Raw genomic sequence first — 57,671 nt, 5'->3', positions numbered from 1 at the left:
TCACAAAAAGCGTCATGAGTGAAAAACCTAATGCTGATGCTATTAATAATAAAATACTTTTATTTAGATTGGTCATAATACCCTCCGATTAAAAATGAGTGCCATTAAGCATGGTATCATAACCTGAGAAAGCATGCCGGTTTTCAGATTTAGCGATGGGACCCTAAACAATCGCGTACCTACCACGAACTCTAATCAGATATATTAGACACTGGTTCCAACTATAAGTCATTAAGCCCTTAAAACACTCTTTTGAGCAACTTCACAATAACAATCTCAAAAACTTTTCAAAATTAACCCCCGCCACAGCAGGAGTTTTTTCCGAGTCTGTGTCCTGAATGGCTGCCGTTAAAAATGTCTCTGCAAGCTGAATTGCGTGTGCTAAATCTTCTCCGCGCATCAGACTGCCCATCAATACCGATGAAAATAAATCCCCGGTGCCGGAATAACTTCTTCCGTTGTACGGAACGGAGCTATAGACGGATTTTGCATCGCTGATATACATATTTCCAATCGATTGCGTAACCGTTTGAGCAGTTGGCGGATTGATTCCGGTGATAATGATGTGGGCATCGGTTTCTCGCTCGAGTTGCTGACCTGCTTCTTGAATCGCTTGTAAAAAGTCTTTTTCATTTGTATAACGATGTAGGGACTCATACGATAATCCAGTCAGCAGGCAGCACTCTGTTACGTTCGGTGTAATAACATCTGCCTGTCTGACGAGTTCCTTCATTTGCTTCAGTAAGCCATCATCAAAGTTTTTATAAGCTTCTCCTATATCTCCCATCACGGGATCTACAAGCAAAATGGTATTGTCTTTATAAAAACTATCCAAAAAATTGATAATATGGGTAATTTGCTCTTTTCCTGTAATGAAGCCGGTGTGGATTCCATCAAAAGTTTCATGCAGCTTACTCCACTCCTCTGCAAAACGTGGCATGTTAGCTGTTAAATCCTCACAGAAGAAACTCGTGTATTCCGTTTGTGCAGAAAAGATGGCCGTCGGCAAAGGACACGCTTGGGCTCCCATCACCGAAAGAACAGGAATCGCAGCTGTCAGAGAGCATTTGCCGAGCGATGACAGATCTTGTATAACAGCGACTTTTTTCATAACTTCCTCCATGAATGTGTGTAGTGAATTTATTCCATCATACCATACCCGTTTTCATATTGAATTTTAAAACTTCCAGCACGTCAGGTAGTTTTTTTCGCTGATCAATAATGGAGAAACCTTCCAATGAAATTGTGTGAAGGATGGGTATCGGTAGGTGAATGATAAAGGCTTGGATGCTTCCCATAAAAAACATTCTATTATAATCTTCAAGACAGTAGTGTCCGAGGTGTTTTTACTATATGATGTAGGATAATAATAGATAGGAGTGTTTGAAGTTGGGAAGTGAGGTATGAGTTACAGAGGAAGGTTCATTGCTGTTGGAATTGTCATTCTGTTTAATGTGATACGGTACTTCTACTATCATCAATACATGGGGTTACCCTTTGAAGCAAGCTTCTTTATTTTAACAGCTATTTTCTTTGCTGTTGCATGGGTTGGAGGGAAGCAATACGATTTAGTTAAGTTCTACGCGGAAAAAGATCCCCTGACGAATACATATAATAGACGTACAGTTGATATAGTATTTAAAAAGCAGGCCGGCATTTGTAAAATGAAAAATAAAAAGCTTGGGATTGTACTTATAGATCTGGATGATTTTAAAGAAGTAAACGATAGATTAGGCCACCAAAAAGGAGACGAACTGTTACGATGCGTTGCCGATGTTATTAAAATGAATGCAAAGAAAGAAGACTTCCTAGTTCGCTGGGGAGGTGACGAATTCGTGCATATAATTCCTGATAGTAAAGAAGATTTTCATTTAGATTATATTCTAAAGTTAAAAGAGGATTTGTCTCATGCAGGAATACATTTGAACATTTCCATCAAAGCTTCGATCGGCATTGCTGTCTATCCCGATGACGGTGAGAGTTTTGACGTGTTGATTCGGAAAGCCGATACGTCGATGTATGATATGAAAAGAGAGAAATAGTATATGCGGTTCAGCAGGCATTTCTACAATATATTAAATTCGGTTGAGTAAATAGTGAAAAGGAGCTTCTCATGAGTCATTAGACTTTTGAGAGGCTTCTTTTGCTATTAGTGAAGAATACCGGATCTCAAACAATTCAGCGACTACTATATAACTATATAAACTGAAATAAATAAATCACACTCAAAGTAAAACGTAGAACCCGTTGATCTACGTACCAGGCGGACGCTTTCCGGGGGGCGCAGGCGAGCCTCCTCGTCGCTTCGCTCCTGCGAGCATAAGCAAAGCGTTGGGAGCATATTTTTCCTTTTCGCCGCCTTCCACTCCAATCAACTGAGTGTCCATTTCTGAACAAACTCATGTAAAAACTATAATTCAACATATATAGTTCAAATAAAATTATCATATTGACTATCTTTTCAGAATATTATACAGTGTTGGTAATACCAAAGAAAACTTTTGGTCTTACCAAGAGGGGGATTCAGTGAGTCGAACAAAAAATATTGAAAAAGAGATAATCAAAGCAATTATTCAGGGAGAATTTTCAGCAGGAAGCCAGATGGAGACAGAAAGAGAGCTGGCAATAATTTATCAGGTGGGACGGCCTGCAATTAGGGAGATTCTACAACGTTTAAATTATGGAGGTTGGTTAACATTAAGAAAAGGCCAACCGGCAATTGTGAATGATTATTGGCATGATGGAAACATTACGACAATTATAGATATTGTACAGCATTTTGATCATATACCAGATACTTTCGTTCTGTACTTTTTGGAATTACGAATTGCATTGACACCGCAATATGTCAAAAAAGCTGTCATGCTAAACCATCCAAAAGTCGTCTCCATACTATCTCAAGTGGATGAATTGATAGATTGTAAGGAGCAGTTTGCGCTCTATGATTGGAAGATGCAGAAAGAATTAGCAAGATTATCGAAAAATCCAATTTTTTCTTTAACACTAAATAGCTTTGAACCTGTCTATGTTAAAATGGCTATGAAATACTTCTCCCTTTCTTTTTGTCGAAAAGCTTCATTAAATTACTATAAAAAATTGATGGAGGTAGCACTAAAAGGGGACTATCAACAAGCAGAAGAACTTGCACATTCGATGATGCGAAAAAGTTATGCTTTGTGGGATCGCCATATTTCTACTGAAAAAAACAGGATGAGAATATGATTTTGGGGGAAATTAAATGAATGCAAAGTATTATAAAGAGTTTGCTGCCTTTCCCGATATTTTGATAATGCTTTTGCTGTTTTTTCCGCTCGTTATCTACACCATTTTAAATATGTTGCAAATTGGAACTTGGATTGCTTTCATAATTGGGATGACGGCATATGCGTTAAGTGAGTATTTAATTCACAGATTTCTATTTCATATGAAAACACCGACAAACCCTTTTTTGCTGAAAACGATCAAGCGCTTACATTTCGATCATCATGTAGATCCTAATAATTTGAAGTTATTATTCTTACCAGTTTGGTTCAGTCTACCCAATTTTATCATTGCTTCAATTATCTTTTATTCAATAACAGCGAATCTGCAGCTGACGATGGCTTTTCTTGCTGGGATCATGGCTTATTTTTTGTATTATGAATGGAAGCATTATATCGCGCATAAGCCAATTCAACCACGCACAAAAATAGGAAAGAAAATAAAGAAAGCGCATCTCTGGCACCATTTTAAAAATGAAAACTACTGGTTCGGTGTAACGCATACATCTGTAGACAAAGCCTTTGGTACGTATAAGAAGCAGAATCAAGTTGAGAAAAGTGCGACAGCCAAAAATTTAGAGGGGCGAAGTTGAATACAATAAGGTTTATCTGTTATTGATTAACGTAACAAATGAAGAATAATTAAAACGAAATGTACCCTTTTCTCTCTAATTAGAAGAAAGAAAAGGGTATTTTCATGGCATATTTAAGCATGAAAAGGATGGGAAGTAATAAAAGGGTGTAAGGTGTCGCTAGTGTGTCTATACAAAATCTATAAGTGCATATCTACAATACTGATAAGCGATGAAAACGAGCAAATTTCTTGAAAGTCAAAGAAGGTCAGTATAAAATAAAAACTAGGTCAAATATAGTCAAAGTCAACATCCGTTGTCTTATATAAAAGAAAATCATAAGGAGGAACTAATTATGAGATGCCAACACTGTGGAAACAACGAAGCAACGATGAGTTTGAGACTCCAAGTGAATCACCAAGCGATGCAAATGCATATTTGCCATATGTGCTTTCAAGAAATGCAAGGTCAATTGACAGCAGGGAAAGTGCCGACATTCAATACTGAAGCAAATAACTTCTTCCAAGCGAGTGGCGGGAAAAAAGCACAGACCAAAGTGAGACAAACAGAAGAAAATCAAACCCCGGGTTTGTTGGACCAACTTGGTAAAAACTTATCAAATGTCGCAAGGGACGGATTAATTGATCCCATCATTGGAAGAGATCAGGAAGTAAAACGTGTTATTGAAACATTAAACCGAAGAAACAAAAATAATCCTGTGCTGATTGGGGAACCAGGTGTCGGTAAAACAGCAATTGCCGAAGGGCTTGCCTTAAAGATTTATGAGGGCGATGTGCCGGTGAAATTGATGAACAAAGAAGTGTATGTGCTGGATGTTGCGTCTCTCGTCACCAATACTGGAATCCGTGGTCAATTTGAGGAACGGATGAAACAGCTAATTGAAGAGCTGGAAACACGAGAAGATGTCATTTTGTTCGTGGATGAAATTCACTTGCTCGTTGGAGCAGGAACTGCAGAAGGATCGCAGATGGATGCGGGTAATATTCTAAAACCGGCACTGGCACGAGGCAGTTTACAGCTCATTGGGGCTACAACCTTGAAAGAATACCGTCAAATTGAAAAAGATGCAGCACTTGAGCGACGATTCCAACCGATTCTCGTAAAGGAGCCATCCGCTGAAGATACGATTAAAATTCTAAACGGAATTAAGGACCGTTACGAAGATTTTCATGAAGTGCACTATCCAGACGAAGCAGTGCATGCTTTTGTGAACTTATCGCAACGCTATATTCAAGATCGTTTTTTACCGGATAAAGCGATTGATTTGATGGATGAAGTGGGTGCTCGTTTAAACCTTACACTGATGTCCTCAAATTCGGATTCTCTTACAACTCGCCTTCAGGAAGTGATCCAACAAAAAGAGCGAGCGGCTGAGCAGGAGAATTATGAAAAAGCGGCGAGTTTACGTCAGGAAGAGATGCAGCTGCAGGAAAAATTGGAAGCTTCAAAACAGAATGGTGAAATGAAATATGCAGAAGTTTCTGTCGCGGATATCGAGCTAATTATTGAAGAGAAAACGGGAATCCCTGTAACGAAGCTACAGGCGGCAGAACAAGCAAAAATGAAAGGACTTGCGGATAACCTTGGCAAACAAGTTATCGGTCAAGCAGAAGCGGTCGATAAAATTGCAAAAGCGATTCGCCGTAGCCGAGCTGGTCTCAAATCAAAAGACCGTCCGATTGGATCCTTCCTGTTTGTTGGTCCTACGGGTGTCGGTAAAACAGAAATTACGAAAGTCTTGGCAGATGAATTATTCGGTTCGCGCGATGCGTTAATTCGTCTCGACATGAGTGAGTACATGGAAAAACATGCGGTGTCTAAAATTATTGGCTCACCTCCAGGGTATGTCGGTCATGAGGAAGCTGGTCAATTGACCGAACAAATCCGACGAAATCCTTATTCCATTCTATTGCTCGATGAAATTGAAAAAGCACATCCTGATGTGCAAAATATGTTCTTGCAAATTATGGAGGATGGCCGATTGACCGATTCACATGGTCGCACTGTCAGCTTTAAAGATACGGTCATTATTATGACGAGCAATGCCGGTACAGGCGTGAAAAAAGTAAGTGTAGGATTCAACCGAACAGAACATGAATCCGTAACTATGCTTGAAACTTTAGGCGATTACTTCAAACCAGAGTTTCTTAATCGTTTCGATGCGATTATTGCGTTCAATGAGTTAACAGAAGAGGACCTCCTGAAAATAGTGGACTTGATGCTGATGGATTTACAAGCCGCCATCCAGGAAAAGCAAATCGAGATTACGATCACTCAAGAAGCAAAACAAGCGTTAGTTAAATTAGGCTACGACAAGCGTTTCGGTGCCCGTCCATTACGCAGAGTGATCCAAGAGAAAATTGAAGATCCATTGACAGACCTTCTTTTAGAAGAAGAAAATGTAGAAAAAGTTAACGTGGATGTTGTAGAAGAAGAAGTTGTAGTACAGAAAGTGTAATGAATGCTGTTTCAGTAAAGAGGCGAGATGCGTCAACAACTGGTCAACTGACATGCGTAAGCAGTTGACCAGTTAAAAAGGTACTTAAAGTAATCATTCTGCTATTACAGCGGGTGATTACTTTTTTAAAACTGTAAGGTGCAAGTGATACAAATCTTTGTCACCATTGCTTTACATAAAAGCATCACACTTTCTCTGCCTGTGTTCTTGCTGATATAATAGTAGATAGGATTTCGTTGGCGGATAACTTCAAGTTAACGAAAATGAGCAAATAGAACAACATAGTCTAAAAGGAGTTTTCCTATGAGTAAACATATAGCGTTCATCGATGTGGAGACAACAGGTATGAGTTCGGATAATAGTGAAGTGATTGAATTAGGGGTTATGTTAGGTGAATTTGAAAACAATCGGATCAGCAGGGTAACGGAAGAGTACTGTGAATTTCAAGAACCGTTCTTTTCTATTCCTTCAATCATCACAAATATCACAGGAATTACGGATCGAATGGTACGTGGAAGAGTGCTTGATATGGATAAAATTCTTTCTATGTTGCGAAAAGCAGATGGCATTGTAGCGCACAACGCTACTTTTGATAGAGGTTTTGTCAGCAAATTATTGCCTGAAACTTTGGATATGAATTGGTATTGTTCTGTCAGGCAAATTAGATGGAAAGATTATGGTTTTGAAAATGGCAAATTGCAACAACTATTGAAAGTGCATCAAATTGAAGTGGATCATGCGCATAGGGCACTTGACGATGCCAAAAATTTAGCCGAATTACTGAATTTCTCTCATCCAACTTTAGCTGAGGATGCTACGTATATTTCCTACTTAATGAATAAAAATCCGTTGAAAAAACCTATGAAATTGCGAAATTAAATAGATCAAAATAGCCTCCTGAAATCTCCCATGTGAAAAAGTTACATGGGAGATTTTCGATGACAGAGGGATAGTTCATCTTCCCTCAATATATAGGAATGGGTTTCTAGCAATAACTTGGTAAGATTGGCTGGAGTTCTATTCTTCGCATATGCGCACACTTGGGGAAACGCATGCTCTTTGATCAGGCTGTCACCTGCCATCTCGCAATCTCTGACCAGGTGGTGAGGCTCATTTGCGCTAGGCCATTCAACGTGGGCCCATGATCTGAATAGTATATCTTTGTCAACATAGGGCTGAATAGTTTCCTGATAGTATTTAAAAATAGCTGAAGGGTTATAACTGCCGGTAGAACTGTAGAAGTACAAGCTATTGACGAAGTGGACGGCACCCAGTTCTATACTTGAAAGGTGACTATTCAGCACCTTGAGCAGCTCGACGGTAAATTTGTCATTTTCTATTACAATAACCTGTTCGCCGGCTGCAATACCTTCTTCAATGAAAGTGAGAATTTGGCGTTTATATTCTTCGTCATCCATGTATAAGTACAAAATATGTAAATCTCTTTTTTCTGAAATTAACTGTTCTAAAGAAATTTTCAAGCCACTACCCCCTCTTTATTATCAATAGTTCCATTATACGTAAAACTTACAAATGGCACTATAGGGGGTTTGACTCCTATTAGGCCATATAAAAATCTGAAAACACTCAGAATAGCCTACGATCATCTATAGGTACTCACCGCTTGTTTGAAAGTTATTCAATAGCTATGAAAACCTTTTTCCTAAAGAAGCGGTAGATTAAAATTGATTTTCTTAACCTAAATGTGGGTATACCTCTTACTAGGGCACGTCAAACCGCTATTCAGGCTGGCATTCAAACCACCTGAGTTGAATTCAGACGCGGGAAAGTATGCAGGTGCTTGGTACGTATAGATCTTTAATGAAAGGGAAGCTTAAATTGAATGGAGGCGAGACAGTATGAAGGCAGTGACATTTCAAGGAGCGAAAGATATTCAAGTGAAAAAAGTGGAGGCTCCTAAAATTGAAAAGCCGGATGATATTATCGTTCGGATTACTTCTACAGCAATTTGTGGATCGGATTTGCACATCTACCTAGGTGCAATGCCAACACATAAAGATTACGTCATAGGGCACGAACCTATGGGAATCGTCGAAGAAATTGGTCCAGGCGTGGTGAAGGTGAAGAAAGGGGATCGTGTTATTATTCCTTTCAACTTGTCCTGTGGGGAGTGTTTCTTTTGCCAACATGACATGGAGAGTCAATGTGACAATTCCAATCCGAATCCTCACGTGGACACAGGTGGTTTTCTAGGATTCACAGAGCGTTATGGAAATTATCCGGGCGGGCAGGCGGAGTATTTGCGTGTACCGTACGGAAACTTTATTCCTTTCGTTGTTCCTGAGAGCTGCGAGTTGCCGGATGAATCACTCTTATTCCTATCTGACATCATGCCAACTGCGTATTGGAGTGTAGAGCATGCCGGAGTGAAAAAAGGAGACACCGTCATTGTTCTTGGTTGCGGACCGGTTGGACTTCTTACTCAAAAGTTTGCGTGGCAAAAAGGCGCAGAGCGGGTCATTGCGATCGATCATGAGCCCTACCGACTCGAGCACGCCGTTCGAACAAATAAAGTGGAAGCGTTTAACTTTGATGAGATGGATGAAATCGGCAATCATATGAAGGAATTGACACATGGTGGAGCTGATATCGTTATCGATTGTGTCGGTATGGATGGCAAGAAAAATGTTCTCGAGAAGGTCGGACAAAAGATGAAACTGCAAGGCGGTACGACGAGTGCGATTGAAATCGGACTGGAATCTGTCCGTAAGTTTGGAACCATTCAGCTGACAGGTGTGTATGGATCTCTGTATAATGCTTTTCCGCTCGGTAAGATTTGGGAACGAAACGTAACATTGAAAATGGGTCAAGCTCCAGTCGTTCATACAATGCCGTTGCTTTTTGAGCAAATTACTTCAGGTAAATTCGATCCGACGGACATCATAACTCATGTTGTACCACTTGACGATGCGGCGGATGCCTACCAAAAGTTTCACGATCACGAAGATAATTGTATAAAAGTGATATTAAAACCGTAATATTTTGAGTGGCTTAATGAAAACCCTTCATGAGTGTGTAAACGAACGATTGATTTACAGATAAGCAGAATGATTTTTTAGACATCAGTGAGAGGCAACAGATCCCTAAACAATTTAGAACCTTTAATGGATCTGGTGCCTCTCACTAAGTTTTTTTCACATTAGTTTCGAAATGAATATGGTCGCGATGCCAAAGTAGATGAGAAGCGACAAAATATCATTAATGGTTGTGATAAGCGGACCTGATGCTACGGCAGGATCGACTTTGAATTTGTAAAGAAGGAGCGGGATAACCGTTCCTGCAAGTGTCCCGATTATAAGTGTGGCAAGAAGTGATGAGCCGACGACAAGACCAAGCGTCAAACTCCCCCGCCATACAAAGGCAATGATTGCGATAACAATCGCACATGTAATGCCTATAATAATCCCAACAATCAATTCTCGAAATAAAAGCTTCATCGACTTATTAAACGTAATATCCTCTGAAACAAGACCGCGGACAACAACAGCGAGTGATTGTGTTCCTGTATTTCCGGTCATCCCGGCAATCATCGGCATGAAAAATGCCAGTGCAACAACCGCCTCTAATGTAGCTTCAAACCTTTCAATAATACCACCTGATATAAGACCGATGAATAGTAATAAAACAAGCCAGGGCAATCTTCTCCAAGCAGCAACGAAAGGATTCGTCCGAAAATCGATTTCTTTCCCGGAAGCAGAAAGCTTGCGGATATCTTCATCAGCTTCCTGCTGAATTACATCTAAAATCTCTTCAACGTGGATAACACCGATTAGTTGGTTTGCACGATTGACGACAGGAATCGATACGAGGTCTTTATCACGGAAAACTTTTGCCGCCTCCTCTTGGTCTAAATCGGTTGGAAACGAAATGATATCTGTCTCCATAATGTTTGTTATCCATTCATCATCTGAAGCGCCAAGTAGTTCGCGGATGGATAATACACCTATCAGTTGACTGTCCGAATTAAGGATATACAAGTAGTGGATATTTGTTCTTCCTTGTACGTTTTTCCGAAGATGGGAAATAGCATTCTCAGCTGTATACGTATCTTGAAGGGCGATAAACCCTTCTTTCATAAGTGTGCCGGTCGTTTCGTGTTTGAAAACGCCATTCGTCATGTTGTTCATGATGTGGGCCTCCTTAGTCCGTCCACTTCCGCACGAGATGAGGGGGAGTGGACGTATTCTCTTTAATTTTCAATTCTTTGGATCTTAACCAACTGGGGGGTTCTGAGCTCGTCGGACTACACATCCCCATCACCTCCTTTCATGAATAGCGTCTAGCTGTTGATTCCTCGAAAAATGAAAAAACACCCCTCTACGAAAGAAGGGTGTTCAATAGAAAAACAATATCATCAAATAAACCCTCTTCGTAGAGCTTTAGCACTATATGGCATAGGATGATATCATCCAGCTACATTAAAAACTACCTTAGGTCGATAGTTCCTGTTGACCCATTGGTGTCTTTCGACATTTCTGGGCAGTAGCGTATCTCCATATAGGAGCCTCACCTAACGAGGAATCCTAACTTCAATTATCAATTGCAAACCCACTATACAGGCCATTCAATGCTTTGTCAAACCAAGGCGGACTTTTACTCAATATGGTACTAGGATACTGTCTAATTAAAAAATTAATATAGATCTTTCATTAGGGGGAGGGAATATTCTCTGAACAATAATTCAGCACGTTAATTGAGAAATCGAAGGTTGAAATAAATACATTCCTTTCAGTTTAGAGATCGTAAATAACATATTACTTTGTAGTCCGATGTAATTTTGTGTCTCATTATTGGCGTATTAACACAGTTTTCTGGATTGCCGAGAGTATTATTATTGACAATGAATAGAGTTTATATAATAATGAGTATGTAATTAGAATTATTATAGTTAAGCAGTGATAGTTGGAATTTAATTATTACTGTAGTTTAGGGCGCGATGAAATGTCCTAAACTAACTATGCAAAAAAACACAACACATAGGAGGAATTTTTCATGTCTTTAATTGGAAAAGAAATACTTTCATTCAATGCATCAGCGTACAATAGTGGTACTGGCGAGTTCATCGAGGTCTCTGAACAAAATCTTAAGGGTCAGTGGAGTGTCGTTTGCTTTTACCCAGCAGACTTTACATTCGTTTGTCCAACTGAATTAGGAGATCTTCAAGATCAATATGCGACACTTAAAGAACTTGGTGCTGAAGTATATTCTGTTTCAACAGATACGCATTTCACACATAAAGCATGGCATGATCACTCAGATGCGATTAGCAAACTTGAATATATTATGATCGGTGATCCTTCTCAAACAATTTCACGCAACTTTGATGTGTTGGATGAAGCAGCAGGTCTAGCACAACGCGGTACATTCATTATTGATCCAGATGGCATTGTCCAAGCAGCTGAAATCAATGCAGACGGAATCGGTCGGGATGCAAGCGTTCTTGTTAATAAAATCAAAGCAGCACAATATGTTCGCAACAATCCAGGGGAAGTTTGCCCGGCTAAATGGAAAGAAGGCGAAGAAACACTTAAGCCTAGCCTAGACCTTGTAGGTAAAATTTAAGGAGTAGATTTAATAATGCTTGATGCAGATATTAAAGCACAATTAGCCCAATATCTTGAAATGATGGAGGGAGATGTGCTGCTAAAAGTTAGTGTGGGAGAAGACAAGGTTTCGCGTGAAATGGCGTCATTAGTGGATGAATTAGCCACTATGTCATCCCGCATTAAAGTAGAAATGGTGGATTTGGAAAGAACACCAAGCTTTAGCGTCAATCGGATCGGTGAAGATACGGGCATTACGTTTGCCGGTATCCCACTTGGACACGAATTCACTTCATTAGTTCTTGCTCTATTGCAAGTGAGCGGCAGAGCTCCGAAAGTAGACGAGAAAGTAATCGAACAAGTGAAAAATATCGAGGGCGAGTATCACTTTGAATCGTATATCAGTTTGAGCTGTCAAAACTGTCCAGAAGTTGTACAAGCACTTAATGTTATGAGTGTGTTAAACCCGAATATTACTCATACGATGATTGATGGCGCAGTGTTTAAAGAGGAAGTCGAAAGTAAAAACATTCTGGCTGTCCCAACGGTATACTTGAACGGAGAACCGTTCTCGAGCGGCCGTAAATCACTGGAAGAGATTCTAGCTGAGATGGGAAGCGGGCCAGATGCATCAGAATTCGCTGACAAAGATCCATTTGATGTACTAGTCGTTGGTGGTGGACCTGCTGGTGCAAGTGCTGCAATTTATGCCGCTCGTAAAGGTATCCGTACGGGTATTGTTGCCGATCGTTTCGGTGGGCAGATTCTTGACACGGCTGCGATCGAAAACTTCATTAGTGTGAATCGTACGGAAGGTCCTAAGCTTGCGGCAAGTCTAGAAGAGCACGTCAAAGACTATAATATTGATGTGATGAATTTACAGACTGCAAAACGTTTGGAAAAGAAGGACCTCATCGAAATCGAGCTAGAAAACGGTGCTGTTCTAAAAAGTAAATCCGTTATTCTTTCAACAGGAGCCCGTTGGCGTAATGTCGGCGTCCCTGGCGAAGCTGAATTCAGAAATAAAGGGGTCGCATACTGTCCACACTGTGATGGTCCTTTGTTTGAAGGCAAAGACGTTGCTGTCATCGGCGGAGGGAACTCCGGTATCGAGGCCGCAATTGACCTAGCCGGAATTGTGAACAAAGTAACCGTTCTTGAATTTGCATCTGAGTTGAAGGCTGATTCTGTTCTGCAAGAACGTCTGTATAGTCTTCCGAATGTAACGGTTCACAAGAATGTTCAAACGAAAGAGATTACAGGAACCGACAGTGTGAATGGTATCACGTACATCGAACGAGACTCAGGTGAGGAAAAGCATATCGAACTAGCTGGCGTATTTGTTCAAATCGGTCTTGTGCCGAATACAGATTGGCTTGGTAATGCAGTCGAACGCAATAAATTCGGCGAAATCGTTGTCGATAAGCGTGGAGCGACAAATGTACCTGGAGTATTTGCTGCAGGAGACTGTACGGATAGTGCGTACAAACAAATCATTATTTCAATGGGATCAGGAGCGACGGCATCTTTAAGTGCGTTCGACTATCTAGTCCGGAATTAATGAATGGGTATGAACTATTGAATTGGATTAATTGCTATTCGGAAGAACAGGTCAAAAGTGACCTGTTCTTTTTTGTTTTAATAATTTATTGGTGAATTGTAGCATGTAAGCTGGTAGACGTAAAAAAACTGAATTGCTAATACTTATAAAGGAAGCGCTTATAAGGAATAAGCGAGAAACCGCATCTCTCTGAACAATTCAGAGTTCAATATGGCGATATCATTAAAGTGCATTACAAGTTATGGAGATAATAGGTAGAGGCGATGACCAACAACGCAATGCTTAATATATAGGCATCCTGAAAATGCTTTCTCAGTGTTTGTAATCTTTCCAGATAGGGTAACATAGTGCTAATACTGGTTACTAACGGTATGTTGTTTTTGTGCGCTTGATTTACAACATGTATAGAGGAGGTATTCTGTTGGGAAAAGGTAAAAACAATGAGAAGCAGAATGGGCAAGAGGTGAAGCGTGAAACCCTTACGACACGGCAAGGGCATCCAGTTGTAGATAATCAAAATATACGTACGATTGGAGACCGTGGTCCAGCTACATTGGAGAATTACCACTACATCGAGAAGATCTCTCACTTTGATCGTGAAGAAATCCCTGAACGTGTCGTACATGCTCGGGGCAGTGGCGCGTTCGGTTATTTTGAGACATATGGAAAAGCTGGAGATGAACCGGTAGAGAACTATACACGTGCCAAAGTATTTTCGGGAGCCGGTAAACGGACCCCGGTTCTCGCGCGCTTTTCAACGGTCGCTGGTGCAAAGGATTCCCCTGAAACGGCTCGGGATCCACGAGGTTTTGCGGTAAAGATGTATACCGAAGACGGTAACTGGGACTTGGTCGGCAATAATTTAAAGATTTTCTTCGTCCGCGATGCGATGAAATTCCCAGATATGATCCATGCATTTAAAGCGGATCCTGTTTCCAATGTGCCACACCCGCAACGAATGTTTGACTTCGTTTCACGCTCGCCGGAATCGATTCATATGATTACCTTCTTGTTCTCGCCGTGGGGTATTCCAGCAACATATCGTCACATGCAAGGCTCCGGAGTCAACACGTATAAGTGGGTCAATGATAAAGGAGAAGCTGTTCTTGTGAAATATCACTGGGAGCCGAAACAGGGAATCCGCAACTTGACACAGGAAGATGCGAATGCCATTCAAGCAAAAAATGTTGGACATGCGACACAGGATTTGCATGAAGCGATAGAGCGCGGAGACTATCCTGAATGGGAAATGTTTGTACAGATTATGGAGGATGGCTATCATCCTGAACTTGACTTCGATCCGCTCGATGATACAAAACTTTGGCCTGAAGATAAATTTCCATGGCTGCCAGTTGGGCGTATGGTACTCGATCGTAATCCGGAAGATTTCCATACGGATATTGAACAAGCTGCATTTGGCACAGGAGTATTAGTAGATGGCATGGATTTTTCGGATGACAAGATGCTGCAGGGCCGTACATTTTCCTACTCCGATACACAGCGTTACCGGGTAGGAACCAATTACTTGCAGCTACCTGTGAACGCGCCTAAAACAGCAGTCCGAACTAATCAGCAACGCGGTCAAATGGATCACCGCGACCCGCGTGAATCAGGTGAAAATCCACATATCAATTACGAACCATCTATGCTTGGCGGATTTAAGGAAAATGGTGCAGAACGACCTCCGCATCGACCAACATATAACGCAGCTGCAATGAGCGCACCGATTGACCGCCCGAATAATTATGGCCAGGCAGGCGAAACGTTTCGTAGCTTTGAAGAGTGGGAACGAGAAGAATTAATTAAAAACCTATCGGACGCACTCGCTGTTTGTGATCCAAGCATTCAAGACGCAATGGTGGAGCATTTTACGAAGGCAGACGAGAACTATGGCCGTCTTGTAAAAGAAGGCATTGGCCAGAAAATGAAGGAACTGAAGGAAATGTCGGCAGAGCAAACCATTCCAGGACGTGAATCCGGACAGTCGAAATTTGGACAAGGCACGCCTGAAGCAAAAGAGGCTGTTGAAGACGCAGTAGAAAAAGGACATGAGGCAGACCCTTATTAAGGTGCCAAACCAGTATCGCCCTTATCTCTCTTCCCCTGAGAGATAAGGGATTTTTAAATTCAGGAAAATTCAAATGTCAATGTTTGTAGGCATTGCCGCAAATCTTAACTGGTATTTTATTAATGAAAAACAATTGACATACAAATTTATGTAATATAACATAATTGTCAACCGAGTGGTTTTATTAGTTGACTAAAGTAGGGGGATACTGGGAATGACAGATTCAAGATCTAAACTTCAAATGATGATTGTCACTGCATTATTTGCGGCAATTATTGGGGTAATGGCACAGCTGACCATTCCGCTGCCGTTGGTTCCGATTACCGGGCAAACATTGGCAATTGGTTTGGCTGCAACGATTTTAGGTTCTCGTTATGGAACTATTTCAGTGCTTGTTTATTTAGCGATGGGTGCGGTAGGAATTCCTGTGTTTTCAGGGATGTCTGCAGGATTAGGTGTCGTTTTTGGTCCGACAGGTGGATTCCTCGTTGGCTTTATTCCGGCTACATTCATTATGGGGTATTATATGGAACGCACTAGTTTTTCTTTTGGGCAGGCCATGATTGCAAATGTTATTGGAATGTTCATCACGTTGTTCTTCGGAACAGTTTGGCTGAAATTTATAGCTGAACTTTCTTGGACTGCTGCATTTATGGCAGGATTTGTACCGTTCTTAATTGGCGGGTTCATCAAAGCGTTTCTTGCTGCATGGGCAGGGATATTGATACGTGGTCGATTAATGGCTAATCGGTTATTGCTTGCTTAAAGTGAATAAGGTACCAAGTTCGCAGGAGGATCTGGATACATTGCGAACTTGGTACCTTTTATTGGGTTTCAGCATAATTGCAGAATTTACTTTTAGAAAGTTATTTCCTCATGGATAGCTAAAACTTGCTTTAAAGATTTTAGCTGTGAGTTAGGTAAAGGGAGTATAGGCAAACGTACGCCCCCGACAGGTACCCCTTTTAAGTTTAATGCCGCTTTAACAGATGATGGGTTCGGTGCGGCAAAGAGTTCTTTCATGATTGGCAGAAGACAGCGGTGTTCGTTGGCTGCTTCCTGGACGTTGCCATTTTTGAAATGGTTGATCATCGTTTGCATTTCATTACCGATCACGTGTGCAGACACGGAAACGACTCCTGTTCCGCCGATTGCTAGTACGGGAAGTGTTAGTCCATCATCACCGCTATATAAGGAGAAGTCCTTAGGCGTATGGTCAATGATCTCAGCCATCGTATCTAAATTTCCGCTCGCTTCTTTGACAGCAACGATGTTCGGAATTTCGGCTAGTCTGATGATCGTCTCTGCACTCATGTTGACAGCACTGCGTCCAGGAATATTGTACAGCATAACTGGCAGTGAAGTAGCTTCTGCAATTGTCTTGAAGTGCTGATACATGCCTTCTTGACAAGGCTTATTGTAATAAGGCGCAACGAGCATGATCGCATCGACTCCGGCGTCCTCCGCTTGTCTTGTCAGTTCAATTGATTCTCTCGTGTTGTTTGTACCTGTTCCAGCAATGACTGGTGCTCTTCCACCGGTCACTTCCACGGTGAACTTGAATAGCTCCACTTTTTCTTCGTTCGTCAACGTAGGCGATTCTCCCGTTGTACCTGAAACGACCAGACCATCCGATCCATTGGCAAGTAAATGATTGATCAAGTTTTTGGTAGCGGCAAAGTCAATTTCTCCTCGTCCATCAAACGGAGTTACCATAGCAGTTACAATTTGTCCAAAATTCATCTTTTCTCCACATCCTATCTTTTTATTAAAAAACATAGAGGGTGGAGGGCGGGTAAGTCATTGAACGCAAAAAGCAGCAACGAGGGGCTCGTTACTGCTTTGAAATAATGAATTATTTCTTTGCAAGATAGCCCTCCATATAGTCGCCTATATGACAATTCTGCACTTGTTCAGCCCAGAACCAGCTTCGAGACAATGAGAATCTCTTCCGCTTCGGCAAATTCCCCTTTCCACAATCTTCATAGGATCTCATCATCCTCGAATTGTGTACTGATGGTTTTTGCGCCTCTATCCTTACTTCGAAGGTTTCGAAATAAGTGAATGTTTAATTACTACCACTCTACCTGTTATCTAATGCAATTGCAACTTAAACTTATTGAAACTTTAAATGCTGAATCTTATAGAGATTTTTGATGTTCTTTTTTGTCTTTATAAATGCTAAAGATTTATTTTCGTGAATAACTTTTTATCAAAAATCAACGATGCTTAAGTTGGTAGTGATGGTATAGCTTTCCTATATAATCTAAAAAGTTAGATAACGCATAGTTAAATGCTATAACCTTATATATAAAAGTTATTTGTAATGTTTAGACTATTAAAATATACTTACAATAAGATGATGATGTGGTAATAAAAGTTTTTTAGTATATAAGAATAAATAGGGGGTTAAGGGACTAAGGTTGAACTTCATTATCTTGAGGCCGAAAATGTAAGCGGTTAAATTGTCTGAATCGACATCTCGTATTAATTTTTCGTTTTATTTTTTTAAAAGTTTAGTAGTTTTAAAAACTATTAGGGGGTAATTACATGATGAAGAAAATCTTGATGTTTGCAATAATGGCATTCGCTCTTATTATTGCTGGTTGCGGAGATTCTGGCGACACAGCCGAGGGTGCTGAAAGTGGGTCCTCAGATAAAAAGTACAAGATGACTATTTCTAACTCAGTTGAAGAAGATTCTGCACTTCATAAAGGGCTAATGGAGTTTAAAAAAGTAGCAGAAGAAAAATCTGACGGAAGATTGCAAGTTGAAGTGTTTTCTAACGGAGAGCTTTACGCATCTGAAAGAGAAGCCATTGAAGCTGTGCAGGCTGGTAACATTCAAGCAGCGAGTCCAGCCACTGCACCTCTTACAAACTTCGTAAAAGAATTTATGGCTCTTGATTTCTTATTCGTATTCGATGATGTAGAAGATGCGAATAGCAAATTGGATGGGGAGTTAGGCGATCTCCTAAAAGAAAAGTTGGAGGAGAATCAGCTGAAAGGTATAGGTTGGGGCAGTGCAGGTATGACTCAGATGACCAACAACATAAAACCTATTGAGAAGATTGAAGATTTTAAAGGAATGAAACTTCGTACGATGGAAAATAACATTCACTTGGATAGCTTGAAAGAGTTGGGAGCTAATCCACAACCGTATGCATTCGGTGAATTATATTCTGCACTCCAGCAAAATATTTTTGACGGCATGCAAACGACGGCCCAATTGATCGATAGCTCGAAAATTTATGAAGTTCAGGAATATATGACAGTGATGAATCATTCATTTACAGCGGAATCACTTGTTATGAATAAAGCTTTTTACGATTCATTGCCTGAAGATCTTCAGTCTGTTGTTGATGAAGCAGGAGATGCATTTACAAAGCATGAGAGAGAAGTATCCGTAGAGTATGATGAAAAAGCAATGGAACTTTTAGAAAAAGAGCTTAAAGTAAATGTTTTACCTGATGAGACAAAAAAGGCGATTATCGAAAAGTTAAAGCCTGTTTATGACAAGTATGAAAAGGAACTTGGCCACGACATCATGGAATTAGTAAGAAACTAATATATTAATTATGCAAATTCATCCCGATTGTCAATTCTATATCGATAATCGGGAGAAATTTTAAACTAAAACATTTCGGCTGTCGTAATAGTAAGAACGCAATAATGCGTCAAGCGTATAGTAGTAAACACTCTATATAAATGCATCTAAGAGCAAGAAAGTCATGCTATATATCGAATGAGTGGAGAGGGTAAATGGTGAAGAAATTTCTACATTTCATAAAGAAATTCGAAGAGATATTTTTAATACTTACAATGGTTGCTATTTTACTTATGATTTTTAGTCAGGCTCTATTCCGTTATTTCCTAGGAAGTGGTCTGATTTGGGGCGAAGAGTTTGCAAGGTATATCCACGTTGCCCAAGTTTGGATTGGTGCAAGTTTAGCCATCAAAACAGGCGGCCATATCCGAGTAACTGTTTTTAGAGATTTACTTAACGAGAAATGGAAAAAACTATTAGATCTTTTGGCTACATTTTTATTTTTCTCGTTCATGGTATTCATCACCTTTAAAGGAACACAGTTTATCCTACAGCTAGTAGAAACAGGTCAAAAAGCGCCTTCTATGGGGATTCTTATGGCGATACCATACACGGTGATCCCTCTTGGTGCATTTTTAATGGTTCTTCGATTAATCCAGCAATTTAGAAACATTATAAAAGGCGATTTATTGGAAGAAGATATAGAGGGGGTAGAACAATGACGATAGCGGTTTTATTTATCAGTTTTTTTGTTCTCATGTTAATTGGCGTCCCCATCGCTATATCTCTTGGTGCATCCGCTTTATTTACTATGATAGTTGCTACTGATCTACCATTAGGTTCCATCGTGCAACAAGCATTTACTTCTCTCGATTCATTTTCTTTACTGGCGATTCCATTATTCATTTTAGCGGGAGTTCTAATGAGTCAAGGCGGCGTCTCAAAGCGTTTACTGCGCTTGGCGGATGTTTTGGTAGGCTACTTAACTGGTGGATTAGCTATCGGTACAGTCCTTGCAAGTATGTTCTTTGCCGCTATCTCAGGATCTGGACCTGCGACAGTAGCGGCAATCGGTTCATTTATGATCCCTTCTATGGATAAAAAAGGATACGACAAACCGTTTGCTGCAGCAGTAACAGCTACTGCTGGTTCCATCGGAGTTATTTTACCGCCGAGCATTCCGTTCATTATGTTTGGAATCGTAGGTGGAGTATCCATTGGAGGCCTATTTTTAGCAGGGATTATTCCTGGAATCTTGGTTGGGCTCGCTTTAATGTTCGTTTCATATCGGACTGCTAAGAAAAGAAATTTTCCAACAGAGGGTAAGTTCCCTACTTTCTTGGAAGTTCTAAAAGCGATTAACTATGCGAAATGGGCTCTGTTGATTCCAGTAATTATTCTTGGAGGAATTTATAGTGGCTTTTTCTCTCCGACTGAATCAGCGGCTGTCGCTTGTATGTATGCACTGTTTATCGGGCTTTTTGTATACAAAGAGTTGACTTTTAAGAAATTATACAGTGTTTTCCTTGAAGCAACTCTATTAAATATTCCGGTTATTATCATAATTAGTTTCTCTATTTCTTTTGCTTACTTATTAAGTATCGAGCGGATTCCGGCAACGATTGCACAGTTCATTACCGGCATATCGGAAAATATGATCATCACCATGTTATTGGTCAGTGCATTTTTATTCGTAGTCGGGATGTTTATCGATACGATTTCGGCAGTGGTCATATTAACACCAATCCTATTGCCTGTCGCTGTGGCGGTAGGTATCGATCCGATTCATTTTGGCGTCATCATGGTATGTAACTTGGCAGTCGGCTATGTTACACCGCCACTTGGAGTCAATTTGTTTGTAGCTTCACATATTAGTAAGGTTTCAATTGAGCGGATCAGCCGCGCATTGGTACCGTTTATTATAGCGATGCTTGTTGTTATCGTAATTATTATTATGATTCCTCAACTATCAACTTTTATTCCTAATTTAGCTAAGTAACATCACAGAAGACAGGAGCTGTATTTGCACATGAGATGGAGAAATACTGTAAAAGAGATTGCCCCTTATATTCCGGGAAAATCAATCGAAGCGGTGAAAAAAGAATTACAACTGGAGCATGTGCATAGACTTGCATCGAATGAAAACCCGCTCGGCCCATCCCCGAAAGCAAAAGAAGCAATGGAGCGGGCGATCCAAGAAGTTCATTTGTATCCAGATGCATCTGCAACAAAGTTACGGGAACGGCTCGCCCAGTTGTATGCAATCCGGCCTGGACAAGTGTTAACTGGCAATGGAGCAGATAATATTATTTCATTAGTAATCAGCGCCTATATCGATGAAGATGATGAAGTCGTGTACTGTAGTCCGACTTTCCCGGCGTACCGTTCCTCCACCCTATTAATGGGTGGAAAGCCGGTGGAAGTACCACTAACAGAAGAGTGGGCATATGATTTAGATGCTATACGAGAAAAAATTACTGACAAGACAAAGCTGATTTTTATATGTAATCCGAATAATCCTACAGGAACAATCGTAGAGGATTCAGCTCTTCTGCAGTTTATCCAAGAAGTTCCTGAACATGTGACCGTCGTGCTGGATGAGGCATATATCGAATATATTCGAAAAGATCAATATAAGACAGGAATCGATTACTTTAAGGCTGGCCACCCCATCATCACAATTCGAACATTTTCAAAGTTTTATGGCTTGGCGGGGTTGAGGATTGGGTATGCCATTGCATCAGAAGAACTTCTGGAACCGATTCTGCGTCTGCGCGAACCATTTGCTTGTAATCGAGTTGCGATCGAAGCAGCAGTAGCTACATTGGATGATCAAGAATTCACTGAAGAACATTATGAAATGAATGAGGCAGGAAAAGAATACTTAACTCAAAAGTTTTCAGAATTAGGGTTTTCCGTGTTTCCTTCCTATACAAATTTCTTATTTGTTCATGTGAAATCGGATGTACAAAAACTATTTAATAAGCTGCAAGAAAAAGGATTGATCGTTCGCCCATGTACTCCATGGGGATTAGAACAATATGTGCGTGTGTCGATTGGGACGCAAGAGCAAAATGAACTGCTAGTGGAGATATTAAATCAATACGATAGGGAGTGAAGTTAAGCATATGACAAAGAAAAAAGTATGGATACTGGATGACGAATGGTTTTCACACGATGTAGAGATGGGGATTTACAGTGACCATGATATTGAATATAAAGTGACAAGAAGTGAAACGGTTAAAGAAGATTTGGAGTCGTTTGGGAAATATGCGGATGGAATTGTAGCACAAATCGGTTTTCCTTGTGGTAGGAACATTATATCGGAATTGAAGAACTGTAAAATAATTGCTGCTTCTGGGGTGGGATTCAATCATATTGACATGGATGCAGCTACAGAAAAAGGAATCTATGTAACGAATATGGCTGATTATTGTATCGATGAAGTGTCTGATCACACAATTGCATTGGCATTGGGCGTAGCGAGAAGACTTCGTGCTTATAACGAACAAGTAAGAAACTTGGGATGGAATCCGCTTGATACATTACCGATCAAGCGGTTAAGAGGAAGAACAGTCGGTTTGCTTGGTTTTGGAAGAATCGCAAAGGAGGTAGCGAGGAAGTTTCAAGTATTCGGTGTTCACGTGATTGCTCATGATAAATTTGTACCGGAGGAAGCATTTGCTGAGCTTGGAGTCGAATCCGTTACACTGGACGGGCTTCTGGAACGGTCAGACATTTTAAGTTTGCACGTCCCGCTTACGGAACAAACGAAAGGTTTACTTGATTACGATCGTATGAAACAAATGCAGGAAGGTTCAATTATAATCAATACATGCCGCGGTGCAATAATCCAAGAAGAAGCATTGTCCAAAGTTATTAAAGAAGGCCATATTGCTGGCGCAGGGTTAGACGTACTGGCAGAAGAGCCGCCGAGTAAAACTCTTGATCTTCTTTATATGGATGAAGTTTTTGTGACACCGCATTCATCTTATGTATCCGTTGAATCAGAGTATGAGTTGCGTTCCCGAACTAGTTTGAATGTCATCCGGACACTTGAAGGGGAGAGGCCGGAATTTGTACTAAATACTATTAAAGAGAAAGCTGTCTAAATCTATGATTCTTTGAAGAATGTTTTTGTTATATCGACGAATTCTTCAATAACCGGAGGAAGATACCGGTTTTTAATAAAAGCAATATAGACAGTTCTTGAAAGACTTGTATCCGTCAGTTTTTTTATGGTCAATGAGGGATGGTCTGGCGTTCTAAGATAGTTTTCAGGGACAATCGTGATGCCAAGACCTTCCTCTACTAAGGCGCAAGCAGTTTCAAATCGTTCTATTTCAAAATGGATATTCGGTCTTATCCCTGACTTGCGATACTCATTTAAGATATCATCGCGCGTCTGGAAACCTTCCTTACATATGATGAATTCTTCATCTTGTAAATCGTGTATGGAAAGATTGGTTGCATCCTGCAGAGCATGTCCTTTTGGCAATAAAGCAACCAGTTTTTCATTATAAATAGGGATCATTTCAATCTCATCACTTTCAAAAAGCTGGTTCGTAATTGCGAGATGTATCTTATAATTTTTTAACGCAGTTTCTACTTGTTTTAATCCAAGTACTTCCAACAATCTGATGTGTATGTCTGGATGTGTTTTGGTGTATGAGGCAAGTACTTTCGGCAGCCAAAATCGTACTGATTCAATCAGACCAATATGTAATTCAAGTGGTCCATCCTGTTTCAATCGTATTGTTTCTTTTTGAAAGTAATTAAAGTGGTTTAGCAATTTCTTCGCTTCTTCGTATACAATTTCTCCCTCTTTCGTCAGAGAGATATTCCTCGTGTTGCGTTCGATTAATTTAATTCCGACTTGCTCTTCAATCTTTTTAATTGCAGAACTTAAAGATGGTTGTGAGATATACAGTGCTTTGGCGGCTTGTGTAAAACTTCCCTCTTCTATTAAAGTCGTGAAATATAGTAATGAACGATGATCCATCTGACAACCTCCTCACAGAACAATCTTAATCTTCTTTCTAATTATACCACATTCCCTTAAGCTATTATTGTATAGCCTAAAGTTATATATCGGGTAGGGGACAACTTCTATATAAATCAGTATTTTAAGGAAAAGGAGTGTCATTGATGTCAAACATCTTAATTTCTCCGACAGGGCATGAAATGAGCTGTAAGAGCTGGGAAATTGAAGGCTTGTTACGTCTTTTTTTAAATAGTATAGATCCACGAGTCGCAGAAAGTGGAAAAGATTTAATCGTATATGGCGGCAGAGGAAAGGCCGCACGTAATCATAAGGCGGCAAACGCGATAATTCATGAACTGAGACAGCTGAATCCTGACGAAACATTGCTAATTCAATCTGGTAAACCAGTAGGTAAATTTAAATCTTTTCCCAACTCCCCGCGAATCGTTAATGCATCTTCAGTTTTGGTTCCTCATTGGTCTACAGATGAAGAATTCAGTAAGTTAAACGAAAAAGGATTAACGATGTATGGACAATCTACAGCTGCATCGTGGGCTTATATTGGTGTTCAAGGGGTGTTGCAAGGAACATTTGAGACAATGGGCGAAATTGCGAAAAGACATTTTGACAACACATTACAAGGGAAGATTTTGTTGACTTCAGGACTTGGCGGGATGGGTGCGGCACAGCCTTTGTCTGTCACCATGCATGGCGGAGTGTGTATCATTGTGGAAATTTCTGAAGAGAAGATTAATCAGCGATTAAAGAATAATTATTGTGATATCAAAGCAGATACACTGGAAGAAGCGATCCGTTTGGCGCAAGAGGCTGTTGAAGCGAAAAAGCCATTGGCCATCGCATTGATGGGGAATGTAGCAGATCGTTATCGAGAAGCATTGAATTTAAATTTCCTGCCGGATATCGTGACGGATCAGACATCTGTCCATGATCTTCAAATGGGCTATATTCCGAGTGGATTGGATATTGAACAGGCGAAAACTCTGCGCAAAAAGAATCCAGCACTCTATTACGATTTGATTAAAGAATCATTGATTCAGCACGTAGGTGCAATGGTTACTTTTAAGGAGCGTGGGGCCATTGCTTTTGAATATGGAAATAATCTTCGCAAGCAAGCCTATCAGGCGGGTTTTGATAGGGCATTCGAGTTGCCTGGCTTCGCATCGGAATATTTACGCGCACACTATTGCGAAGGAAGAGGGCCTTGTCGCTGGATCGCCTTATCGGGTAATCCAAATGATATCTATAAAATCGATGAAGTGATTCTGGAAGAGTTTGAGGATGACAAACGTGTCTCTCGTTGGATCGAGTTTGTACAGGAGAAGATTTATTTTTATGGATTGCCTGCACGTACCTGTTGGCTTGACTATAAGGAAAGAGAGCGCATCGGTGTGATTATTAATGAAATGGTACGTTCGGGAGAATTGTCTGCTCCCATCGCGATAACAAGAGATCACTCGGAAGGCAGTACGATGGCTGCTCCATTCAGAGAGACGGAAAATATGGCTGATGGAAGTGACATGGTTGCGGATTGGCCGATCTTAAATGCGATGTTGAATGCGAGTGCAGGGGCTTCGATGGTCAGTATCCAAAACGGCGGCGGCGTCGGCATCGGCAATTCGGTCCATTCGGGGATGACAGTCATTGCTGACGGCAGCGAAGAAGCATCCGAACGCTTGAGAAAAGTTCTGGTTGTTGATCCGGGTATGAGTATTATTCGCCATGCAGATGCAGGATATGAAGACGCCATTACCTCATTGGATAGAATAAAAATGAGCAAGAGGTGAGGTTGTTTTGCAAAATACTACGACGGTATTGAAAAGAGAATTAAGAAAGCAAAAGAGGGAAGAAGCTTACATATTACGTTCGGTTCGAGAGAGCTTGGCATACGATCTATTGCATGGGAATATAAAGAATGCGAAAGAGATTTGGGAGCGGAGTCAATTAGCCGAACTCCCACTGATCCCGAATACCGTACTCTTTCTAAGTATCGATCATTTTTCAAGGCTTGTTGAGAATAAAGGGGAGATGTGGAAGAATGCCTTGAGGGAAGAAGTTCTTCGGGCAATCCGCGAATGTAATTTACAATACGAATCCTTAAAGGTACTGGTCACGCAAGAGAAGTATGCTATATTACTTGCTCTGCCTGTGCAAATAGAAGAAAAAAACTATAAAGCTCTTTCAGTCGAATATGCGGAAAAAATCCGTACAGCAATTAATCAGAAAACGGAATATACCGTGACGATTGGGATCGGAAATTATTATGAAGATGCGCGTAATTTACATCTCTCTTTTCGAGAAAGTGAGCAAGCACAAACATATCGACTTTTTTCAACAGAGAACTCTATTATCCATATTGATGACTTGGACATTTTCGAGACAACGGAATACTATGATTTTAAAGTGCGCATCCAATCGATAACGGAGAAGTTTTCATTAGGAGATATAAAAGCTGTTCTTCACAGGTGGGAAGAGATTTATGACTCAATCGTTAAACACGTCCATATCAAGCCCGAAGAATTCCGACTGCAAGTGCTAGATCTTTTATTTTCGTTGTCTAAATCTGCTATACAAAATGGGGCCAGTCCGAAAAATATGATGCCTTTACAGATCAAGCACGCAAAGGAACTGCATGATTTAGAAACATTGGCTGAAATCGATAAATGGGTCAGGACCATCATCAATGAATATAACCTGCAAGTGAACGAAGGACATAATGAACAGTCATTAAAGTCTGTTCAAGAAATACTACAATATATTGAAGAGCATTTCCAAGAAGAAATCGGACTTGAGACTGTGGCTGCACAGGTCAATTTGAGTCCGAACTATGTGAGTGCTATTTTCAAACAAACAACCGGAAGTTCGTTTAGCTATTATGTAACTGATCGCAGGATGAAAAAAGCAAAACATTTATTGGAAGATTTTAATATGACGGTATATGAAATTGCAGAGACGATCGGCTATAGTTCTTCCCAGTATTTCAGCAGGGTGTTCAAAAATCATGTTGGGATGACGCCGAGTGCGTATAGAAATAGTTTACATTCAACTAAATATTGAGGCATAGCCATTCGAGGTGTCAGGAGACCCTTTCGAATGGCTATGCCTTGTTACTCAACCTATTTCCGTTTAAAATATTAGACTTTTCATTCAGTATAGAATATTACAATAAGAAAGTGTACTATATCGTATAAATTTCTACTGTTAATAAATACACCTTTTGTTAAAGTAGAAATAAGGAAATGTAAGCGTTTTATATTTGCACTGGAAGTGAGGGTGATTTAAATGAAACAACCATTAGAAGGCATTAAGGTATTAGATTTTTCAAGAGTCTTGGCAGGACCTTATTGTACAATGCTGCTAGCCGATATGGGAGCAGAAGTTATAAAAATCGAACGTCCGGAATCGGGCGATGATACACGTCATTTCGGTCCTTTCCAAAATGGGGAAAGTGGTTATTTTATGTTTTTGAACCGAGGAAAGAAAAGTATTGAGATGAATTTAAAAGATCCTTCCGATCGTGAAAGTTTAATGAGATTAATTAAGGAAGCAGACGTCATTGTAGAAAACTTCCGCCCAGGCGTTATGAAAAGCTTGGGACTTGATTATGAATCTCTTAAAGAAGTGAATAAGGGTTTGGTCTATTGCTCCATTTCGGGATTCGGTCAATATGGTCCGCTAACAAAACGTCCAGCGTATGACCTTGTTGCACAGGCAATGGGCGGGATTGCGAGCATTACAGGCCATCCTGACAATCCGCCTACTCGGTCGGGGGCTTCCATAGGTGATATGAGTGCAGCATTATATGCAGCATATGGTGTGATGGTCGCACTATTCCACCGGGAAAGAACAGGTATTGGTCAAGCAATTGATGTTGCTATGGTGGACACGATTTTCTCTTTGCTCGAGCATAACGTCATGCGCTATACATCTGAGGGAGTAGTTCCTGAGCGTATCGGAAGCCGTCACCCGATTAGTGCACCGTTTGATGTATATGAAAGTAAGGAAGGCAGCATTGTTATTGCGACAGCGAATGATCCGTTATTCGTCAAACTGTGTAAAGTGATGAATACAGAACATCTACTGGACGATGAGCGGTTCAAGACAGATATTTTACGCGGTGAAAATGAAGCCGAATTAAAAGTGTTCATTGAAGAATGGCTTTCCAACTATACAGCAGACGAAGCAGTGGAATTGATCAGTGAAGCAGGTGTCCCTTGCTCCACCATTTTAAACATTGCTGAAATTAGTGAGAGTGACCATATTAAAGAACGAGAGATGCTACTGGAGGTTGAACACCCTGTAGCAGGAAAAACGAGAATTCCTGGAAACCCTGTGAAGTTGTCGGCAACACCTGTAAAAGTGACATCACCGAGTCCAGCTTTAGGCGAGCATAACGATATGATCAAAAATCTGATGAAAAGTGAGTGATTGTAGATGGATTTCAATTTGACAGATGAACAGAAAAGTATTCGAGATATGGTACGAGATTTTACTAGAGAAGTTATTTCCCCGAAAGCAGAAGAAATTGATCAAGAAAACCGCTTTCCAGAAGAACATATTCCCAAAATGGCAGAACTGGGTCTTCTCGGGATTGCTTATCCGGAAGAAGACGGAGGAGTAGGTGCGGATGCCATTGCGGAAGCGATCGCTGTAGAAGAAATTACGTACGGCTGTGCCGCGACAGGTTCTATTTTAACGGCGCATTACTTAGGGATTGACGGACTCTACCTTGCTGCCAACAAAGAGCAGAGAGAAAAGTATCTAGTCCCCGGTTGTCAAGGTGAAAAGCTATTCGCTTTTTGTCTGACTGAACCAAACGGTGGGACGGATGTAGGTTCCATGAAAACAAATGCTCGTCTGGATGGGGACAATTACGTTATTAACGGCTCGAAAATCTTTATCACAAACGGAGCGTATGCAGATACGCTAGTAGTGTATGCGAAAACGGATACTTCAAAAGGTACAAAAGGAATCAGCGCATTCATCGTTGAGAAAGGAACGCCTGGTCTATCCTTTGGTGCTGGTGATGATAAAATGGGGATCCGCGGCGCGAAGACCGATGAAGTGATTTTCGAAAACTGTGTTATTCCGAAAGAAAATCGTGTGGGAGAAGAAGGAGAAGGCTTCAAAATTGCCATGACAGTCGTCGACCGCGGGCGAATTGGAATTGCGGCGATGGCAGTAGGACTTTCTCAAGCTGCGTTAGACGAGGCAGTCAACTATTCGAAAGAACGTGAGGCATTTGGAAAACCGATTTCGAATTTCCAAGGTTTACAGTGGATGTTGGCGGAAATGGAAGCAGATGTTGCGGTGAGCCGCTTGTACACATATTTCTCGGCAAGTTTAAAGGATAAGGAAAATTACCGTTTGTCCAAAGAGGCTTCAATTGCAAAGTTAATTACCTCAGAAGCATCCAACCGTGTTGTCAACAAAGCAGTGCAAATTCATGGGGGCTATGGTTACATGAAAGAATACAAGGTAGAGAGACTATATCGGGATCAGCGGATATTAGAAATATTCGAAGGGACATCACAAGTTCAAAAAATGGTCATTTCCAGTTACTTAGTATAATAAAGGGAGTGTTTTTCTTGAGTAGTTTGAAGGTCGAAAATATCCGTGCGCCGCGTGGCAATGAATTGACATGTAAAGGTTGGACACAGGAAGCTGCCATGCGGATGCTGATGAATAATCTGGATCCCGAAGTGGCGGAAAACCCTGCTGAACTTGTCGTTTATGGTGGTATCGGAAAGGCTGCACGAAACTGGGAAAGTTATCATGCAATCATTAATGAATTAAAAGAATTGGAGAATGATGAAACGTTATTAATTCAATCGGGTAAACCGGTTGGCAAATTTCGAACATATGAGAACTCTCCAAGAGTGCTGATTGCAAATTCCAATCTAGTTCCTGCTTATGCAAACTGGGAAAACTTCAATAAGTTAGACAAAGAAGGTCTCATGATGTATGGGCAAATGACAGCAGGCAGCTGGATTTATATTGGTGCTCAAGGGATTCTCCAAGGGACATACTTAAGTTTCGTCGAAGCCGGAAAGAAAGTATTCGGCAGCCCAGATTTGACAGGAAAGTTTATACTGACCGGTGGTATGGGTGGAATGAGCGGGGCGCAGCCACTTGCAGGTAAAATGGCAAAAGCGGTTATTTTAGTAGTAGAAGTCGACAAGAAGCGTATTGAAAGAAAAATTAACGAACGTTACTGTGATTATATCTATGAAGATTTGGATGAAGCATTGAAAAAAGTGAAGGAGCTTACTGAGAAAGGTGAAGCGGCTTCAATTGGGCTAGTAGGAAACTGTGCGGATGTCTACCAAGAGATTCATGATCGCGGAATTGTACCTGACATTGTGACGGATCAAACGAGTGCCCATGATCCTAGGAATGGCTATGTACCAAGTGGAATGACGTATGAAGAAGCACTGACATTAAGAGACGAAGATCCCGAAAAATATGAAAAGCTTTCTCTTGAAACAATTGCGAAGCATGTAAGAGCGATGCTGGCTTTACAAAAAGCGGGAGCCGAGACATTTGATTATGGAAATAATATTCGTCACTACGCAAAGGAACAAGGAGTAGAAAATGCGTTTGACTTCCCCGGTTTCGTTCCGGCATACTTACGTCCGTTGTTCTGTGAAGGAAATGGGCCGTTCCGCTGGGTGGCGCTTTCCGGTGATCCAGAAGATATTTATAAGACCGACAAATTGGCCAAAGAAATGTTCAGTGAAAATAAAGTCCTGACCAATTGGATTGATATGGCGCAGGAAATGGTCGAATGGCAAGGTCTTCCGGCAAGAATTTGTTGGCTAGGCTACGGCGAGCGTCATAAATTCGCATTAAAAGTCAATGAAATGGTCGCAAGTGGTGAGATAAGCGCTCCGATTGTATTTGGCCGAGATCACTTAGACAGCGGATCGGTAGCTTCTCCGAATCGTGAAACAGAATCGATGAAAGATGGCAGTGATGCAGTGGCGGACTGGCCGATTTTGAATGCGCTTGTGAATACAAGTGGTGGAGCAAGCTGGGTAAGCCTTCATCACGGCGGTGGCGTGGGAATGGGGTACTCCATCCATGCCGGTCAAGTATTAGTGGCGGATGGAACAAAAGAAGCAGCTGAGAAAATTGAACGTGTGCTCGTTTCCGATCCAGGCATGGGCGTGATACGACATGCGGATGCAGGATACTCAAGAGCGATTGAAGTTGCGGAAGAGCGCGAAGTTCATATTCCCATGAAAAAGTAAAAGGTTGTAATGTGTAGAAACATGTTATCTGTTTGCCTGATAAACAGGGCTGCTTAAGAAGTCATTTTCAGCTGACTTTTTGGGCGGTCCTTCTTTTTGTCAAAGAAAAGCTCTTTGGTCATTTTGACGCTTGGTACGGAGTGGAATATACAGTGTGTGGGAGTAGCGTCTGCTTTTTTTAAAAAAGAAAAAGACTGTCGTCAACCCGACAGCCTTAGTGGCCACCATTGCAACTATTTATACCTGCAAGCTGCTACTTTTGATCAGCTAAAATAGAATGAATTATGTGTATTGAATCCCATTCACCCGATGAAAATTTGGTAATCGGATAATTTTTAGGAAATAGTTGTGTGTGGATTTCTTTCTCCCCATAGCCTTGCTTATGTAAGGCTAGTGTGCGTTCACGAAGTTTCTCAAGATATTCAAGTTTTTCTGTCAATGCTTTTCGCCCATCTTTTACATAACCTGCATGACAACAGAACATCTCTCCAAAATTATAAGACAGCGTTTTTTCAATGGATCGGATGATGATTGGGATGCTTTCATCGCGCAATACGACTTTCGTTTTCGGATGGACGTATAAATCTCCTGAAAATAGTTGGCCTGTTTCTTCATTTAAGAATGCTAGATGATCTGAAGCGTGGCCGGGGGTGGGGATAACTTTCCAATTCGCGTTACGTGATGTGAAAGTTTCGCCGATCGGCTCTGCCTCAAAAGGACGTCTTTTACCCCAAAAAAATTTTCGATACATTGGATATTTCGCTCTATCCGCACATTCTCCGATGGTCATTTTATTCATATAAATCGGCAGACCATGGTCAGTCTGCAGAAATCTTGCCCCGCCTGTATGATCTTCGTGTGAATGAGTAACGACGGCATAGTCGACGTCCGCTTTTGCAAAGAAAGGTTTGAATTTATTCAGCACCGACTGTGAACCTGTGTCAATCAGCACCCCATCTGTTTCAAAACAATGGACATTTAGCTTAACGCCTTTTAACGAGACCATCCCATTGATAAATTGTACACCGCTTACTTCCCCTTCACCTGCACTCTTTTTTATGAACACTTGCCCCACCTCTTTCTTGAAGCTTTAAAACAAGAGTACCATAAAATGAATGAGTATTCATCTGAGGAGTGTTAAGTTCTGATTATTTCAACTTTATCTAAATCACCGCCAGAACGCTAACATTAAAGCAAAGCCAAGTCCAATTGCCATTACGGTAAGAAATATGCCATCCATTAAACTATAGCGAGTCGGATAATAATATGTTCTGGCAGCCCCCATTTGATACTGTTTAGCTTCCATCGCAACGGCAATACGCTGAGCGCGGCGAATACTCTCTGCAAATAAGGGAACTGTATACATTTGCAGACGTTCATACATACCTTTAAGTCCCCGAGAAAACTGGATATTCCGTACCTTAAGAGCATTTCTGCGTATTTGAAGTTCTTCCGTTACGGCAGGAATCAAGCGAAAGGAAGCGATGAAGCTATAGGCATACTTGGAAGGTAGGCGAAATTGCTGCATCATCGCATAGAAAAATAGAATAGGTTGTATAGTCAGCAAAAAAGTAAATCCGACAAAGCCGAATGACAGCGATTTACTGCCGAGTAATAGTGCATGTTGAATACTTTCCTCGGAAATCTTGATGAGCCCCCATTGCCAAAGCACGGACTCGCCTTTACCGAAGAGCACGATGGTGAGAGCGGAAGAAAAGAAAGAAATGGCTAAGGGAATGGACAGCAAAGCAAGTTTTTTCATTGAATAACCGCTGAATCCGTAAAACAGAATGCCGTACAGCACTGCTTGCCAAACTGCAAACGACAAGTTCTGATTAAATAAGGTGATGAGCAGAAAAGCAAAGAAGATGATGAATTTGAGTGCAGGGTTTACTTTGAATAGCCATGTTTCTCGTCTAGGTGTGAACCATGCAAGCATTCAAATACACCTCCAACCATTTCATTGTTTGTATACAATACGCCGTCTGCCACTGTCCATACTGAAGTCGCAAAGTTTTTCACGATCTCCATGTCATGGGTCACCATGAGAATCGTAATTCCTTGAACGCGTAGCTGTTCAAGCTTCTCTAAAATCGCGAATGTATTGCGTGCATCTTGACCAAAAGTAGGTTCATCCAAAAGCAAAATATCCGTTTGCGGAGTCAAGGCAGTGGCCACACTTAAACGACGCTTTTGGCCCGTGGAAAGCTGATAAGGATGCCGTGTGCCTGAATTCGGTAAATTAAAGAGTTGCATTAAATCTGCCGCATAGTTCACTGCTTGAGGTTTGCCCATTTTATGCAGAGAGACCGTTAATTCTTCAGCTATCGAATTCGTCACAAATTGCAGTTCTGGATTTTGAAAGACGAGCGAGAGTCCTTTAGGCAACTGCTTTTTCCTTTTCTTCTGAATAACGCGTTCACCATTCACTTTATAGATGCCTTCAGTGCGTAATAATTGCATAAGAGAAAGAAGCAGCGTACTTTTTCCTGAACCATTTTCACCCGTGATCGCAATCCAGTCACCTGTTTTAGCCACTGCTTTCTTTGCAAAGATTTTCGGGGCAGTGCCACGAAAACCATGAAAGTCGTTGAGAAGGATCTTTTCAAATGAGGAAACTTGTTCACGTTCATGCATCATCGATTTAAAAGACTCAGATTCCTTATACTCATCCCACACACTTGGATACCAAATACCGTAGCGTTTCAATTCTTCTTGATAGTGCTTGAAAATGGTGGAAGGAGAGTCGTCCGCTAGAATAATTCCATGGTCATTAAACAAGACAACACGGTCTACCCAGTCTGCAATCAAGTCAATTTTATGCTCAACAATAATTACGGTTTTATCAGCAGTTGCTTGTTTAATAGATGACCAGATTTGTTCGGTGCCTTCGGGATCAAGTAATGCGGAAGGTTCGTCGAGAAACAGAACATCGGGCTTTAGCAGAAGTACGGAAGCAAGTGCAAGCCGTTGTTTCATCCCTTGAGATAGTTCAAGGATCGGTGTGTGTAAGTTTTCCAAATGTAGATCGACGCGTTTTAGCGCCTCTTCTATCAAAGGTGCCATATCGCTGCGCGGTACGTTCAGGTTTTCCAGTACAAAAGCGAGCTCTTCATCGACATATGACATACAGAACTGCGTATCGGGATCTTGAAAGACGAAGCCCCATGAGTCGGGCAGATTGATTTTATCGGCTTTCATTGGCAACTCAATGGAGTTCGGAACGATTCCGCTGAGCACTTGCAGTAACGTCGATTTTCCACAGCCGCTTGGTCCGAGCATGAGTACTTTTTCACCTGGCTGAACCGAAAAGGAGAGATCCTTGAAGATCAAGGAATCCTCTCCAGGAAATTTTAAACGCAGATTGGTTAGATTGATGGCATGTAGATTCGAATAATTCATCAAAATTTACCGATCCAGCATCGTATATTCTTTTTTATCGACTGGACGAATTAAAGACGTCACACCAGTTGCTTCGAGTGCCCGGACGATCAGCACGGCGAAAATCCCAGTGAAGATGAATGCACTGATGGCACGTAGTCCATATTTCACGATAAGTGCCCACGTTTCAAGTGCTGCATAACCATAGAACAAGTCGAGCGTAAAGCTGGCCAGGCATGAAGCGACGCCCGCTAATCCAGCAACTACCATTGAGAAGCGTTTATAACGGAACGCTGCAAACAGCAATTCTGCTGCAAGTCCCTGAACGAAACCATACATTAGAACTTCGATGCCATGCCCGGCAAATGCGGATAAACTAGCCCCTGCAATACTTGCGATCAGCGCTGTACCGGGTTTACGGATGAGCAGATAAGCAAATGGACCGACCATGAACCACATTCCATAAATCAGCTGACGTGCAACTGGCAGGATCGGCTTTACAACGGTATACAGATCATCCCAGAACTTCATCAGGATTCCGAAAACGACCCCGATCATAATCGTGATCAATAAATCTGTGAATTTCAATCTTTTCAATAGATCCCACTCCTTCTTTTTTTGCCTATACAAAAAAGCCGTCTGAAAGAGCAGACAGCCGAGGAGGGGACATGCAGGTCCCAGATATTCCCTTCGAACGCTCTCTACGCTGGCATTACCCAGATCAGATTAACGGTCAGCAGTGGTTTTATCTGCTATCTCAGCCTGATTCACTCAAGCACCCGTACGGACAATTATGTAAGCAGTCATAGTATACAACAGTCTAATTTATCTGGCAACCTGAGGCGCAATAGACTACATGTGAAAAAGTAAGAATTTGTGGCTGTGTTATTGTCGTTCAAAAAGCGTCTACTCTGTAATTAGAGAAGACGCTATTATCGGTGCATTTGAAAAGATATGCGATTTTAGAGTTTGAATCGTTGCATCAGTAGATTCAATTCCTCTGCTAGTTTTGCTAAATCATTGGAGTTATTAGCGACTTCCTCCATGGAGCTGCTTGCTTGTTCGGATGAGGCAGAAGTTTCTTCGACCCCTGCTGCAGATTGCTCGGTAATTGCTGCAATTTCTTCTATAGAGCTGCGCATTTCCTGGCCATTTGCTGAAATGTCGTTTAAGTCTTCAGCTATACTGCGAATTCGATTCGCCATTTCTGTAACAGCTGTACTGATTTTATCGAATGTTTCACCCGTTTGTTTAATTTGGCTTGTTCCTTCTTCGACTTCTTTATACCCGTCCTGCAGTGAATCTGTTACTGTTCTGGATTCATTTTGAATGCGGTTGACGATATCTGTAATGTTTGTGACAGATGAAGAAGATTGCTCTGCAAGTTTTCTCACTTCATCCGCTACGACTGCGAAGCCTTTCCCATGCTCGCCAGCTCGCGCAGCCTCAATTGCGGCATTCAATGCCAATAAATTCGTCTGGCCCGCAATGTCTTGAATGACAGAAACTAGTTCAGAGATTTCTTGCGTGTGCTGATCCAATCCTTCTACTTTAACAACGGCATCGTGAACGATTTGATCAATCACAGCCATTTGCTTGGAAGAAGAAGTCATCAATTCACTTCCTTGGTTCGTCATCTCAAGAACCGAAGTGGAAGATTTTTGTACATGCATACCATTTTCATTGGCTTCCATCACTTTTGCTACGAAAGTTTCCATGGAGGATGACAAAATCGTGGCGTTATCGGCTTGAGACTCTGTGCCGTTTGCTAAGTCTTCCATCGTTATGGCAATTTGGGCCGTGCCTGCTTTTACTTCATTTGCTGATTGAGTCAATTCTTCACTTTGTGTAGACACAGTTTCGGCCACATGATTGATTTCATCTAATAAATGACGAGTGCTGGCACTCATTTCATTCGTCGATGCGATTAATTGGCCGATTTCATCTTTAAGATGTGTTTCCATAGGCTCGCTACTTAAATCTCCGCTCGTAATGAGTTTCATTCGATTCATGACGATTCGGAGTGGTCTTGAAATCGAGTTAGCTGTAATTATAGCCGTGGCTATGCTTAAAAGAATGACTAGAACAATTACTCCAGTGACAATAAGTAATGTCGTTTTCCCGTTTGCTAGCATATTTTTCTCTAAATCAATAATAAAATTTTCTCGGTTTTTAGCTGCTTCTTCGTAAGACGACATTAAACTACGAGCTTCATCAGTCATCGACATAACATTACGAAGAGCTTCCTCTTCATTTCCTCTTTCATATTCAGCGAATACTTGTTCAGTAACAAAATTACGCCATTCAACCGTTCTTTCGAATAGGTTAATACTTTCTTGGGTTCCCCCTAGTTTTTTTAAAGATGATTGACGATTTTCACTTTTTTCGGTGTAGCTATTAAACAACTCTTTAAAACTGTCGTCACCTGTCAGAATGAAACCACGAGACGCTGCGAGTTGATTCGCCATATCCAGAGATAGCTGTTCATCTATAATTAAAAGTGGCAGTTCTTTATCTAAAACCGCTTTCGTTAAGTTATTAGAATGATTTAATGTGTAAACGATATAAACACCTAATAAAACAATTAAAATGACTACAGTAGAAAATCCAAACAACATTTTTCCCCGTATGCTTTTGAATGTGCCCATTATTATCCTTATTCCCTTCTTATTTCATAGAGTTTCTTTTACCTATAAAACTGAAGAACTATTGATGTTTAAATAGAACTAAAAGTAATAAGTAAGTAATTCAATTATACCATTTATTTCTGTTGTTATCTATAGAGTGGTAGGAAAGACTAAAAATATAGTTAATAAAAGGCTGAGCAAAGTAATGGTAAAGGTGAGGGTGAGATCACCCAAGTAACGATATAATGAAGAAGTATGCATGCAATTAGATAGCTTGCAGTGTACTATTTATTTATGGAATTGTAGATGATAAGCTAATACCATTCAATTATGAAGTTAAATTAGTTGGAACATCATGAGAGGAGAACAATATGCATACTTTTAAACAGCAATGGCTTGGGAATGTCCGTGCTGATCTTTTGGCAGGCATTGTTGTAGGACTGGCACTTATTCCGGAAGCTCTGGCTTTTGCGTTTATCGTCGGTGTCGATCCGCGTGTCGCGCTCTATGCTTCCTTCACCATTGCGGTCATCACATCATTTGTTGGCGGCCGTCCCGGTCTAATTTCAGCTGCGACTGGTGCGATGGCTTTGGTTCTTGTCAGTTTGATGGCGAATCACGGCTTACAATATGTACTTGCAGCCACTATTTTAACAGGGATTATTCAATTAATCTTAGGGAGTCTGGGTGTTGCGAATTTAATGCGCTTCATTCCAAACTCCGTCATGCTCGGATTCGTCAATGCCTTGGGAATTATGATTTTTATTACGCAAATGCCCTATTTGCTTGGGTCGAGCATGATGACCTATATATTCGCAGTGGTTACTTTAATTTTAGTGTATGCAGTTCCGCGGTTTTTCACGGCAATTCCTGCACCGTTGATTGCGATTGTCGTTATGACGACAGTAGCCCTTTTAAGTGGAGTGAAATTGCAGACGATCGGGGATTTGGGAACAATGCCAAGTTCATTGCCTATGTTTTTTCTGCCGGATATCCCGCTGAACCTCGAAACGCTGAAAATCATTCTGCCGTATTCCTTGGCTTTATCGGTTGTCGGTTTACTGGAATCATTACTGACATCTCAGGTGTTGGACGATATGACGGCTACACCGAGTAATAAAAATAGAGAAGCGCGCGGACAAGGGATCGCCAACTTCATCACTGGTTTTTTTGGCGGCATGGCAGGCTGTGCGTTGATTGGTCAGTCGGTCATCAATATTAAATCAGGAGGCAGGGGACGTTTATCCACATTGACTGCAGGCGTGTTCCTGATTTTTTTAATTATTGTTTTGGGAGATGTGGTTGTCAAAATTCCAATGCCTGTTCTTGCCGGAGTCATGATTATGGTAAGTATGACAACGTTTAATTGGGGATCATTCAAGTTTTTGAGACAAGCACCGAAATCGGAATCAATTGTAATGCTGATTACCGTTGCGATTATTTTATATACACATAATTTAGCGATTGGCGTGGTGATTGGTGTGATTTTAAGCGCACTGTTCTTTGTCGCTAAAATATCTCGTGTGACAGTGACGAAAAATGCAGGGGTATATCGGATTAAAGGGCCATTGTTTTTTGCCTCCACTACAAAATTCATTCAATCATTTGATGATACGGCAGAAAAGGAAATCATCATCGATTTTGGAGATAGCCAGCTTTGGGATGAATCTGCAGTCGGGGCAATATTCAAGGTGAAGCAGAAGCTGGAGGCGAAAGGTACGGATGTTACTATTCGAGGATTGAATGCTTCCAGTGAAATTTTATATAAAAAATTACTCTGAGGGGGAATTTATATGAAGATAGCTGTAGCGGTCGATGGTTCTGAAAATGCTCTGCGTGCCGCAAAACATGCGGTTATGCTTGCTCAATACTTGCCTGGAGCAAATTTAGAGATTATCTATGTACAGGATTATAGTAAGGCAAAAGATGAGCGGCTGCTGTCGCAGAGTCCGGAAAGCCTATCGCTAAAACGTGAGCAAAAAGTGCAACCGATTTTAGAGTATGCACGAGAGGCAGGCGTAAATGCAAGAAGCACGATGCTGAAAGGGAATCCGAGCCTGGAAATCATCAAGTATGTGAACGCGGAGAAAATAGACAAACTCGTCATCGGCAGCCGTGGTTTGAATGCGTTCCAAGAGATGGTGCTTGGAAGTGTCAGTCACAAAGTATTGAAGCATGTGGACTGTCCTGTTACGGTAGTGAAATGAAAATTAGTATTATACGTTAGGTACTTGCAAATTTATTTTGCATGTACCTTTTTTTCATTGTGCAGTGTAAAGAAATAGATTAATCGTTTTGGTATAGACCTCTTTTCAACATATTAATTTCTAGTGTGTATCTTTTTAACGCTTCATCAGGAGTTAGTTGCATAGCAAAGCTTTGAACTATATTTTGGAATGTCACAGCTTTGATTATATTCATCAGGTGAAGTAATTCTCGTTCATTCTCGATAGCCATTTTTTTGGTGTCAACTAATTCCAAAAGCTCTGATCGCCGAGCCATAAAGTTTTCCAAGTCGGTATGGTTTGTAAATGCCTTTCCCACTTTATGATTCATATTTAAAAACGCGTTTTTAAAGAAGATACGGTGCTCTTCACTTTGGAAATCATGTAGCATCGATTGAAAGACACTAATAAAAGTATCTAGCAAGTCCCCATTGTTCAGTTTTAGTTGCAAGGTAAACCTCTCATTATTTCGCTTTACATATTCCTCTAAAATATAGAAAAATAAGTCCTCTAAATCCTCGAAATATTGATAAAAACTTCCCCTCGGTATTTTTGCGCTTTTAATAATATTGGAAATGACTGCTTCATGTAATGGAACTCTGGAAAATTCTTTCTTCGCTGCATTCAGTAAGTTATCTTGTTTTTCAGCAGGTAAATTAAAAAAAGTTTGCTTTGGCATGATTGGCCTCCCACTCAAATTGGTAAGCGATAATACGTCATAAATCTATGATAAATCGCGGCGTGGGACGTGTCAATATAAAAAGTGACAGCATGTCATCTATTCGTTGACATGCTGTCTTGCGTCATTTATTATAAATTAGTAGTAACGAGTGACACGTTGTCACATGTAAGTGATTACTCATGGTCAGCTTCTTCTAAAATCGCTGTGCTTCTAAATCTCAAAAGAATTGAGGAATCCATAGAATGATTAAAATCCTGAAAAATTTATCCGTCTATAAATGGATGGTCGCTGCAATCTTTGGACTTGTTTTCATTCAGGCAATGTCCGAATTGTATTTGCCGACGCTGATGGCGGATATTATCGATAAAGGTGTTGTGGTAGGAGACATCCCCTACATATGGAAGATCGGCGGACTGATGCTCGTAGTCTCTGCACTTAGTGCTATAGCATCCATTGCCGTCAGCTTTTACTCATCAAAAACTGCGATGGGACTGGGCAGGGACATTCGTCGCAAAGTATTTACTCATGTTGAGAATTTTTCACAGCAAGACTTTGATAAATTAGGCACGGCCTCCCTTATCACGAGGACGACCAATGACATTACACAAGTGCAGCAAGTGGTCATTATGATTCTTCGTATGGTGTTAACCGCACCGATTATGTTTGTTGGCGGTTTGATCATGGCGTTATCCAAGGACATGAAATTATCGCTTGTCATCGTAGCGACCATGCCGTTGTTAGTCGGGTTAATTTTATTTATATTGCACAAAGGGATTCCGCTCTTCAAAGCTGTTCAAAAAAGAATCGATCGTTTGAATCTAGTATTACGTGAGAATCTAACGGGTGTGCGGGTCGTTCGCGCGTTTAACCGTGAAAAAGATGAGCAAGTTCGATTGCGCGGAGCAAATGAGGATTTACGAGACGTTTCGATTAAAGTAAACAAAGTGATGGCGTTTATGATGCCGGTTATGATGCTCGTAATGAATTTGACTGTTGTAGGAATCATTTGGTTCGGTGGAATCCGAATTGATAATGGGGCCATGCAGATAGGAGATTTAATGGCATATATTCAATATGTAATGCTGATTATGTCGTCGCTTGTCATGGCTTCAATGATGTTTATCATGATTCCACGTGCTGCAGTTTCCGCGAACCGGATTAATGAAGTGCTTGAAATGGTACCGACATTTTTGGATGAAGGGACAGAAAAGGCGGACAGGGAACGCGCGACACTTCAGTTTGATCAAGTATCATTTAGCTATCCAGGCGCTGAAGAGCAAGCATTATCGAATATTAGTTTTAAATCAAAAGCTGGAGAAGTGACTGCAATTATCGGCGGTACGGGAGCCGGAAAAACAACATTGGTTAATTTAATTCCGCGATTCTATGAAGTGGCGAGCGGAACGATCCGAGTTAACGGTGTGGAAATTAAAGATTCCTCACAGGAAGAAATCCGTTCGAAAATTGGCTTTGTCCCTCAAAAAGCTTTGCTCTTTTCAGGGACGATTGCAGAAAATATCCGTTTTGGTAAAGAAGATGCAACACAAAGTGAAATTGAACATGCGGCTGAGATTGCACAAGCAACCAGTTTCATTGAGCAATTGAAAGATGGATATGAATCCGTTATTTCACAAGGCGGTTCGAATTTATCCGGTGGACAAAAGCAGCGTCTTGCGATTGCACGTGCGCTCGTTCGCAAACCAGATATATATGTATTTGATGATAGCTTTTCAGCACTCGACTACAAGACCGATGCCAATTTACGTGCGGCATTAAAAGAAGAAACGAAAGATGCAACTGTCGTAATCGTTGCACAGCGCGTAAGTTCAGTGATGGATGCGGATCGAATCATCGTCCTCGATCATGGAAAAGTTGCAGGGATTGGGACGCATGAAGAACTACTTCAAACAAATGAAGTGTACCAAGAAATCGTCGAATCTCAGCTGACAGAGGAGGATATCGCATGAGCGAACATAAACAGCGACCATCTCACGGCGGACCGGGCGGTGGTCCTGGCGGCGGAAATATGATGATGGCGGGTCAGAAGCCAAAAGATTTTAAAGGAACTTTTCGTAGACTATTAGGCTATTTGAAACCTCATCGCGGCAAGTTAATCACCGTGTTTTTTGCAGCAGTTTTGAGTACGGTTTTTATGGTTCTGGGTCCGAAGGTGATGGGGAATGCCATTACTGAGCTATTTGAAGGTGCGTATGGAAAGTTTAATGGAATTCCTGATGCGTCTATCGATTTCGGAGCAATTGGCAAATTGCTATTATTGCTAGCAGGCTTGTACGTTACGAGCAGCGTATTCAGCTACATTCAACAGTTCATTATGGCCAGTGTATCTCAAAAGACGGTCTTCGATTTACGTGAAGATGTCAATCATAAGCTGGAGAAACTTCCGCTTAAGTATTACGATGGGCATCCTTTTGGTGATACATTAAGCCGTATGACGAATGATATCGATACAATCGGCAGTACTTTGCAGCAAACAATTACGCAGTTTATCACATCGGTCGTGACGATTGTCGGTATTCTTGCGATGATGTTATGGATCAGTCCGATGCTGACGATTATTGCGCTCGTGACACTACCGTTATCCATCTTTGTAATTCGTCCGTTTTTGAAACGTTCTCAAAAGCACTTCGCGGATCAGCAAAGGACGCTAGGAAATTTGAACGGCCATATTGAAGAAATGTACACAGGTCATCAAGTTGTTAAAGTATTTGGTCACGAGAAAAAGGCTATTGCTGAATTTGAAGATGTTAATGAACAGCTATACGACGCAGGACGGCGTGCCCAATTTATTTCAGGTATTATCATGCCGGCGATGACGCTGATCGGGAACTTAAGCTATGTACTGATTTGTGTAATCGGTGGGATATTAGTTACGCAGCGTGCGATTTCAATTGGTGATATTCAAGCGTTCATTACGTATATGAAGCAATTTACACAGCCGATTACGCAAACGGCGAACATCGCGAATATTATTCAATCCACGATCGCAGCAGCAGAGCGGGTATTTGAGTTGTTGGATGAGGAAGAGGAAATTAGCGAAGTGACCACAGTGCGTTTGCAACATGCAAAAGGTGAAGTGGACTTTGAGCATGTAGACTTCGGTTACGCAGACGAATTATTGATTAAAGATATGAATGTTCATGTGGCTCCCGGTCAGACCGTCGCCATTGTCGGGCCAACAGGTGCAGGGAAGACGACGATCATTAACTTGCTCATGCGCTTCTACGAGCTAAATAACGGGACAATCAAAATTGATGGTATGGATACGCGAAAGATGTCACGCGAAGATTTGCGGACGACTTTTGGAATGGTATTGCAAGACACGTGGCTGTTTAATGGCACGATCAAAGACAATATCGCCTATGGGAATAAACATGCGACTGATGAACAAATCTACGAAGCGGCACAAGTCACACGTGCGGATCAATTCATTCGGACGCTTCCAGAAGGCTATTATACCGTCTTAAATGAAGATGCATCGAATGTTTCACAAGGACAGAAACAGCTGATTACAATTGCACGCGCTGTTCTCGCTAATCCAACAATTATGATTCTGGATGAAGCAACGTCGAGTGTCGATACCCGAACGGAGTTGCTAATTCAGCAAGCAATGAACCAGTTAATGGAAGGCAGAACCAGCTTCGTCATCGCACACCGCCTGTCTACAATACAAGGCGCAGATTTAATTTTAGTGATGGACCAAGGAAAAGTCATTGAGCAGGGAACGCATGAAGAATTATTGGATCAACAAGGATTTTATGCGGATCTCTACAACAGTCAGTTTTCTGATAAACCAGCTGTCTAACCAAAAGTGGAAAGCGCCGTCTAGCCTCGACAGGCGTTGGAGGCTCTACCACAAAGGCGTTCTTTGCCTTTTTGGCAGAGTCGAAACGACCCAAGAGGCTGGTGCTTGGAACTGGATGAACCAAAAGTGGAAAGCGCCGTCTAGCTCCGACAGGCATTGGAAGACTGACAATAAAGGCGGCATTTTGCCTTTACTGTCAGTCTGAAACGATCCGAGGAGCTGGCGCTTGGAACTGGAGCGATAATAGGATGGATCAATATCAGGTAGAACAATTGAAAAGTATGAGAAATGAATTATCAAGATTTATGTTGATGTATAAATTTGCACTGAATGAATTAGAAACAAAAATAGATATATTGAAAGAAGAATTTCGTATTTTACACGATTACAATCCAATTGAAAATACGAAGTCGCGAGTAAAGTCACCTGAAAGTATACTGAATAAACTTCAAAGAAAAGGACACGACATTACTTTTTCAAACATAAAAAGAAATGTGAAGGATATAGCGGGCTTACGAATTACCTGCTCTTTCATTTCAGACATTTATCAGATAAGTGATATGTTACAGCGCCAAAGAGATCTTAAAGTCTTAGAGATCAAGGATTATATTAAAAACCCGAAATCAAATGGTTATCGCAGTCTGCATATTTTAGTAGAAATACCAGTCTTTATGTCAGATCGAGAAGAACATGTTGCTGTGGAAATCCAAATCCGTACAATCGCCATGGATTTCTGGGCAAGTTTGGAACATAAAATATATTATAAACACAACAAATCAGTTCCACCTCATCTGTTAAGAGAATTAAAGGAAGCTGCCGAATCTGCAATTGCACTAGATCATAAGATGGAGCGTCTTCATCTTGAAATGGCAGCAATGAATGTGAAGGATGAAGAAGAAAGTGCAACACAGCTTACTATTAACGATCAACAGTTTTCGATTCCTAAAGTCTTATTGGATCTTTTAGGTAATGACCGTAGCAAATCGGATACTGTCAGTCTGTCTAACTAGGATACGGATTGAGAAAAAATAGGATATTTCATATAAAAAGCGTTAACTCCGCTAATGAGGAGTTAACGCTTTTGTAAGTTGTTCACTTATTCCCACCCACTCACATCTTCAAACACTTTTTCTTGTTCTGCTTGAGAGACTGGATACGACAATGGATCAAATGTTACGTTAATCTGCCTATATAGTGCAAGTTGCTCAATCGTTTCATCAAACTCAAACCAAGCGGAATCATACGCTGCATCTTGAATTTCTTCAGCCGACATTCCTTCGATTTGATCTTTCTCCACTCCTTGGACAACCAATACTCGACGGTTTTCGATAGCTGCGACTAATCCCTCAAACTCTACGTATACAGAAGAAGGATCGGCAGGAGGGATTTGTTTCTTCTCCATAAATTCAGTGATCACATCCGCATGTGTTCCTAGAAAGGCATCTAGCACTTCACGCTGTGTTGTGTGTTCTGCGGGAGGATTATGATCTAGCCATTCCACGGCCGCAGTAAATTGAATAGTATGCTTATGAATCGTTTGAAAATATTGTTCATAAGTATAGCCGAAATTTTCGAGCTGTGTTTGTTCGACTGAATTCAGTTCCTCTTCATTGAAACCCTCGAAAAAGGTTTGCTGCTCTTTCGCTAATTCTTCTTTCATTGCTTGCTCATCTGCTTCGTAGCCAAGTGACTTTGCATATTCGATTAAGGAATCTGATTCTACTAATCTTTGCATAACAACAGTGCGCAATTCATCTGGGTCTTCAATTTCGTGTTGTTCGCTTTTCAGAAGAAGATCATAGAGCTCCTCATTCACTTCATATTCACTGCCATCCTTTTTCAAATACTCTCCTTGGAACACATTGAATGTAAAGAGAAGAACAGCGGTCATAACAATAACAGTAGCAACTAAAGGAAAAGGATTTTTTCTTTTAGACTTTCTTTTTCCAGAAAGAACTCTTTGTTTCAATTCTTCTTTATCAGTAGTAACATCTCCAACAATCCTATCCAAGCTTCTTTTCACTTCATTCAATGGAAAGCACCTCCCAGTAATCAGATGACAACGTGTTCTTAAGTAATTTGCGTGCTTTAATCATTCTCGTTTTCACCGTGTTTTCCGATAGATTGAGGAATTGAGCAACCTCTCTCATGTTGTATTCTTCATAATAATAAAAGAGTATAATTTCCCGATACTTAATGGGGAGCTTCAATACTGCGATTGCAATCTTTGCTTTCTCTTCTTGCAAAATTAATGGATCACGTTCGTTATGTATAGTTTCGATCCAGTCCTTACCAAATTGCAGATGACGAAATGACCAGCTTCGCAAATAATCTTTACAGCGATTGACCGTCAGTTTCGTTAAATATGCGCGAATCTTTCCTAGTTCCTCGTAGTTTGCTGTGCCATAAAAAGAAATGAATACTTCCTGTACGATATCTTTCGCCGTTTCCCGATCTCGTAAATAAAAACAAGCCATTTTCAGTAGATGTTCCCCGTATTCATCCATGACTTTTTCCAAATCTACTGAATCCATTTGCCATCACCGCCTTTCTACTACTATAACGAAGCTCGAGTTGGAATAGTTTTAAAACAGGGGGAACTAGACGCTAAACGATAGTGTGAACGCCTGTCGTACAAGTCGTTTCAGAAGTATGCACTTTTTGCTGTCTTTCATTAGAGGAACAGAGAAGGTTCTGTATAATAGAGAAAGAGGTGTTGTGAAATGAAAATCGGAGTAATTGGAACCGGCAACATAGCGCAGTATTTATTGGAAAGTATAAATGCCGGTGGAAAACTGGAAGGCGAGATTACTTCACTATTTGGCCGGAATCAAGAAGTGGGTTCCCGGTTGGAAACAAAATATGGCATAAAGTTTTATACGGATTTTCAGGAATTTATTAATTCCCCAGTCGATATTGTAATAGAAGCTGCTACGATTGAAGTGGCCATTCAGCATATGGAAGATGTCTTAAGAAGTAACAAAGATCTCATTTTGAGTAGTATTGGGGTCTTTAAAGACGTGAAGTTTTTTCGGGAAATGAGTGACCTGGCACGCGTTTGTGGTCAGCATATTTATCTTCCTTCAGGCGCAATTGGCGGTTTGGATCTTTTGCAATCGGCCAATTCGATTGGCGGATTGAAGGAAGTCGGCATTACGACAAGGAAATCATACGAATCATTGGGCTTGGAATTAAAAAATGAAGAAGAATGTTTATTTGACGGCATGGCGCTTAATGCTATCGAAAAATTCCCTAAAAACGTCAATGTTGCCTTGTTGCTGTCGATTGCAGGGCTAGGAGCCGATCAAACGAAAGTACGTGTCATCGCAGATCCTTTGGTCAAAAGAAATACGCATACAATCGAAGCAATAGGTGATTTCGGCAAGATGAGTTTGACGATCGAGAATGAACCCATGCCCAACAATCCGAAAACAAGCTATCTCGCTGCGTTGAGCATTTTATCGACCTTAAGAAATAAAGGGAATTCGGTTATTGTGGGGAGTTGATAGGTTTTTCTGAATGTATACTACAAGAAAAATCTGATTAAAATTGATTTGGAAACTCGAATCTATATACAATTAATAAAGATGAGCTCTTTAACTAGTTTTAGGCATTCGCCTACATAGTAAAGAGCTCATCTTTTTAAAGTTTAAAATATACTTATTTACTTCGAATTTTGGAAAGCAACCGCAATATTTCAAGATACAGCCATACCAACGTTACCATCAATCCAAATGCGCCATACCATTCCATATACTTCGGTGCCTGTTGTTTGACACCTTCTTCAATGAAATCAAAATCCAGAACTAAGTTCAATGCAGCAACGATGACAATGACGACAGAAATTATAATACCGATAGGGCCCGTTTCATGTATGAAAGGGACGCCCATCCCGAAAAAGCGAAGAATGAGGTCGGCAATGTAAACGAAGAAGATGGCGCCCGTTGCAGCAAATACCCCTAGCTTGAAGTTTTCAGTCACTTTGATCCATCCTGAGCGATAAGCAAACAGGAGGGAAAGCAAAGTACCGAGTGTTAGCAAGATAGCCTGGGTTGTTATTCCTTCAAATTGTGTTTCGAACATAGCAGAAATCCCGCCAATAACAAGCCCTTCCAACAATGCATACAAGGGAGCGGTATAAGGAGCTGCTTTTTTAACGAAAATTGTAATGAGAGCAACTACAAAACCGCCCAATAGACCGATCCAAAGCAGGCTTTGGATATCCTTGCCTGCAAAGTATTGCGTCCATGTGAAGAATGCAGTTGCGCTCAATAGCAAGAACAGAATGAATGTCTTATTCACAGTTCCTTGAATGGTCATGGTAGAACCGCTATCAACCTCTAGTCCACGAAACGTGTCTTTCCCTAAACTCGGGTTGGATGATCTCATACAACACATTCCTTTCTAAGTAATAGTTTAATTATTTAGTATACGACTAACATCTCTTATAGTTTCATTTGAATTTGATAAGTGTAATAGAAGTGGGAGATATCGTACATTGCATCAAGTTTAACCAGATAAATGATAGACGCTAAATATATTGCAGCTATGAGGTTAAATCGGTGAAGTTTCCACCAAACTGTTATATAGAACGATTCAACAGGACGAATTGCATACCAAACAAATCGAGGAGTTATAAAAATGATGAACACAAATATACTAAAGTTGGAAGAAATCAGACAGTCATTGAATGCAAAGTTTTATGAACGCGAAAGTGAAGTGGAAGGAATTCTTGTGGCACTTCTCGCGAGGCAACATGTGCTTCTGATCGGACCTGCGGGAACAGCTAAATCTGCTTTGTCTGCTGAACTTGCGAAAATCGTGGAAGGATCAAAATACTTTCAATGGTTACTGACTAGATTCAGCACGCCGGAAGAAGTCTTCGGCCCATTATCATTAAAAGACCTCGAAAAAGGCATATATAAACGGAATACAGCGACTAAAATGCCTGAAGCTCATTTGGTGTTTTTGGATGAAATCTTTAAGGCTAATTCTGCAATCTTAAATAGTTTGCTGACCTTGATTAATGAGCGGCTTTTCTATAATGACAGCGCACCTACCGAAGTTCCTTTGATGTCCGTCATCGGTGCTTCCAATGAATACCCAGAAGACGGCGAAGGTCTTGAAGCATTATTCGACCGTTTCCTTCTGCGTTTCGAGATCAATTTCATTACTGATGAATTGAATTTTCTCTCGATGATGAAAGATGCAGGACAGAATAAAGAAATGCCGGCAATGACGTTGGAAGATTTAGTGCAGCTTCAAGAATTGACGGATCGTGTTGTAATTCCTGATGAAATATACGGGATCTTAGCGAAACTCAGGAGAGAGCTGCAAGACGAGGGAATTCAGCCTTCCGACCGAAGATTCAAGCAATCATTATGCATTTTGCAAGCAAAAGCGTTGATCAATCAAAGAAGAACGGTGCAGGTTGACGATGTGTTAATACTTGAACACGCTCTCTGGGAAACACTCGATCAAAAAGAAACCGTCTCGATTATTGTTCGCAGACATGCACAGGACGCTGTGGTCCGAATGCTCGATTCCATACAAAATGAGGCTGAAGAAGTGCTAGATGCTACATTTCGGGATCATTCAACAGAAGTAGGAATGGAAGCGACTCAAAAAATGAATAATTTACTGTCTACTCTAAATCAACTTAAAGAAGCTAACCAAAGCAGGAAGTCGGAAATTGACGAAGTACTCGATAAAGTAAAATCAATGTACCAGGAGATCCAAAATAACACACTGGATCCGGCATATTTTTATCATACTGGTCGGAAAAAGGATAAGAATGTTAAGTCGAGTGGTATCTTTTTCAGGATGTAAGGAGGATGAAGTTCTTGCAAAGAAGCAAAGTAATTAAAGATCAACGTTCCGTACTGAATACAGATGCTTTTGACAAACGACGGTTCAAGGAACTATTTGAGATGTCTGATGAACTTCAAAAGGTGAGAGCGGAAGGGATTCTGCCGACGATGGAGCCTTTATTGAGCGATGTTTGGGCTTCTTTGTATAAGATGAAGCCCCGAATCCTTATTGGAGAGATTGACGCGGTATTGAAGTCCAATCAAACACTAATAAAGAGGGTCATGTCCGATGAACAGTTCGAAAACTTTCGTCGCTTTACACGATTAGATGACTTATCAGCTGCAATTTGTACCGTGAAGTTCGGTGAAAAAATAAATGAGTGGTTGGACGATTCACAACAGCAGGACGAGGAGCTTGGGATGCTGTTGAATGCAATACGGGAACAATTACCGGGTAAACAATCAGAAGAAATAGAGGAGGTAGAGAATGGGCCCTTACAGGAACTTGAAAGAGCTGCACTTGAGTTAGATGAGAAATTACAGCTGACATTTGAAACGAATGGCGACCGGTTCTTACAGGCATTAGACGAAGCAAAGGAAGAAACAATACGGATAAAAGAGAGTTTGATATCTTTAATGGGAGGCTTAAGTGCGGGCAAAGGTGCTGCAGACTTAAAGAATATTCCATTACGTAATCAGTTGTCTTTGGCAGAGAAAATTGCGACGGATCCCAAAATGCAGCAGATTGCAGAATGGGCAGGCCGATTCAAACAGATTGCCCAGAATAAACAAAAGCTGAATTATACGGCTGCGATGGAAAGAAGGGACGTAACGCTGGGGAATGAATTGGAAAGGTTGCTTCCGATGGAACTTGCCTTGTATACGCATCCTGCGGTAAGGAATGAGTTTCTACGTCGCTATGCAGAAGGAGAGATCATGCAATACGAACAGAAAAAGCGTGAGCAGTTGGGAAAAGGTCCGATTGTAATTTGTTTGGACCAGTCCGGTAGCATGAAGCTACTGGACAACCAATCAAAAGGCTTCGTATTAGCGCTACTAGCCATCGCAAAAAAGCAACGCAGAGATCTTTGTGTAGTGTTATTTTCCACGAGCATACAAAGCTTTACATATGAAAAAGGAAAAATAACAGCGCCTGAATTGATTCGTCTGGTGCGTACCTATCTGGGCGGTGGTACAGACTTCAAGTTGCCGTTGAATGAGACGTTGAAAGTAATCAACAAAAGCCGTTTCAAACAAGCGGATGTAATTTTCATCACCGATGGAGAAGATGAACTCAGCGAAGCTTTTCTTAATGAATTTAATCAAAAGAAAAGAGAAAAGAAATTTAATGTTCTTTCACTCGTGATTGGAAATCATACAGATGTAACAGAATACTTTTCAGACAAAGTGTTACATGTGACAAACTTTGATGAAGAAGGAAGCTTTGCTGCTTTTGAAATTTAAGGAATGTTCTCCCCCTGATAAACATAAACATCTTTAAGTATTGTCCAATTACATAAAAATGTAGATTTCATCTTGTGTAACTAATTGTTTAATTGGAAAAAAACATTTTTTCCTAGGGGGATTATATTGATTAATAGTAAAAAAGTTAGCGCGCTAGTGGCTTCCTCAGTTTTATCTATTGGCATGTTTACACCGATTGCCGATGCATCATCCACTGTGTATGGACAACCAGAAAAGGTGCGAATCCAATTAGCTTCCGTAGAAACTGCTTATAAGAAAGAGGATTTGATCCAGAAATTTCGGCAGCTATTCCCAAATCAATTTGAATTTCTGACAGCTAGTGATTTTCAAATGAGCAGCGCACATATTTTTCCGGATGATGAAACCATACGCTATGATCTCCAATTCACGAAAGTTTTGAACGGCAAGCGGTTGTATGGATACGTAGGATTTATTGGAGAAGAGTTGGAAGTAGAGTACTTCTCGTATCAGCCTGCCAATATCGCAGATGCACTGTTCCCGGCAAAGGTAACAAAGGAAGAGGCCGGCAAAGTTGCAGAAGGATTTATGAAGAAATTTCTTGATGGAAAAGACTATCAATTAGAATCGGACACATCTAATTATTTTTCGAATCAGTTATTGACGGAACCAATCCGTTATTCGTTTACTTTCACGCGAACTAAAAACCAAGTACCTATTGCGGATCAGATGATTGAAGTATACGTTCTAGGAAATGGAGAAATCGGCGGTTTCTACAAAACTCAACAGAATCAGGGGTCTTCCACTTTTGCGGATGTCAGTAAAGTTAAAGCTAATGAAGAGATGTTAAAGAAAGTAAAAGATCATTTGTCTGTGGATTTGAACTACCAAATTAATTATAACTACGAAACGGGTGACCGCAATGTGCAGCTCGTTTATCAACCGACGAACAGGCTGCAAGGGGTACATGCGCTTTCAGGGGATTGGCTGACTCAAAACGGATATACAGCAAATTTCCCAGCGAAGAAGAAAATTGAAAAGCTGACGGCGAAGCCGCTTTCTCCACGACAAGAAGGGGTGACGGTAGCAGAAGCTAAGAAGATTGCCGAACAACTTCTTGCTGTCACTTCAGACAAAGTAAAATTAACGATCGAATCTATTCAAGAGACACAGAATTATAATGGTCAAGACGTCATCAGTGTTGAGTATATGTACCATTATGCGAATGGAGGACACGGATCAAATTTAGAAATTAATAAACAGACAGGGGAAGTCGTTCAATACTATAATTTTGAAGAAGAGTTGCTTAGAGAAATGGAGAAGAATGCAACAACGGAGAACTCACTTACCGAACAAGAGGCGTTGAAAAAAGCGATTGCATACGCAAAAAAATGGGCTCCTTCTTATTTGCATAACTATGGGATGCCGGTTGAGGACCCTTCCTTTGATGAACGAACGGGAACCTATCAATTTTCATTCCCGAGACTTGTCAATGGAATAGTCGTAATCGGTGATCAAATTAGCATTGGTGTCGGAGCAGATGGTTCTCTCAATAGTCTCAATATCGATTATCAGGAGATAGAGAATTGGCCGTCAAGCGATAAAGTGATTAGCGACGAACAGGCGAAAACGCTGTTGAAGGATGCACTTAGCCTAAAGCTTATGTACATGAATCCAACACAAAATGAAAAAGGGAACCAGTATGATCTAATCTATGTGCCTGTATTTAAAGGAGATATGTATAGTTATCTGGATGCCAATACAGGAAAATGGAATAACCTATTTGATGCGGATCAATCAATTGCAATTTCGCATCCTTGGGCAGAAGCAGAGCTGAATTATCTACTGAATTCGAAAGTGCTGGATGTAAAAGATGTGGAAAAGTTTAATGCAGATGCGTCTGTTTCAAAAGGAGAAGCATTGAAGGTACTTGTGAATTCGCTTACCTACTTCCATCATGGAGACTATTTCTTTGGTCAAGAGGAACCTACTCAAACATTCGATAATATAGGCGTTAAGCACCCATTGTATTCTGTAGTTGAACATGCAGTCGAAGCGGGGATTATTAAACCGGATAAGAAGTTTGATGTGGACTCATCGATAACAAGAGAAGAATTGGCAGTTTGGTATGTACGAGTTCTTGGACTTGAGCAAGCGGCTAAGGATAGTAGTATGTATAAACTAAGCTTTGACGATACTGAAAAAATTGAAACTGACAAAAAAGGGTATGTGGCGGTCGCCAACTCAATGGGATTATTGAAAACGGAGAAAAATTTATTCAATCCAAAACAGGAAGTATCATACGCAGAATTAGCAGTCTCCACAATTCGTCTTGCTCATGCAATGGTCGATTTAGGAAGAGATTTACACTAAGCTGTTTGAGTGATGCTGTCCAATCAATCCTTAAAATAAAACAAGTGACAAAAGCAATTTGGCTTTTGTCACTTGTTTTCATAAGAATTTCTTTTTTGGACACCCTAACAAAAATGAAAATTTAGTTTGGGGTGAACAAAATGCTGATTGAAAGATCATCTGCTTGGCAAGAAGCCTTCATTGAACGACTGGAAAACCGTGAGCAATGGGATAGTTGGACATTGTATAAGATGAGTTATGATATTTCCAAAAACAATTTAATTACCGATTTTAAAGGGCTGCAGTCACTTAAATACTTACCGAATGTAACACCGCTTGCTCATCAATTGGAAGTGGCAGAACGAGTCATTGAGGAAATGAATGGGAAAGCAATTTTAGCTGATGAGGTAGGGCTAGGAAAAACAATCGAAGCGGGATTAATCTTAAAAGAGTACCTCATTCGCGGTCTTGTTAAAAAAGCACTTATCTTGGTTCCGGCATCGCTTGCCAATCAATGGGTAGAGGAGCTGCAGCTGAAATTTCATATCCCAGCGATGCTTTATAGAAAGAATTTTGATTTGGATTATCTGGATGTTGTAGTTATGAGCATGGATACTGCTAAACGAAGTCCTCATAAAGAGAAAATTTATGCGCAGGATTATGATTTAATCATTGTGGATGAGGCACATAAATTAAAGAATCATAAAACAATCAGTTATACGTTTGTGCAGAATCTAAAGAAGAAGTTTTGTTTGCTATTGACGGCAACGCCTATTCAAAATGATGTTTTTGAATTGTTCTACCTCATCACTTTATTGAAGCAAGGGCATCTGGGATCCTACGAGACCTTTAAATCTACGTTTTCCGCAAATAAACGAGATGTGGAGCAGGATAGTTTCTTGAATGAATTGGTTAACCAAGTAATGGTCAGAAATAGACGGCAGGATACAGGGATTGAATGGACAAATCGTCAAGTTCAAGTAATCCCGGTTGAGTTTACAGACAAAGAACGAGAAGCCTACGAACTTATTTCAGGGTTAAAAGATGTGTCTTCCGTATTTTCTGGTGCTTTTTCAACCATTACTCTGCAGAGGGAAATGTGCAGCAGTCAGGAAGCTACTCTTGGTACTTTGAAGAAACTAAGCGCGGATTGCAGAAGTACGGACGAAATAGCATATGTGAATGAAGTAATTCAGCAACTGGGGAATCTATCGGTTCATTCGAAAGCGGAAAAAGCAGTGGATCTTATTATAAAGGCGAATGACAAGGTCATCCTTTTCACTGAATATCGGGCTACCCAAATGTACTTGTGTGAGTATTTTCATTCGAAAGGCATTTCGAGTGTCTTATTTAATGGTAAATTAAGCAAAAACAGCCGAGAGTGGATTAAGCACCTATTCAAGCAAAATGCCCAAGTGTTAATTGCAACTGAGTCGGGAGCAGAAGGAATTAACCTTCAGTTTTGCCATCATGTCATTAATTATGACTTACCTTGGAATCCGATGAAGTTAGAGCAAAGGATCGGACGTGTTCATCGTCTGGGACAAGAGCATGATGTGCACATATATAATTTAGCGATTCAAGATACGATCGAGGATCATATATTGGGAGTGCTTCAACGGAAAATAGAGGTTTTTGAAAAGGTCGTTGGGCAGCTCGACGATATTTTAAAGACCACTAAGAAATCAGAGGAGGATGTACATGTATCCGCAACAAATCCACGGATATCTAAGACAATTCTTCAATGAAAATAATTGCCCGATTGTCAATGGAAATGAACACTATATGACTGTCCAGTTAACGGTGGAGATGGATAAAAAGATTATGAACCGTCCATTTTATTGGAGATATATAGAAAGTGTTAATGAGACGCCTAATCCGGCACAAATTACGCTTATCACGAATATTCAACAGCTAAATGAAGGAGTTAAAGGTGAAGTGGTGCATTTAGGTTCACCTCGCCTTCATCAATTATTTCAAGTAACAAAGGATATGGGTTCATATGTGAAGATGTATGAGCAGCTCCAAACAAGACAAGGCGAACAAGCAGTTTTGACGCCATGGTTGAGTGTAAATTATAAAATTTCATTTAGAAGTCAACAAACGAAAGAGGCTCTTCATTCGTTAGGCATCAACTTGATGACAGGAGCTGTTTTCCAGGAATTCCAGGGGAAACTGAACAATTTGAACTTGGCAATGGAGCCGCCTGAAAATGTTTTTAACTTACCGTATATCATTACTCCTGTCCGAGCTTTGGATCGGTTAGATGCTGTAATCGATAGGATTGTTGGAGAAGAAGATCGAAACTGGGCAGTGGAATCGAAGAAGAGATGGCAAAAGGATCAAGCGGTATTGGATTATTTTTATGAAGGACAAGATGTTAAACCAGAATGTTATGAGATTGAAAAACAGGCGATGGAAGAACGATTTAAACCTCGTATTACAATTGAGATAGTCAATGGAGGATTGTTTTATCTACGTAATTAATTCGTTTGGAATTAGAGTTTCAGGAGTATGAAAATAGCGGGGACATGAAAGGCGGTTGTAGTGACCCCTAAAAGTTAGAGTTTTATATTACGCAGCTAGTTGGCTGGTGTGAAGACGGTATTGTACCGGACTCATGCCAGCCAATTTCTGTTTAATTCGTTTGTTGTTGTAATAATGAATGTACGTCTTGATCGCTTGTTCCAATTCTTCGTACGTACGAAGCGGTTCACCATAATACATTTCTTGCTTCAATAAGCCGAAGAAATTTTCCATGGGCGAATTGTCTAGACAGTTTCCTTTTCGGGACATGCTTTGGAACACGTGGTGTTCTTTAAGTGTAGTGACCCAATGTGAATGTTGATAGTGCCAGCCTTGGTCCGAGTGAATGGTCGTGCGATATTTTGCATCTTTCACGATATCAAGTGCTTCTTCTAACGGCTTCATCACAAAATCAAGGGTAGGATGCATACTGATACCGTGGGAAAGAATCTCTCCGTTGTACATATCCATCATTGGACTAAGATAGAGTTTACGCCCATCTGCACACTTAAACTCCGTGATATCTGTTGTGAGTTTTTGATAAGGGATTGGCGTGTTAAAGCGTCGGTTCACTCGGTTCTTTGACACTGTACCGATGGTACCTTTGTAAGAACTGTAGCGGCGTGATTTTCGAATGAATTTCGCACCTTTCAATCCGAGCTTGCGCATAATTCGCTGCACCTTTTTATGATTCACTCGGATCCCACGATTCTTTAATTCTAAGTGGATTCTGCGATACCCATAATTGCCGTTGTGCTCATCAAAAATAGATTGGATGGTTTCCTCCATCTGCTGATTGGGATTTTCTAACTTGAACCGTTTAACATGGTAGTGATAAGAAGATTCCGGAATTCCTACAATTTGAAGCACGTCAATCAGTCGGAATTCTTCTTTGAGTTCGTATGATAACGTTGCTTGTGCTTTTCGAGATAGCCGTCCGGATCCATCTGAAAAGCTTTTAACTTTTTTAGGTACGCTACCTCTAGACGTAGGAGTTCATTCTCCCTTTCTAATGTCTGTTCACGCGTCATTTCATTCTCTGAAGTAGTCCTAGTGCTTTTAACGTTCTTTGCTTTATCCGTCATGGGTGGCCGTCCTCTCGGTTGGTCCAGGGCTTCTGCACCTCCTTCAAGGAATTTCTTGTTCCATGAAGAGATCATAGGAGGATTCGTTAATCCAAAATGAAGTGCGGTTTCATTTAAAGAAGTACCTGTCCTTTTCATAAAGCTTAGTACATCGAGCTTGAATTGAACAGGGTAAACTTCCTTACTTTTCTTTCGAAACACTCCTTTGACACCATACTTCTCGTATGATTTCACCCAATTCCTAATTTGTGTATCAGCCTTCACACCATATTTTCTGGCTAATGTCTTATATCCAGATTTACCATCGAGATACTCAAGAATAATCATCATCTTAAATTCATTACTATACTTAGCCATAATAAAACACCCCAAAAGTTAGATTTTGAACTCTAACTTTTGGGGTGCACGTCAG

47 protein-coding genes, 1 pseudogene and 3 riboswitches (1 of these 51 running past the window's edge) are annotated in these 57,671 nt (G+C 40.7%); of the genes and pseudogenes, 31 read left to right on the top strand and 17 right to left on the bottom strand.

Going from position 1 to position 57,671, the window contains the following annotated elements; genetic code table 11:
• Both B5D59_RS17335 and B5D59_RS17330 read right to left on the bottom strand, forming a co-directional pair.
• On the bottom strand, positions 1-76 hold the 5' portion of the coding sequence (locus B5D59_RS17335) for a DMT family transporter (protein WP_009498816.1). Its footprint begins 803 nt before the window's first position; only the first 76 of its 879 coding nucleotides appear in the window; the start codon lies at positions 74-76; the stop codon falls past the left edge of the window.
• Between the two features lie 186 nt (positions 77-262).
• Positions 263-1,111, bottom strand: a complete 849-nt coding sequence (locus tag B5D59_RS17330) for a pyridoxamine kinase (RefSeq protein ID WP_040759880.1) — start codon at positions 1,109-1,111, stop codon at positions 263-265.
• Positions 1,112-1,403: 292 nt separating this feature from the next.
• Here B5D59_RS17330 and B5D59_RS17325 point away from each other — a divergent pair, with 292 nt between their 5' ends.
• The 5 genes from B5D59_RS17325 (at position 1,404) to B5D59_RS17305 (ending at position 7,190) form a co-directional block, all read left to right on the top strand.
• Positions 1,404-2,042 (top strand): GGDEF domain-containing protein, encoded by a 639-nt coding sequence (locus B5D59_RS17325; RefSeq protein ID WP_040759878.1) that lies wholly within the window; start codon positions 1,404-1,406, stop codon positions 2,040-2,042.
• Positions 2,043-2,526: 484 nt separating this feature from the next.
• On the top strand, positions 2,527-3,222 hold the full coding sequence (locus B5D59_RS17320; RefSeq protein WP_009498811.1) for a GntR family transcriptional regulator: 696 nt from the start codon (positions 2,527-2,529) through the stop codon (positions 3,220-3,222).
• 16 nt (positions 3,223-3,238) lie between these two features.
• Positions 3,239-3,853 carry a sterol desaturase family protein gene (locus B5D59_RS17315; RefSeq protein ID WP_009498810.1) on the top strand — a complete coding sequence of 205 codons (615 nt, stop codon included), beginning with the start codon at positions 3,239-3,241 and terminating at the stop codon, positions 3,851-3,853.
• A 334-nt stretch (positions 3,854-4,187) separates the two neighbouring features.
• The gene (locus B5D59_RS17310; protein WP_078818798.1) at positions 4,188-6,311 is read left to right on the top strand and encodes an ATP-dependent Clp protease ATP-binding subunit; all 2,124 of its coding nucleotides are present in this window, start codon (positions 4,188-4,190) and stop codon (positions 6,309-6,311) included.
• A gap of 303 nt (positions 6,312-6,614) precedes the next feature.
• Positions 6,615-7,190: an exonuclease domain-containing protein gene (locus B5D59_RS17305; protein ID WP_078818797.1), complete on the top strand. Its 576-nt coding sequence runs from the start codon at positions 6,615-6,617 to the stop codon at positions 7,188-7,190.
• A gap of 41 nt (positions 7,191-7,231) precedes the next feature.
• Here the strand turns inward: B5D59_RS17305 and B5D59_RS17300 are convergent, their stop codons facing one another.
• The gene (locus B5D59_RS17300; RefSeq protein ID WP_078818796.1) at positions 7,232-7,792 is read right to left on the bottom strand and encodes an MEDS domain-containing protein; all 561 of its coding nucleotides are present in this window, start codon (positions 7,790-7,792) and stop codon (positions 7,232-7,234) included.
• Positions 7,793-8,170: 378 nt separating this feature from the next.
• Here B5D59_RS17300 and B5D59_RS17295 point away from each other — a divergent pair, with 378 nt between their 5' ends.
• Positions 8,171-9,310 (top strand): zinc-dependent alcohol dehydrogenase, encoded by a 1,140-nt coding sequence (locus tag B5D59_RS17295; RefSeq protein WP_009498806.1) that lies wholly within the window; start codon positions 8,171-8,173, stop codon positions 9,308-9,310.
• A gap of 156 nt (positions 9,311-9,466) precedes the next feature.
• On the opposite strand, the gene mgtE is transcribed toward B5D59_RS17295, so the two are convergent.
• The gene (gene mgtE / locus B5D59_RS17290; protein WP_078818795.1) at positions 9,467-10,459 is read right to left on the bottom strand and encodes a magnesium transporter; all 993 of its coding nucleotides are present in this window, start codon (positions 10,457-10,459) and stop codon (positions 9,467-9,469) included.
• 231 nt (positions 10,460-10,690) lie between these two features.
• Positions 10,691-10,857, bottom strand: a riboswitch (M-box (ykoK) riboswitch).
• 467 nt (positions 10,858-11,324) lie between these two features.
• Between mgtE and ahpC the strand changes: the two genes are divergently transcribed.
• The 4 genes from ahpC to B5D59_RS17270 all read left to right on the top strand — a co-directional run bounded on the left by ahpC (position 11,325) and on the right by B5D59_RS17270 (position 16,270).
• Entirely contained in the window at positions 11,325-11,894 is a 570-nt protein-coding gene (ahpC, locus tag B5D59_RS17285) for an alkyl hydroperoxide reductase subunit C (protein WP_078818794.1), read from the top strand.
• Between the two features lie 12 nt (positions 11,895-11,906).
• Positions 11,907-13,436, top strand: coding sequence for an alkyl hydroperoxide reductase subunit F (ahpF, locus tag B5D59_RS17280; protein ID WP_078818793.1), 1,530 nt, complete (start codon positions 11,907-11,909; stop codon positions 13,434-13,436).
• Positions 13,437-13,836: 400 nt separating this feature from the next.
• Complete coding sequence (locus B5D59_RS17275) at positions 13,837-15,504, top strand: catalase (protein ID WP_078818792.1); 1,668 nt, start codon at positions 13,837-13,839, stop codon at positions 15,502-15,504.
• A 214-nt stretch (positions 15,505-15,718) separates the two neighbouring features.
• A complete protein-coding gene (locus B5D59_RS17270; protein ID WP_009498800.1) occupies positions 15,719-16,270 on the top strand; it encodes a biotin transporter BioY in 552 nt (183 codons plus the stop codon).
• Between the two features lie 92 nt (positions 16,271-16,362).
• Here the strand turns inward: B5D59_RS17270 and dapA are convergent, their stop codons facing one another.
• Entirely contained in the window at positions 16,363-17,247 is an 885-nt protein-coding gene (dapA, locus tag B5D59_RS17265; protein ID WP_078818791.1) for a 4-hydroxy-tetrahydrodipicolinate synthase, read from the bottom strand.
• A 120-nt stretch (positions 17,248-17,367) separates the two neighbouring features.
• Positions 17,368-17,546: riboswitch (Lysine riboswitch) on the bottom strand.
• Positions 17,547-18,054: 508 nt separating this feature from the next.
• Between dapA and B5D59_RS17260 the strand changes: the two genes are divergently transcribed.
• The 5 genes from B5D59_RS17260 to B5D59_RS17240 all read left to right on the top strand — a co-directional run bounded on the left by B5D59_RS17260 (position 18,055) and on the right by B5D59_RS17240 (position 23,162).
• Positions 18,055-19,071: a TRAP transporter substrate-binding protein gene (locus B5D59_RS17260; RefSeq protein ID WP_078818790.1), complete on the top strand. Its 1,017-nt coding sequence runs from the start codon at positions 18,055-18,057 to the stop codon at positions 19,069-19,071.
• 194 nt (positions 19,072-19,265) lie between these two features.
• Positions 19,266-19,772, top strand: a complete 507-nt coding sequence (locus B5D59_RS17255) for a TRAP transporter small permease (protein ID WP_009498797.1) — start codon at positions 19,266-19,268, stop codon at positions 19,770-19,772.
• Entirely contained in the window at positions 19,769-21,049 is a 1,281-nt protein-coding gene (locus tag B5D59_RS17250; protein ID WP_078818789.1) for a TRAP transporter large permease, read from the top strand. The genes B5D59_RS17255 and B5D59_RS17250 overlap by 4 nt, the downstream gene beginning before the upstream one ends.
• A gap of 30 nt (positions 21,050-21,079) precedes the next feature.
• Complete coding sequence (gene hisC, locus B5D59_RS17245) at positions 21,080-22,168, top strand: histidinol-phosphate transaminase (RefSeq protein ID WP_078818788.1); 1,089 nt, start codon at positions 21,080-21,082, stop codon at positions 22,166-22,168.
• 10 nt (positions 22,169-22,178) lie between these two features.
• On the top strand, positions 22,179-23,162 hold the full coding sequence (locus tag B5D59_RS17240; RefSeq protein WP_078818787.1) for a C-terminal binding protein: 984 nt from the start codon (positions 22,179-22,181) through the stop codon (positions 23,160-23,162).
• 2 nt (positions 23,163-23,164) lie between these two features.
• Here the strand turns inward: B5D59_RS17240 and B5D59_RS17235 are convergent, their stop codons facing one another.
• Positions 23,165-24,052, bottom strand: a complete 888-nt coding sequence (locus tag B5D59_RS17235) for a LysR family transcriptional regulator (RefSeq protein ID WP_009498793.1) — start codon at positions 24,050-24,052, stop codon at positions 23,165-23,167.
• A 146-nt stretch (positions 24,053-24,198) separates the two neighbouring features.
• On the opposite strand from B5D59_RS17235, the gene hutU (B5D59_RS17230) reads away from it, so the two are divergent.
• From hutU (B5D59_RS17230) to hutU (B5D59_RS17210), 5 genes are all read left to right on the top strand, one after another.
• Entirely contained in the window at positions 24,199-25,839 is a 1,641-nt protein-coding gene (gene hutU / locus B5D59_RS17230; protein WP_078818786.1) for a urocanate hydratase, read from the top strand.
• 7 nt (positions 25,840-25,846) lie between these two features.
• Complete coding sequence (locus B5D59_RS17225; RefSeq protein ID WP_078818785.1) at positions 25,847-27,109, top strand: AraC family transcriptional regulator; 1,263 nt, start codon at positions 25,847-25,849, stop codon at positions 27,107-27,109.
• A 225-nt stretch (positions 27,110-27,334) separates the two neighbouring features.
• Positions 27,335-28,480, top strand: coding sequence for a CaiB/BaiF CoA transferase family protein (locus tag B5D59_RS17220; protein ID WP_078818784.1), 1,146 nt, complete (start codon positions 27,335-27,337; stop codon positions 28,478-28,480).
• Between the two features lie 6 nt (positions 28,481-28,486).
• Entirely contained in the window at positions 28,487-29,623 is a 1,137-nt protein-coding gene (locus tag B5D59_RS17215; protein ID WP_009498789.1) for an acyl-CoA dehydrogenase family protein, read from the top strand.
• Between the two features lie 17 nt (positions 29,624-29,640).
• A complete protein-coding gene (gene hutU / locus B5D59_RS17210; RefSeq protein WP_078818783.1) occupies positions 29,641-31,305 on the top strand; it encodes a urocanate hydratase in 1,665 nt (554 codons plus the stop codon).
• Between the two features lie 253 nt (positions 31,306-31,558).
• Here hutU (B5D59_RS17210) and B5D59_RS17205 read toward each other — a convergent pair whose 3' ends face one another.
• The 5 genes from B5D59_RS17205 to B5D59_RS17185 form a co-directional block, all read right to left on the bottom strand.
• The gene (locus B5D59_RS17205; RefSeq protein WP_176132626.1) at positions 31,559-32,371 is read right to left on the bottom strand and encodes an MBL fold metallo-hydrolase; all 813 of its coding nucleotides are present in this window, start codon (positions 32,369-32,371) and stop codon (positions 31,559-31,561) included.
• A 102-nt stretch (positions 32,372-32,473) separates the two neighbouring features.
• Complete coding sequence (locus tag B5D59_RS17200) at positions 32,474-33,244, bottom strand: energy-coupling factor transporter transmembrane component T family protein (RefSeq protein ID WP_009498786.1); 771 nt, start codon at positions 33,242-33,244, stop codon at positions 32,474-32,476.
• Positions 33,196-34,638, bottom strand: coding sequence for an ABC transporter ATP-binding protein (locus B5D59_RS17195; protein ID WP_245799560.1), 1,443 nt, complete (start codon positions 34,636-34,638; stop codon positions 33,196-33,198). Before B5D59_RS17195 ends, B5D59_RS17200 begins: the two co-directional genes overlap by 49 nt.
• Before the next feature lie 75 nt (positions 34,639-34,713).
• Positions 34,714-35,283, bottom strand: coding sequence for an ECF transporter S component (locus B5D59_RS17190; RefSeq protein WP_281250685.1), 570 nt, complete (start codon positions 35,281-35,283; stop codon positions 34,714-34,716).
• A gap of 84 nt (positions 35,284-35,367) precedes the next feature.
• A riboswitch (TPP riboswitch) is annotated at positions 35,368-35,479 on the bottom strand.
• Between the two features lie 169 nt (positions 35,480-35,648).
• A complete protein-coding gene (locus B5D59_RS17185) occupies positions 35,649-37,334 on the bottom strand; it encodes a methyl-accepting chemotaxis protein (RefSeq protein WP_078818781.1) in 1,686 nt (561 codons plus the stop codon).
• Between the two features lie 350 nt (positions 37,335-37,684).
• Here B5D59_RS17185 and B5D59_RS17180 point away from each other — a divergent pair, with 350 nt between their 5' ends.
• The gene (locus tag B5D59_RS17180; RefSeq protein WP_009498782.1) at positions 37,685-39,094 is read left to right on the top strand and encodes a SulP family inorganic anion transporter; all 1,410 of its coding nucleotides are present in this window, start codon (positions 37,685-37,687) and stop codon (positions 39,092-39,094) included.
• A gap of 12 nt (positions 39,095-39,106) precedes the next feature.
• Positions 39,107-39,520, top strand: a complete 414-nt coding sequence (locus tag B5D59_RS17175; RefSeq protein WP_009498781.1) for a universal stress protein — start codon at positions 39,107-39,109, stop codon at positions 39,518-39,520.
• A gap of 79 nt (positions 39,521-39,599) precedes the next feature.
• Here B5D59_RS17175 and B5D59_RS17170 read toward each other — a convergent pair whose 3' ends face one another.
• A complete protein-coding gene (locus tag B5D59_RS17170; RefSeq protein ID WP_078818780.1) occupies positions 39,600-40,217 on the bottom strand; it encodes a TetR/AcrR family transcriptional regulator in 618 nt (205 codons plus the stop codon).
• 245 nt (positions 40,218-40,462) lie between these two features.
• Here B5D59_RS17170 and B5D59_RS17165 point away from each other — a divergent pair, with 245 nt between their 5' ends.
• From B5D59_RS17165 to B5D59_RS17155, 3 genes are all read left to right on the top strand, one after another.
• Entirely contained in the window at positions 40,463-42,187 is a 1,725-nt protein-coding gene (locus B5D59_RS17165; protein WP_009498779.1) for an ABC transporter ATP-binding protein, read from the top strand.
• Entirely contained in the window at positions 42,184-44,043 is a 1,860-nt protein-coding gene (locus B5D59_RS17160; protein ID WP_078818779.1) for an ABC transporter ATP-binding protein, read from the top strand. The genes B5D59_RS17165 and B5D59_RS17160 overlap by 4 nt, the downstream gene beginning before the upstream one ends.
• 248 nt (positions 44,044-44,291) lie before the next feature.
• Entirely contained in the window at positions 44,292-45,053 is a 762-nt protein-coding gene (locus B5D59_RS17155) for a GTP pyrophosphokinase (RefSeq protein ID WP_009498777.1), read from the top strand.
• An 86-nt stretch (positions 45,054-45,139) separates the two neighbouring features.
• On the opposite strand, the gene B5D59_RS17150 is transcribed toward B5D59_RS17155, so the two are convergent.
• The gene (locus tag B5D59_RS17150) at positions 45,140-46,066 is read right to left on the bottom strand and encodes a DUF3221 domain-containing protein (RefSeq protein WP_245799563.1); all 927 of its coding nucleotides are present in this window, start codon (positions 46,064-46,066) and stop codon (positions 45,140-45,142) included.
• A 1-nt stretch (position 46,067) separates the two neighbouring features.
• The gene (locus tag B5D59_RS17145) at positions 46,068-46,577 is read right to left on the bottom strand and encodes a sigma-70 family RNA polymerase sigma factor (RefSeq protein WP_009498775.1); all 510 of its coding nucleotides are present in this window, start codon (positions 46,575-46,577) and stop codon (positions 46,068-46,070) included.
• Positions 46,578-46,766: 189 nt separating this feature from the next.
• Here B5D59_RS17145 and nadX point away from each other — a divergent pair, with 189 nt between their 5' ends.
• Complete coding sequence (gene nadX / locus B5D59_RS17140; RefSeq protein ID WP_078818778.1) at positions 46,767-47,549, top strand: aspartate dehydrogenase; 783 nt, start codon at positions 46,767-46,769, stop codon at positions 47,547-47,549.
• A gap of 154 nt (positions 47,550-47,703) precedes the next feature.
• Here nadX and B5D59_RS17135 read toward each other — a convergent pair whose 3' ends face one another.
• Positions 47,704-48,432 carry a Bax inhibitor-1/YccA family protein gene (locus tag B5D59_RS17135; protein ID WP_009498773.1) on the bottom strand — a complete coding sequence of 243 codons (729 nt, stop codon included), beginning with the start codon at positions 48,430-48,432 and terminating at the stop codon, positions 47,704-47,706.
• Positions 48,433-48,684: 252 nt separating this feature from the next.
• Here B5D59_RS17135 and B5D59_RS17130 point away from each other — a divergent pair, with 252 nt between their 5' ends.
• The 5 genes from B5D59_RS17130 to B5D59_RS17110 all read left to right on the top strand — a co-directional run bounded on the left by B5D59_RS17130 (position 48,685) and on the right by B5D59_RS17110 (position 56,135).
• Positions 48,685-49,872, top strand: a complete 1,188-nt coding sequence (locus B5D59_RS17130; protein ID WP_078818777.1) for an AAA family ATPase — start codon at positions 48,685-48,687, stop codon at positions 49,870-49,872.
• A gap of 5 nt (positions 49,873-49,877) precedes the next feature.
• Positions 49,878-51,317 (top strand): VWA domain-containing protein, encoded by a 1,440-nt coding sequence (locus tag B5D59_RS17125; protein ID WP_078818776.1) that lies wholly within the window; start codon positions 49,878-49,880, stop codon positions 51,315-51,317.
• A gap of 126 nt (positions 51,318-51,443) precedes the next feature.
• Positions 51,444-53,669 (top strand): YcdB/YcdC domain-containing protein, encoded by a 2,226-nt coding sequence (locus tag B5D59_RS17120; RefSeq protein ID WP_078818775.1) that lies wholly within the window; start codon positions 51,444-51,446, stop codon positions 53,667-53,669.
• A gap of 140 nt (positions 53,670-53,809) precedes the next feature.
• Positions 53,810-55,396 (top strand): DEAD/DEAH box helicase, encoded by a 1,587-nt coding sequence (locus tag B5D59_RS17115; protein WP_078818774.1) that lies wholly within the window; start codon positions 53,810-53,812, stop codon positions 55,394-55,396.
• Positions 55,350-56,135, top strand: a complete 786-nt coding sequence (locus B5D59_RS17110; protein WP_009498767.1) for a YqhG family protein — start codon at positions 55,350-55,352, stop codon at positions 56,133-56,135. The genes B5D59_RS17115 and B5D59_RS17110 overlap by 47 nt, the downstream gene beginning before the upstream one ends.
• An 87-nt stretch (positions 56,136-56,222) precedes the next feature.
• On the opposite strand, the pseudogene B5D59_RS17105 reads toward B5D59_RS17110, so the two are convergent.
• Both B5D59_RS17105 and B5D59_RS17100 read right to left on the bottom strand, forming a co-directional pair.
• Positions 56,223-57,056: pseudogene (locus B5D59_RS17105) on the bottom strand (IS3 family transposase); the annotation flags it as partial.
• Positions 57,050-57,616, bottom strand: coding sequence for a helix-turn-helix domain-containing protein (locus B5D59_RS17100; protein WP_009497739.1), 567 nt, complete (start codon positions 57,614-57,616; stop codon positions 57,050-57,052). The pseudogene B5D59_RS17105 and the gene B5D59_RS17100, both read right to left, overlap by 7 nt.
• Between the last annotated feature and the right edge of the window lie 55 nt (positions 57,617-57,671).

The sequence above is a fragment of the Sporosarcina newyorkensis genome (assembly GCF_900167515.1).
Taxonomy (GTDB): domain Bacteria; phylum Bacillota; class Bacilli; order Bacillales_A; family Planococcaceae; genus Sporosarcina; species Sporosarcina newyorkensis.
This window is presented reverse-complemented; position numbering and strand designations above follow the sequence as displayed.

Excerpts from the sequence above, each read along its gene's own strand:
- nadX (WP_078818778.1), top strand. The coding sequence starts at position 46,767 with ATGAAAATCGGAGTAATTGGAACCGGCAACATAGCGCAGTATTTATTG.
- B5D59_RS17235 (WP_009498793.1), bottom strand. The coding sequence starts at position 24,052 with ATGGATCATCGTTCATTACTATATTTCACGACTTTAATAGAAGAGGGA.
- B5D59_RS17270 (WP_009498800.1), top strand. The coding sequence starts at position 15,719 with ATGACAGATTCAAGATCTAAACTTCAAATGATGATTGTCACTGCATTA.
- hisC (WP_078818788.1), top strand. The coding sequence starts at position 21,080 with ATGAGATGGAGAAATACTGTAAAAGAGATTGCCCCTTATATTCCGGGA.
- B5D59_RS17155 (WP_009498777.1), top strand. The coding sequence starts at position 44,292 with ATGGATCAATATCAGGTAGAACAATTGAAAAGTATGAGAAATGAATTA.
- B5D59_RS17115 (WP_078818774.1), top strand. The coding sequence starts at position 53,810 with ATGCTGATTGAAAGATCATCTGCTTGGCAAGAAGCCTTCATTGAACGA.
- B5D59_RS17215 (WP_009498789.1), top strand. The coding sequence starts at position 28,487 with ATGGATTTCAATTTGACAGATGAACAGAAAAGTATTCGAGATATGGTA.
- B5D59_RS17200 (WP_009498786.1), bottom strand. The coding sequence starts at position 33,244 with ATGCTTGCATGGTTCACACCTAGACGAGAAACATGGCTATTCAAAGTA.
- mgtE (WP_078818795.1), bottom strand. The coding sequence starts at position 10,459 with ATGAACAACATGACGAATGGCGTTTTCAAACACGAAACGACCGGCACA.
- B5D59_RS17125 (WP_078818776.1), top strand. The coding sequence starts at position 49,878 with ATGAAGTTCTTGCAAAGAAGCAAAGTAATTAAAGATCAACGTTCCGTA.
- B5D59_RS17315 (WP_009498810.1), top strand. The coding sequence starts at position 3,239 with ATGAATGCAAAGTATTATAAAGAGTTTGCTGCCTTTCCCGATATTTTG.
- ahpC (WP_078818794.1), top strand. The coding sequence starts at position 11,325 with ATGTCTTTAATTGGAAAAGAAATACTTTCATTCAATGCATCAGCGTAC.
- hutU (WP_078818786.1), top strand. The coding sequence starts at position 24,199 with ATGTCAAACATCTTAATTTCTCCGACAGGGCATGAAATGAGCTGTAAG.
- B5D59_RS17260 (WP_078818790.1), top strand. The coding sequence starts at position 18,055 with ATGATGAAGAAAATCTTGATGTTTGCAATAATGGCATTCGCTCTTATT.
- B5D59_RS17255 (WP_009498797.1), top strand. The coding sequence starts at position 19,266 with ATGGTGAAGAAATTTCTACATTTCATAAAGAAATTCGAAGAGATATTT.
- B5D59_RS17310 (WP_078818798.1), top strand. The coding sequence starts at position 4,188 with ATGAGATGCCAACACTGTGGAAACAACGAAGCAACGATGAGTTTGAGA.
- B5D59_RS17220 (WP_078818784.1), top strand. The coding sequence starts at position 27,335 with ATGAAACAACCATTAGAAGGCATTAAGGTATTAGATTTTTCAAGAGTC.
- B5D59_RS17275 (WP_078818792.1), top strand. The coding sequence starts at position 13,837 with ATGTATAGAGGAGGTATTCTGTTGGGAAAAGGTAAAAACAATGAGAAG.
- B5D59_RS17170 (WP_078818780.1), bottom strand. The coding sequence starts at position 40,217 with ATGCCAAAGCAAACTTTTTTTAATTTACCTGCTGAAAAACAAGATAAC.
- B5D59_RS17325 (WP_040759878.1), top strand. The coding sequence starts at position 1,404 with ATGAGTTACAGAGGAAGGTTCATTGCTGTTGGAATTGTCATTCTGTTT.
- B5D59_RS17305 (WP_078818797.1), top strand. The coding sequence starts at position 6,615 with ATGAGTAAACATATAGCGTTCATCGATGTGGAGACAACAGGTATGAGT.
- B5D59_RS17180 (WP_009498782.1), top strand. The coding sequence starts at position 37,685 with ATGCATACTTTTAAACAGCAATGGCTTGGGAATGTCCGTGCTGATCTT.
- dapA (WP_078818791.1), bottom strand. The coding sequence starts at position 17,247 with ATGAATTTTGGACAAATTGTAACTGCTATGGTAACTCCGTTTGATGGA.
- B5D59_RS17160 (WP_078818779.1), top strand. The coding sequence starts at position 42,184 with ATGAGCGAACATAAACAGCGACCATCTCACGGCGGACCGGGCGGTGGT.
- B5D59_RS17175 (WP_009498781.1), top strand. The coding sequence starts at position 39,107 with ATGAAGATAGCTGTAGCGGTCGATGGTTCTGAAAATGCTCTGCGTGCC.
- B5D59_RS17295 (WP_009498806.1), top strand. The coding sequence starts at position 8,171 with ATGAAGGCAGTGACATTTCAAGGAGCGAAAGATATTCAAGTGAAAAAA.
- B5D59_RS17185 (WP_078818781.1), bottom strand. The coding sequence starts at position 37,334 with ATGGGCACATTCAAAAGCATACGGGGAAAAATGTTGTTTGGATTTTCT.
- B5D59_RS17135 (WP_009498773.1), bottom strand. The coding sequence starts at position 48,432 with ATGAGATCATCCAACCCGAGTTTAGGGAAAGACACGTTTCGTGGACTA.
- B5D59_RS17110 (WP_009498767.1), top strand. The coding sequence starts at position 55,350 with ATGTATCCGCAACAAATCCACGGATATCTAAGACAATTCTTCAATGAA.
- B5D59_RS17250 (WP_078818789.1), top strand. The coding sequence starts at position 19,769 with ATGACGATAGCGGTTTTATTTATCAGTTTTTTTGTTCTCATGTTAATT.
- B5D59_RS17100 (WP_009497739.1), bottom strand. The coding sequence starts at position 57,616 with ATGGCTAAGTATAGTAATGAATTTAAGATGATGATTATTCTTGAGTAT.
- B5D59_RS17165 (WP_009498779.1), top strand. The coding sequence starts at position 40,463 with ATGATTAAAATCCTGAAAAATTTATCCGTCTATAAATGGATGGTCGCT.
- B5D59_RS17330 (WP_040759880.1), bottom strand. The coding sequence starts at position 1,111 with ATGAAAAAAGTCGCTGTTATACAAGATCTGTCATCGCTCGGCAAATGC.
- B5D59_RS17145 (WP_009498775.1), bottom strand. The coding sequence starts at position 46,577 with ATGGATTCAGTAGATTTGGAAAAAGTCATGGATGAATACGGGGAACAT.
- B5D59_RS17240 (WP_078818787.1), top strand. The coding sequence starts at position 22,179 with ATGACAAAGAAAAAAGTATGGATACTGGATGACGAATGGTTTTCACAC.
- B5D59_RS17130 (WP_078818777.1), top strand. The coding sequence starts at position 48,685 with ATGATGAACACAAATATACTAAAGTTGGAAGAAATCAGACAGTCATTG.